Genomic DNA, 47,344 nt, shown 5'->3' on the forward strand with positions numbered 1-47,344 from the left:
CCAGCCGGTCCATGCGGGCAATGGTGGAAAGCCGGTGGGCGATGGCGATCACGGTCTTGCCCTGCATCAGCGTTTCCAGGCTCTCCTGAATCGCCGCTTCCACCTCCGAATCCAGCGCCGATGTGGCCTCATCCATGATCAGAATCGGCGCGTTCTTCAGCAGCACCCGGGCAATCGCGATGCGCTGGCGCTGGCCGCCGGACAATTTCACCCCACGCTCACCCACATGCGCATCTAGGCCGGTACGGCCCTGGGCGTCCGACAAGTGAGGGATGAACTCATCGGCGCGGGCGCGGCGCACCGCTTCCTGCAACTGGGCGTCAGTCGCATCCGGACGGCCGTACAGCAGGTTCTCGCGGATCGAACGGTGCAGCAACGATGTGTCCTGGGTAATCATGCCGATCTGCGCACGCAGGCTTGCCTGGCTCACCTGCGCAATGTCCTGGTCATCGATCAGAATCTGCCCACCCTGTACGTCGTACAGACGCAACAGCAAATTCACCAGGGTCGATTTCCCGGCACCCGACGGCCCAATCAACCCGATCTTTTCCCCGGGCCTGATCGCCAAGTTCAGCCCCTCGATCACATTCCTCGCCTCCCCATAATGAAAGCGCACGTTCTCGAACCGCACGGCGCCCTGGGTGACCTTCAAGGCCGGGGCAGCAGGGCGGTCGGTGACGGTGACGGGCTGGGCGATGGTCTGCAGGCCATCCTGCACCATGCCAATATTCTCGAAAATGCCGTTGACCACCCACATGATCCACCCCGACATGTTCACGATGCGGATGACCAAACCCGTCGCCAAGGCAATGGCCCCCACGGTGATCAGCGACTGGCTCCACAGCCACAGGGCGAGCCCGGTAGTGCCGACGACCAGCAAGCCGTTCAACGTTGTGATGACCACGTCCATGCTGGTGATCACCCGCGAAGCCAACTGGGTTTTCTCGGTCTGCTCGCTGATGGCCTCGCGGGCGTACTGCTGTTCGTGATCGGTATGGGCGAAGAGCTTGAGCGTGGCAATGTTGGTATAGCCATCGACGATGCGGCCCATCAACTTGGAGCGGGCCTCGGACGACACCACCGAGCGCGCTTTGACGCGTGGCACGAAATACGCCAAGGCAGCAATGAAACACACGATCCAGATCACCAAGGGCAACATCAACCGCCAATCAGCCTCGGCAAACAACACCAGCGACGTGATGGCATAGATCAGCACATGCCATAACGCATCCACCGCCTGCACCGCCGAGTCGCGCAGCGAGTTGCCGGTCTGCATGATGCGCTGGGCGATGCGCCCGGCGAAGTCGCTCTGGAAGAAGTTCAGGCTCTGTTTGAGCACGTAGCTGTGGTTCTGCCAGCGGATCATGCTGGTCATGCCCGGGTTGATGGCCTGGTGTACCAGCAGGTCATGCAACCCGAAGAACAACGGACGCAGCAACAGCACCACCACCAGCATCCAGATCAACTCGCCGCTGTGCTCGCTGAAAATACGGGCGTTGGGCGCGCCCTGGGCCAGGTCGATGATGCGGCTCAGGAAGCTGAACATGGCCACTTCGATCAACGAAGCGATCAGCCCAACCACCAGCAAGGCCAGAAAGCTCGGCCATACCTGGCGCAGATAATAGATATAGAACGCCCATACGCCGCTGGGCGGCGCTTCACTGGGGGCGTCGCGGAAGATGTCGATCAGTTGCTCGAAACGACGGTACAGCATCAGCGTTGAAACTCCTGTTCAACCGACCGGTAATCGGGTCACGTCCCTGTGAGACCCGTGATCAATCGATGCGTTTAGCCGACTTGATGAACACCGGGTCGGCGGGTACGTCACGCATGCCTTTCTTGACGGTGGTGGGCGAATTGACGATCTGGTCGACCACTTCCATGCCCTTGGTTACCTTGCCGAACACGGCATAACCCGCGTCCCGGCCTGGGTTGAGGAAATCGTTGTCGGCCACGTTGATGAAGAACTGGCTGGTGGCCGAGTTCGGGTTCGAGGTGCGGGCCATGGCCAGGGTGCCGCGGGTGTTTTGCAGGCCATTGCTGGCTTCGTTGGGGATCGGGTCCTTGGTGCTCTTTTGCACCATCTGTTCAGTGAAACCGCCGCCTTGCACCATGAAGCCCGGAATTACCCGGTGGAAGAGGGTGTTGTTGTAGAAGCCGCTGTCCACGTACTGCAGGAAGTTCTTGGTGCTGACAGGTGCCTTCTCGGCATTGAGCTCGATTTCCACCTGGCCGAAGCTGGTGTCCAGCACAACGTGCGGTGTCTTGTCGGAAGCCATGACGCTGGTGGCGAACGCGACGGAACAGGCGGTAAGCAGCAGTTTTTTCAGCATGGGCGCAAAGGTCCTTCAAAGTGGAGGCGGCGGCTTTCGAGGGCCGCCGGTACGGTGGATACATCGCAATGAACAAGGGCAATAGCGTGCCGTGAATCTTCGACGTCTGCCAGTGCTGGTTGCGGGCCGAGCACAAGCGCAGCGTTTGAACGTGTGTCAGGGCCTGGTCGCAAGGTGTTGCACCCCGCTCAGACAGCCAGCCGGTGCCGGCGTTCGCAGCCGGCCCTGGCCATCACCCTCACGCCTGGGCCGGGGCTGCGAAGGGCACATCCAACGGCGCCGTGTCAAAGTTGCGCAGCAGGTCGATCAGGATCTGCGTGGCCGGGCCCAAGGACTTCTCCTTGCTCGCGTAAAGATAGAACAGCGGATGGCGGCTACCGCCCTGGTCCAGCGGCAGCGGTTTGAGCACACCGTCACGCAGCTCGCGCTCGATCATATGCCGCGGCAACCACGCAAAGCCCAGCCCGCTGCTGACGAAGGTGGCAGCCGTACCCAGGCTGCCGACCGTCCAGCGCTGTTCGGCGCCAAGCCAGCCCACATCGCGTGGCTGAGCGCGGCCCGAATCTCGAATCACCACCTGCAATTGGCTTTCAAGGTCCTGGAACGTCAACTCGCGTCCCAGCCGGTGCAGGCTGTGGTCTGGATGAGCCACGGCCACGAACTCCACCGCGCTCAACTCCGCGCCCAGGTAGCCGCCAATGCTGTAGCTGCTGATGGCAAGGTCGGCGATGCCTTCGAGCATCACCTCCTCGACCCCGGACAGCACCTCCTCGCGCAGGCGCACGCGACAGCCGCGGCTTTGCGGCATGAAGGCGGCCAGGGCACGTACCAGGCGCGCGCTGGGGTAGGCCGCATCGACTACAAGGCGCACCTCGGCTTCCCAACCCTGTTCCATGTGGTGCGCCAGGTCTTCCAATTGGCTGGCCTGCTTGACCAGATGCCGCGAGCGGCGCAGAAGCACGCTGCCTGCCTCGGTCAGCACCGCCTTGCGGCCGTCAATGCGCAGCAACGGCACACCCAACTGTTCCTGCATGCGCGCCACGGTATAACTGACCGATGACTGCGATCGGTGCAGCACCTCGGCAGCTTGGGCAAAGCCGCCGTGATCGACTACAGCTTGCAAGGTCCGCCATTGATCCAGCGTCACGCGCGGCGCTTTCATGTCCTGCTCCTGTTGGCCTAAGCTGCGCTCTACACAAGGAGAACGCCCATGAAGAACTATTGTGCGGCATTGTTGCTATGCCTGCCGGTGACCGCTTTTGCCTATCCCATCGACATGGAAAAACACATGGACGGGGTAAAGGTCGACGCCACTGCCTACGACACGGCCTATGACCTGGGCGCCATTACCTTGGAGAACTACGGCCAGGTGCCCGCCGCCTGCAAGGTGACCTTTCGCAACGGTCCTGAAGCCCCGCGGGTGCGCCGGATAAATGTGCCGGCCGGCAAACGCGCCGACGTCACCGCCAAGTTCACCCGTCAGATCATCAAGCTGCGAGTCAACGTGAACTGCGCGGCTGAATAAACTAATTAATCGATAAATCGTACCGACTATTTACGCTTTTTCATCGATAGGTCAAGCGCTAACCTTCCTCCATCGCATTTATCCCAGCCCAATGGAGGCCGTCATGTCCCACGTTCTGATCGTCGAAAGCAGTGCACGCCAGCAGGATTCGATTTCCCGCCAATTGACCCGGGACTTCACCGCCCAGTGGCGTGCCGCTCACCCGACCGACCAGATTACCGTGCGTGACGTGGCGGCCAACCCGGTGCCGCACCTGGACGCCGACCTGCTCGGCGGCTGGATGAACCCGCAAGACCAGCGCAGTGCAACACAGCTCCAAGCCCTGGAGCGCTCCAACCAGCTGACCGACGAATTGCTGGCAGCCGATGTGCTGGTGCTGGCGGCGCCCATGTATAACTTCACCATACCCAGCACCCTCAAGGCCTGGCTGGACCATGTGCTGCGCGCCGGGATCACCTTCAAGTACACGCCCACCGGCCCTCAGGGCCTGTTGAATGGCAAGCGCGCCATCGTACTGACAGCGCGCGGCGGCATCCATGCAGGGGCTGGCAGCGACCACCAGGAGCCTTACCTGCGGCAGGTGCTGGGCTTCATTGGCATTCACGAGGTGACATTCATTCATGCCGAGGGCCTGAACATGAGCGGGGATTTCCATGAAAAGGGCCTGAACCAGGCCAGGGCAAGCCTGGCTTCGGTAGCCTGACTGCAGCGAATCTCACCCCGGGCACCTGTATCAGCGCTTGTGGGTGACCGCTTCATTCGAGCTTCGCAGCGCGTTCAACTCAATACATACCCCACCGGCAACAGCGCTGGCGGCAGCGGCGTCTGCCCCAGTGCGGCCAATACATCACGCTCCACCGTTCGCACCATGGCATCGGTAGGCAGGTCGTTCTCGTCGCGGCCGAACGGGTCTTCCAACTCGTTGCCAATGGCATCGAGCCCAAAGAAGGTGTACCCCACGATGGTCGTGAACAGCGGTGCCAGCCAGCCTAGCGGTTCGGCCAGGGCGAACGGCAGCAACAGGCAGAAGATGTAGATGGTGCGGTGCAGCAGCAAGGTATAGGGGAAGGGCAACGGCGTGCCCTTGATCCGCTCGCAGGTGGCCTGAACCTCCCCAAGGCCCGCCAACCGCTGCGCCAGGAGGTTGTAGCGCCACTCGGACAAGCCCTGCTGCTCGGTCAGCCGCGAACACTGCTCGCCCAGTTGCAGGAGGATGCCGTTACACACGTTGTGAGGGCTGACCGCCTCGGCATTCCCCAGCCAGGGCCGCGCGGCAGCCAGGTCGTCTTCGTCTCGCAGCCTGGCATTGAGCGCCTGTGCGAACCCGCACAGGCTGCGCAGCATCTCGGCGCGTAGCGCGGCATCGGCGATCACCACGCTTTCGCGAGTGAACGACCGAATCTCGACGATCAACCTGCCCCAGGCCTTGCGCCCCTCCCACCAACGGTCGTAACACGCGTTGTTGCGAAAGCTCATGAAAATCGACAGCGACAAGCCGAGCAAGGTGAACGGCGTAGCGCTGACCGGATAGAAGAACGCTGGGTAATGCCGTTCGACCAGGACGATGACCGCCGCCAGCAGTGTGACCATCAGGCAGCGCAGGGCGATCTGTTTGATGATCGACCCTTTGAGGGTGAACAGCACTCGCAGCACACCCTGGGTGGGATGAACGATCATGGCAATCCAGAGACGGCGGGTCAGCCGCCGGTCATGTTCATGAAGCGCAGGATTTGAACGTCGCCGCCCACCTCGAAGTGATGGCGATACGGCTTGAGGTGCAACGAGTCACGAATGGCTTTTTCCAGCCGTTCAGCGTTGCCGGGGTGGGCACGCAGCACGTGCTTGAGGTCGACCGAGTGCTCATTGCCCAGGCACAACAACAAGCGCCCCTCTACGGTGAGACGTACGCGGTTGCAGGTGGCGCAGAAATTGTGGCTGTGGGGCGAAATGAACCCCACCCGGGTTTGCGGGGCATCGGCCAGGCGCCAGTACCGCGCAGGGCCCTGCGAAGATTCGGTCGACTCCACCAGGCTGAACTGCTCGGCCAGCGTCGCGCGTACCTCATCGCTTGAGAAAAACGACTCTTCACGGGCGTGCTCGCTGATCTGTCCCAGCGGCATCTCCTCGATGAAGGTGATGTCCAGTTCGCGATCGATCGCAAAGCGCACCAGGTCGACGAGTTCGTCGTCATTGCGCCCTTTGAGTACCACGCAGTTGAGTTTGGTCCGGCGAAAGCCGGCTTTACGTGCAGCATCGATGCCGGCGATCACCTGGTGCAGGTCGCCGGTGCGGGTCAGTTGCTTGAACCGGTCGGCATCCAGGCTGTCGAGGCTGATGTTCAGCCGCGTCACCCCCGCATCGAAGAGCGGTTGCGCCAGGCGCCCCAGCTGCGAGCCGTTGCTGGTCAGGCACAGCTCGCGCAGCCCCGGCAGGGCAGCGATGCGCCCGCACAGGTCGACGATGCCTTGGCGTACCAGCGGCTCGCCCCCGGTCAGACGAATCTTGCGGGTGCCCAGCGCCACGAAACGCTCGGCTACCTGGAACAGTTCTTCAAGGCTCAGGATCTGCTGGCGGGGCAGAAACTGCATGTCCTCGGCCATGCAGTACACGCAACGGAAGTCGCAGCGGTCTGTGACCGACATCCGCAGGTAGTCGATTTTCCGGTTGAAGCCGTCGATCAGTGCCCGGCTGCTCTGTTCCACGTACGCGCTCGAATCAGGGAGGTTGGCCTCCAAGCTAGCGCCTGGTGGGGCGGGCCGTCAAATGGCTTTGACCGACCGACCGATAAATGCTCTCTATCACCGTTCAGCCCCCGCGTTTACGGGGGTCATCGAAGGCGCTTATCACCTCGTAGGATCTTTCGATTGGACGGCTCTACGCCAGGCTTCATAGGCTGGACAAAAGCCATAGCAGGGCGAGGACTTCACCCATGAGCCAGGACCCACACATCCGCGACTACAAAGGCGCCGCTGCCGGCTGGGGCGCGCTCAAGAGCGTGACCAAAAGCTGGCTGGGCAGTGACAACGCCTTCAAGAATTTGCGAGCCATGCTCAAGACCAACCAGAATGGCGGCTTCGACTGCCCTGGTTGCGCCTGGGGCGAGTCGCCGGAAAACGACACGGTAAAGTTTTGCGAGAACGGTGCCAAGGCCGTCAACTGGGAGGCCACTGGGCGCTCGGTCGATCCGGCCTTCTTTGCCCGCTACAGCGTCAGCGCCCTGGCCGATCAGACCGATTACTGGCTGGAGTACCAGGGTCGCCTGACCCATCCCATGCGCTACGATGCAGCCACCGACCACTATGTCGAAACGAGCTGGGCAGAGGCCTTCGCGCTGATCGCCAAGCACCTGCACGCCCTGGAATCACCCGATCAGGCCGAGTTCTATACCTCGGGCCGGGCCAGCAACGAAGCAGCCTTTCTTTATCAGTTGTTCGTGCGCGCCTACGGGACCAACAACTTCCCGGATTGCTCGAACATGTGCCACGAGGCCAGCGGCGTCGGCATGGCGCAGACCTTGGGCGTGGGCAAGGGCACCGTGGTCTTTCACGACCTGGAACTGGCAGACGCCATCTTCGTCATTGGCCAGAACCCTGGCACCAACCACCCGCGCATGCTCGAACCGCTGCGCGAAGCCGTGAAGCGCGGTGCCCAGGTGGTGTGCTTCAACCCGCTCAAGGAGCGGGGTCTGGAGCGCTTCCAGCACCCGCAGCACCCGCTGGAAATGCTCAGCAATGGCTCCGAGCCTACCAATACCGCCTACTTCCGCCCGGCACTGGGCGGAGACATGGCGGTGATGCGCGGCATTGCCAAGTACCTGCTGCAATGGGAGCGCGAAGCCAAGGCCAAGGGTGAACCGGCGGTGTTCGACCATGCTTTCATTGCCGAGCACACCAGCGGCATCGAGGCCTACCTGCAGACCTTGGATGCTACACCCTGGCCTGCCCTCGTGGCGCAGTCCGGGCTGACCCAGGCCGAGATCGAGCAGGCCGCGCGCATGTACCGCAAGGCCGAACGCGTGATCATGTGCTGGGCCATGGGCGTTACCCAGCATCGTCATTCGGTGGCCATCGTGCAGGAAATCGTCAACCTGCAATTGCTGCGTGGCAATGTCGGCAAACCCGGCGCAGGGCTTTCGCCAGTGCGCGGCCACAGCAACGTGCAGGGTGATCGGACCATGGGCATCGACGAGAAGCCCAAGGCCGCCTTGCTCGATGCCTTGCAAGCTCGTTTTGAGTTTCAGGTGCCGCGCACCCACGGGCACAATGCCGTACTGGCGATCAAGGCCATGGAAGAAGGCCGGGCGAAGGTGTTCATCGGCCTTGGGGGTAATTTTGCCCAGGCCACCCCTGACACCGCGCGCACCCATGCCGCCCTGCGCAACTGCGCGCTGACCGTGCAGATTTCCACCAAGCTCAACCGCTCGCACCTGGTGACCGGTGGCGATGCGTTGATCCTGCCCTGCCTGGGCCGCACCGAAATCGACCTGCAGGCCAGCGGCCCGCAAGGCGTGACGGTCGAAGACACCTTCAGCATGGTGCACATCTCCCACGGCCAGTTGCGGCCACGTTCGCCCCACATGCGCTCCGAGCCCTGGATCATTGCCGGCATGGCCCAGGCCACCTTGGGCAAGCACCCCATCGACTGGGAACACGCAGTGGCCGATTACGCCCATATCCGTAGCCTGATTGCCGATGTGATTCCAGGCTTCGAAAACTTCAACGAACGCCTGCAGCAACCTGGGGGCTTTCACCTGGGCAACCACGCCGCCGACCGTATCTGGCGCACCGCCACCGGCAAGGCACAATTCAGCCCCAATGCGCTCCCCGCAGCACTGGTCAACGCCCAGGTGCTGGCGCGTGGCGACAAGCCAGACTTGATCTTGCAGACCTTGCGCTCCCACGACCAGTACAACACCACCCTCTACGGTCTGGATGACCGTTACCGTGGTGTGTTCGGGCTGCGCGAAGTGGTGTTCGTCAACGAGGCCGACATTCGGCGCATGGGGTTCGAGCCGGGTGAGCGCGTCGATCTGGTGTCGTTGTGGGACGACGGCGTCGAGCGTCGGGTGTCGGGTTTTCGTCTGGTGGCCTATGACGTACCGCCGGGGCAGGCTGCCGCCTATTACCCGGAAACCAACCCCCTGGTGCCGCTGGAGAGTTATGGTGAAGGGACCTATACCCCGACCTCCAAGTTCGTGGCGATCAAGGTCGAGAAGGCCAAGGCGGATAATCGCATTGCAGCGGCACTGGCGACCGACTGAGTCTGATCAGGCGACAGGGTCACCTCTGCAACCCCGCGTCAACCGCGATTCACTGGAAAAGCCGTGGTGTATTTCATCTGCTCCATGGCAAAGCTCGAGGTAATGTTCGACAACCCATCAGTGCTAGTGATCAGCTTCTTGTAGAACCGGTCATACGCTGCGATATCACCCACTACCACCCGCAGCATGTAGTCCCAGTCGCCGGACATGCGGTAGCACTCCATCACCTCCTCGAACGCCGTGACCGTGGCGGCAAACTGCTCCAGCCATGCACTGTCATGACGCTGGGTCTTGACCTGCACGAACACGGTCAGGCCCAGCCCCAGCAGGTCAGGATCCAGCAGGGCCACACGACCGACGATGTAGCCTTCGTCTTCCAGGCGCTTGACCCGCTTCCAGCACGGGGTGGTGGACAGGTTGACGGCCTCGGCCAAGGCCTTGAGCGAGAGCGCGGCATCGCGCTGCAACAGGGTCAGGATGTGTCGGTCGAAGCTGTCCATAGGGGGCATGGGCCGTGGCGAAGAAGTTTTCACAGGGTACTCCAAGGTCAGGGCTTTTGCGTTGTGCGATAGTGGCAACCTTACCTCTGCCAACGAGCCCGACCATGTCCGACAAGCCGCGCCATTTCGCCACCCGAACCATTCATGCCGGCGAGCAGTTCGAAGTCGCCGACAATGCCATTTTCCCGGCCATCGTCACGGCCAGTTCGTTCATCAAGCGCGGCCTGGACGACACGCCGGACTACTCCTACAGCCGCGTAGGCAACCCCACCCGCCACGCCTACGAGACCTGTGTTGCAGCCCTGGAAGAAGGCGTCGGGGCGGTGGCCTGTGCGTCAGGCGTGAATGCCACCGCCACCGTGCTGGAACTGCTGCCCAAGGACGCCCACGTGGTGGTGATGAACGGCGTATACGGCGGCACCTTCCGTATCATGGAGGACTACCGCGGCCGTACTTCCGGCCTGACCACCACGTACGTCGATCTCAATGACCTGGAAGCCGTGGCTGCTGCCATCAAGCCCGAAACCCGGCTGATCTGGATTGAGTCACCGACCAACCCATTGTTGCACCTGGTCGATATCAAGGCCGTGTGCGACCTTGCCCGTACCCGGGGCATCCTGACCTGCATCGACAACACCTTCTGCTCACCGTGGAACCAGCGCCCGATCACCCTGGGCGTGGACCTGGTCATGCACTCGGCCAGCAAGTACATCGGTGGCCATTCCGACCTCACCGGTGGCGTGGTGGTGGCGGCCAGCGAAGACCTGCACCGGCAACTGCGCCGCATCAGCATGGCCATCGGCGCGGTGCAAGGGCCGTTCGATTGCTACCTGGCGTTGCGCGGCCTCAAGACCCTGGACGTGCGCATGGAACGCCAGTGTGCCAACGCGCTGGAAGTGGCCCGCAGGCTCGAAGGCCACCCCCAGGTCGAGCAGGTGTACTACCCAGGGCTGCAAAGCCACCCGCAGCATGACCTGTGCAAGCGCCAGATGCGCAGCGGCGGGGCCGTGGTCGCCATCAAGGTCAAGGGCGATCGGGCAGCGCTAAACCGTCTGGTCGAAGCGCTGCAGATTTTCGTACTGGCCGATTCGCTGGGCGGGGTCGAAAGCATGATCAACCATTCCTGGACCATGTCCCACTGCTCCATGAGCCCCGAGCAGAAAGGGGCGATGGGCATCAGCGAAAACCTGTTGCGCCTGTCAGTGGGCATCGAGGCGGTTGCCGACCTGATCGATGACCTGGAAACGGCGCTGGGCGCTTTGGCCGGATAACAAGGGCAAGGCTGTACTGGCGAGGGGTTCAGCGCCAACCCGTCATGCGACCGATGATGGGCTGGCGCCAGCAAAGAGGCCGGTGATTACTTGGGCGGGTGGATGATGCGCTCGATCTTGTCCTTGATCAGCAGCCGCTCGCGGCGCAAGCGCGTGACGGCGTCGTCGTTGGTGCCGTTTTTCTCGGCGGCGACCACTTCCTTGTCCTTGGCGTTGTACTCCTTGTGCAAGCCATGCAGCGTCTGGTCCTTGTCAATGAGCGCCTGGAATGCGTCAGCGGTAACGTGCAAGTCAGCGAGCAGATCGTGCGGAACAGGCATTTCTTCACCTCTGTCAGGGGGATTGGTTAAGGTCCTGACCTCTGAGGATAGCCGCGTTTGCCTCGACGGGGGAGGCCGCGAATCCTGAACCCCTGCTGAACGACTGACAGGTCCTCATCGAAATCAGCGCTTTCACTAAATTGTTACGTTATTTTTCACAGAAAATTGATGGCCCGGTTTCTAGAGTTCGCCCTGCTTGCTCCCAGTGCCATCCGGCGCTGGTGGTCACTTCTCTTGGTTGCGAACCTGAATGCTCAACATCAAACCCCTGCGCACCGAATGGGTCACGCTGCTGGCCAGCCTGTACCTGTTGATCGGCATGAATGTTTTCCTGTGGCAGCACCTGGAGCAAGTCGTGCCCCCCGGCTTGCCCGGCCTGTGGCTGACCCTCGCGTTTGCGGTGCTGATGTTGTTCGCCTTCAACCTCATCCTTACCCTCATTGCCTTCCGCTATGTGCTCAAGCCCTTGCTTGTGCTGCTGTTCGTCAGTGGCGCGGCGGTGGCGTACTTCATGAATCGCTACGGCGTGCTGATCGACGCGGGCATGTTCGCCAATATCGCCGAAACCAACGTGGCAGAAGTGCGCGACCTGCTGTCGCTGAAGTTCGCCTTGTACATCCTTGGCCTTGGGGTGTTGCCCTCGGTGCTGCTATGGCGAGCACCGGTGGTGTACCGGCCGTGGCAGCGCGAGCTGTTCGGCAAGCTGGTGGTCACGGCGGCCTGCGTGGTAGGCCTGGGCTCGGTGGGGTTGGCCAATTATCAGGGCCTGTCGTCGCTGTTTCGCAATCATCATGAACTGCGCCTGATGCTGACCCCCAGCAATATCGTCGGTGCCTCCATGGCGTACGTGAGCGAGCGGGTGGTCACCAGTGCACGTCCCTTTGCGCACTATGGCGAAGATGCCGCCCGCACCCCGGACTGGCAGCATCACCAGCGCAAATCCCTGACGGTGCTGGTCGTGGGTGAAAGCGCGCGCGCCGATCACTTCGGCGTGCTGGGCTACAACCGCGATACCACCCCCAGGCTTGCCGCCGAGCAGGGGTTGCTGGCGTTCTCGGACGTTCATTCCTGCGGCACTGAAACGGCTGTGTCGGTACCCTGCATGTTCTCCGGCATGCCCCGCAAAGCCTACGATGCCCGCGTTGCCAAGAACCGTGAAGGGTTGCTCGATATCCTCGAACGGGCTGGCCTGGACGTGCAGTGGCGCGACAACCAGTCCGGATGCAAGGGCACCTGCGACCGCGTGCAGTTCATCAACATGAGCAAGCTCAAGGACCCGCAGTTCTGCGCCGAAGGCGAGTGCCACGACGAAATCCTGCTGCAGGGCCTGGGCGAGCTGATCGACCATTTGGACAAGGACACCGTGCTGGTGCTGCACCAGATGGGCAGCCACGGGCCCGACTACTTCAAACGCTACCCCAAGGCCGAGCAGCGCTTTGCCCCGGTGTGCCAGAGCAACGCCTTGGACCAGTGCAGCCAAGCGCAGATCATCAATGGCTACGACAACACCCTGGCCTACACCGACCGGGTCCTGGCCAGCCTGATCGACACCCTGCGCAGCCGGCAGGACAAGGTCGATACGGCCATGATCTACCTGTCCGACCATGGCGAATCGCTGGGCGAGTACAACCTGTTCCTGCACGGGACACCGTACGCCATCGCTCCGGAACAGCAAAAGCATGTACCGCTGCTGGCCTGGTTCTCCGACAGCTATCAACAGGACTTCGGTGTCGATACCGGTTGCCTGGCCAAGTTGAACGACGCGCCCTTGTCCCAGGACAACCTGTTCCACTCGATGCTGGGTTTGCTGCAAGTTCACACCCAGGTGTACGAGCGTTCCCTGGACCTGTTCGCCAGCTGCCGGCCCTGGCTCACCGCCAAGCGTTGAGCAGGCCGCCGGCCGGGTTGCACAGTCCATGAAATTGCACCATTGATCGACATCAAGGATGGCCCGGGTTTCACCAGCAGTGCCCGCGCCGTATATACTGCGCGCCAATGTTAGTGGGAGAGCCTTGTGGCCATCGAAATTCACTGGATCCGTGACGACCTGAGCCTGGCCGAACACTGCCGCGACTGGCGCCAATTGCCCTTTGTCGCGGTCGATACCGAATTCATGCGCGTCGACACCTTCTACCCCAAGGCAGGGCTGATCCAGATTGGCGATGGCAAGTGCGCGTTCCTGATCGACCCGCTGTTGATCGGCAACTGGCAGCCGCTGGCCGAGCTGATCGAAGACCGTAACGTGGTTAAGGTGCTGCATGCCTGCAGCGAGGACCTGGAGGTGTTGCTGCGCCTGACCGGCAAGCTGCCCCAGCCGCTGTTCGACACCCAGCTGGCCGCCGGCTACCTCAACCTGGGCTTCTCCATGGGCTATTCGCGGTTGGTGCAGGAGGTGCTGGGCATCGACCTGCCCAAAGGCGAGACCCGCTCCGACTGGCTGCAACGCCCGCTGTCCGAGACCCAGGTCAGCTATGCCGCCGAGGACGCCGTGCACCTGGCCGAGCTGTTCAGCGCCTTGCGTGCGCGCCTGTCCGACGACAAGTATGCCTGGGTGTTGGAAGACGGTGCTGAACTGGTGGCCCAGTTGCGCCGCGAGGTACAGCCCGACAGCCTGTACCGCGAGGTCAAGCTGGCGTGGAAACTGTCGCCCCAGCAATTGGCGGTGCTGCGCGCCCTGTGCGCCTGGCGCGAGCGCGAGGCCCGCCTGCGTGATGTTCCGCGCAACCGCATCCTCAAGGAGCATGCGCTGTGGCCCATTGCCAAGAGCCAGCCGACCAACCTGGCGGCCTTGGCCCGCATCGACGACATGCACCCGCGCACCTTGCGCCAGGATGGCGAAACCTTGCTGCAACTGATCAAGCACGCCGCCAGCCTGCCGGCCGAACAATGGCCCGAGCCACTGCCTGAGCCGCTGCCGATCGAAGCCTCGGGCATTCTCAAGCAACTGCGCGCCGTCGGCCAGGCCGAAGGGCAGCGGCTGGGCATCGCGCCCGAGCTGATGCTGCGCAAGAAAACCCTCGAGGCCCTGCTTAAAAGCGGTTACCCCGACGGCCCTTACACCTTGCCCGATTCGCTGCGCGGCTGGCGCCGTGAGCGGATGGGCCAGGCACTGCTGGACAGCCTGGCCGGTGCCGGAGACCCTCAATGAAACGCATCTGCTCGATCTACAAGAGCCCCCGCAAGAACGAAATGTACCTGTACGTGCTCAAGGCCGATGGCCTGCAACGCGTACCCGAAGGCTTGCTGCCGTTCTTCGGCACGCCCCAGCACGCCTTCGACCTGGTGCTCAGCCCCGAACGCAAGCTGGCCCGCGAAGACATCACCAAGGTGCTGGAAAACCTCGACAACCAGGGGTATCACCTGCAGATGCCGCCGCCGGATGACGAGTACATCGAGCACCTGCCCGACGAGTTGCTGCACCGTAACGATCCCGCCTGATCATGCGCGTACTGATTGCCGAGCATGACCACGTCCGCTACGCCGACCTGTTGCACCAGGCGGCACCGCACCTTGACGTCCTGACCAGCGACGACTCCGCGCAACTGGCCCGGCTGGCGCCGCAGTGCCCGGTGTGGCTCGGTCAGCCCGACCTGCTGGCGAGCCTGTTGCGCCAGGGGCATCGGCCTCACTGGATGCAGTCGACCTGGGCCGGCGTGACGCCGCTGCTGGCGGCGGGACTGCCCCGCGAGTATCGCCTGACCCGCGCCGTGGGCATTTTCGGCCAGGTCATGGCCGAATACATGCTCACCTACATGCTGGGCCATGAACGGCACGTCCTGTCGCGCCTGGTCAGCCAGGTGGAGCGGCGCTGGGACGACCGCCCCGGTTGCTCGCTGCAGGGCCGCAAGGTGTTGATCGTTGGCACCGGCGACATCGGTCAGGCGGTGGCCGAGTTCCTGCGTCCGTTCGGGGTGGTGCTGTACGGTGTGGCCAGTGAGGCCCGTGAACAGCCGCCATTCGTCGAGGTAGCCGCCCTGGACGATCTCGCGCGCCTGGTGGGCCAGGTCGATTATGTGCTGAACCTGCTGCCCGACACGCCGGCCACGCACGATATCTTTGACGCGGCGATGTTCCGGCGTTTTCAGCCGACTGCTTTGTTCATCAATGCCGGACGCGGTGTGGCAGTCGTTGACGCGGACCTGGTGGATGCGCTGAAGGAGGGTCACCTGGCCGGGGCGGTGATCGATGTATGCCGCCAGGAACCGCTGCCCAGGCAGCATCCGTTCTGGACCGCCTGGGGCCTGTTGCTCACCGGACACAGCGCCGCGCCCACCACGCCTGCGGCCATGGTGCGGTTGTTTCTCGACAACCTGCAGGCGTTCGAAGCCGACCAGGCGCTGCGCGGCGAAGTGGACTTCGACCGCGGGTATTGATCGTTCGGCCTGGGCCAGAGCGCGTTGCCTGCGGGTAGCGCCTCATGGCGGCCCTTCACGCGTACCGATCTACCACGCGCCTGTGCGCGAGCATGGCTGACAAGCGGTCTGGTATTGCTGCATGCCAGGCCCTAGACTGGCGCCGCCACGGCCAGCAGCTCCATGCTGCACGCCTTAACGAACCGTTTCAGGCGCGGTCTGCTTCGGGCCCGATGCCGGACACGCGCTGCTGATCCCTTGCAGGAATTCGCGTCATGATCGCTGACAACGCCCCCTTCTGGCGGCGCAAAACCCTCGAGCAACTCAACCCGCAGGAATGGGAATCGCTGTGCGACGGTTGCGGGCTGTGCTGCCTGCAAAAGCTCGAGGACGAGGACGACAACAGTGTTTATTACACCCGCATCGCCTGCACGTTGCTCGACCTCGACACCTGCCAGTGCAGCGACTACCCCAATCGCTTTGCCCAAGTGCCCGACTGCATTCAGCTCACCCCGGGCAAGGCTGACCAGTTTCGGTGGTTGCCAGCGACCTGCGGTTACCGCCTGGTCAGCGAAGGCAAGGACCTGCCGGCCTGGCACCACCTGGTATGCGGTGACCGCCAGCAAGTGCATGAACAGCGCATATCCCAGGCCGGGCGCATGCTCAGCGAGCGTGACGTGCACGAGGACGACTGGGAAGACCACCTGATCTTTCGCGCCAGCTAACCAGGCGCTTTACCCACTGGTGAACAAGGAGTGTCGGTATGCGTTGCCGTTTGAGTGTGCTGGTGGCCATGTTGGGATTGCTGGCGGCGGCACCGGCCTGGGCGAAAAAAGTCGATCTTGACTATCAGGTCCGGTTGTTGCCCGCGACCGGGCAAGCCGAAGTGCGCCTCACGCTTGCCGATGGCAGCGCCGTGCGCAGCCTGGACTTCGACCTGGGCAAGGCGGGGGCCTACAGCGGCTTCCAGGCAGATGGCCACTGGCAGCTTCGCGGCCAGCGCGGGGTATGGCAGCCAGCGGCTGGCAAGACCAGCCTGAGCTATCGCGTGCAGTTGAACCAGCTCCACGGTCCTGGGGTGTACAACACCCGTATGACGGCGCACTGGGCACTGTTCCTGGGCGACCAACTGGTCCCACCCGGTCGGCTGGACCAGCAGGACGGCACGGAGTTGGTCGCCCGCCTGGCATTCGATTTGCCCGAAGGCTGGAAAAGCGTCGAGACCGCCTGGCCACGTATTGGCAAGGACAAGTTCCGCATCGACAACGTCTCGCGGCTGTTTGATCGACCCACCGGCTGGATCCTGGCTGGCAACCTGGGTAGCCGCCGTGCGCGCCTGGGCGAAACCGACGTGACGGTGGCAGCGCCGGTCGGGGAAGGGATGCGCCGCCTGGACAACCTGACCTTGCTGACCTACATCTGGCCGCAACTGCAGGCCACCTTCCCAAGAAACCCGCCCAAACTGCTGGTGGTGGGCGCACGCGATCACATGTGGCGCGGGGCGATGGCCGCTCACGGCTCGCTCTACCTGCACAGTGGCCAGGCCATGGTCAGCGAGAGCGGTAGCAGCCCACTGCTGCGCGAAGTGGTCCAGTTGTTCACGCAGCTGCGTGGGCGTGAGGGCAATGACTGGTTGATCGAGAGCTTGACCGACTATTACGCCACCGAGCTCCTGCGCCGATCAGGCGGCCTGAGTGATGACCGTTACCAGGCCTGGCAGGCGCGCCTGAGCAAGCAGGGCGCAAGTGTCAAGCACCTCAAGGGGCAGCAGGCAACGCCTGCCCAAGTGGCGCGAGGGGTGATGCTGTTGCAGGCGCTGGACAAGGAGATCCGTATTCACACCCAGGCCCGGCAATCGCTCGACGACGTGGCGCGAGGGCTGATGCGGCTACCGAGCGTCAGCCTCGAGGACTTCGTTCAGATCAGTGAAAACGTACTTGGGCGTCGGTCGGAGGCGTTGCAGAGCAAAGTGCTGCGTTGACGCGCTACGCAATGCCCGATGGGAGCCACGCGTTGCACAACCTTTGAAGGCCATCGGGTCCGTAAAGCGGTTCCAGCAGTACGGAATCTGAGATTCCGGAGCTGCTGCGCAGCCCGTCGCGGCCGGTCCGGCGCCCCGGCCGCCCTCAAGTCGAACGTGTGACGACTACCAATCAAACCGCAAGACGTCATGGTTACGCCTTGCCGCAGCGCCGCCACGGCAAGGCCAAAACACTGGCCAGGGCATCACACTCCAGCGACAGGGTCCTTGCCAGTCACCGTCACGCCTTCGGTGGCCGCTTTAGCACTGTCCTTCAGTGCAGTGAGCTCGTCCCCAGTACGCTTGAGGTCCGATTTCAGCTGATCGTACTGATCGCGGTGGTGCTGCAACCACGCCTTGGTAGCGCAATGCCCGGTAAAGCCGCGCACCAGCGCCAGGCCACCGACGGCCACTTTGAACAGCCCTACGATACCGCCCTGGCTCAGCCCTTTGCCCACCAGCAAAGCACCACCGGCCAACGACGTGGCGCGTTCGATGCCATGGACGTTCTTTTCCTGCAACGGTGCATCAGCGTGATTATCAAGCATTGGTAAGCCCTCTTCGTGATGTGTAAGCAGCTGACCTGCCGGCGGCGGGCGGCGTTCACTCCATGTGCCAGGCGAGCCTCCTGGCGGTCATGACAGCGCACGCATCACTTGAATTTCGGGCCTGAGCGGGTGTTCAGGCCCTTGGCCAGGCGGTCGTACAGCACCACGTTCACCGTCGCTGCCAGGTTCATGCAACCGGTAGTGGGGATGTAGATGGTTTCCTCGCACCAGGCCCTGACGTCGGGGCTAAGGCTGCCGTCTTCGGGGCCGAAGATGTAGATGGCCCGGTCCGGGTGGGTATAGTCGGGCAGGGGGCGGGCGCCTTCGACCAGCTCCACGGCCACCGGAGTGCAGCCCAGCGGGATGATGCGTTGCAGGTCATCGATGCCGATCAGCGGAATGTCGTAGTGCACGCGCTTGGTGTCGGTCACGAAGTCCCGTGCGCGCTCGTACCGCTTGCCGGTATAGAACACCGAGTTTACCCCGTAGCAGCCAGCCGCACGCATCACCGAGCCTACGTTTTCGGCCGACTTGGGGTTGAACAGGCCGATGCAACTGTATCGTTTGTTAGCCACGAACCGGGGCCCTTCGCAAAAAAGACGCGATTATACGGGTTGCCCGGTCATAGCGGGGGCTACCGGTCAGTCCTTCTTCAGCATGCCTGCCAGCGCCGCGAACGGATTGTGGGTGGCCTTGGCAATGCTAGGGGTGCTGGTAGAGCCTTCGCTGAAGTATTGCTGATCGGTGTAGCGCGAGTGTTCGTTGTCGTGGCAGTAGAGGCACAGCAGCTCCCAGTTGGAGCCGTCCTGCGGGTTGTTGTCGTGGTTGTGGTCGCGGTGATGCACGGTCAGCTCGCTCAGGCGCTTGCCGGCGAACTCGCGTGCGCAGCGCCCGCATACATGCGGGTACATCCTCAGGGCCTTGTCGCGGTAGCCCATTTCCTTGTCGCGCTTGGCATCGGCGAGAATGCGGTCCAGGCGCGCAGTGGCGGCGGAAGTAGAGGAGGTCATGGTGTTTCCTTCGTTCTGATCAGGCAAATGACGGTTATGCCGTCGAGTCTAGCGCGGCTGCATGATCGGCGCACAGGCGAAAAATGTCATATGGGCGTAGCCTGTAGGAAGGTTCTGAACAGGAGGTTGCCGATGCTTGCTGCGATTCTCGCCGTTGTCCTGGCGGCAGGCGTGCCTGCGGCTCACGCTGCCAGCACGCCACCCCGGTTGATCACACCTGTACCCGGCGCGCCGGGCACGCCTACCCCCACGCCGTATCCGCAGATCACCCCAAGCAGCCCGCCCAAGGCCACCGGCACTTCCCAAGGGGCACCTTTGCTACCGCCAATGCCAGTGCCTGGCCCGCCAAAGGACCAGCCTTTACCAGGGTTGCGGCAGGATGCAGAGAAACCGGTGCGGGACCAGGAGTGAGCGAAGGCGGCTGTCCTAGCGTTGCCGATAGCGCCACAACCGAACACGAACGCCAAGGCCGCTGGGGCCGCCTCACACACACAAACAGCTCGAAACCTCAGGCAACCCCCAGCTCACCCAGCACAAACCCGTACTCCAGGGCTACATCTTTCAACCCCTGGTAACGCCCGCTCATACCCCCGTGTCCGGCACCCATTTCGGTCTTGAGCAGCAGCAAGTTGTCATCGGTCTTGCGCGTACGCAGGCGGGCGACCCACTTGGCCGCTTCCCAGTACTGCACCCGGCTGTCGTTGTAGCCGGCCACCACCAACATCGCCGGGTAAGGCTGGGCTTTCACGTTCTCATACGGCGCATAGGCCTTGATGCGCTCATACACCTCAGGTACCTCGGGATTGCCCCATTCGTCATACTCGGTCACCGTCAACGGCAGCTCAGGGTCGAGCATGGTGTTGAGGACATCCACGAACGGCACCTCGGCGATGGCACAGCGAAACAGCTCGGGACGCAGGTTCAACACGGCGCCGATCAGCAGCCCGCCAGCGCTGCCCCCGCTGATGGCCAGGGTGGCGGGGGACGTCACGCCCTCGTTGATCAGGTGTTCGGCGCACGCGATGAAGTCGCTGAAGGTATTGCACTTGTGCTCCTGCTTGCCGGCACGGTACCAGGCCTCGCCCAGCTCGCCGCCGCCGCGCACATGGGCAATGGCAAACGCCACGCCACGTTCCAGCAGGCTCAGCCGCGCATGGGAGAACCACGGGTCCAGGCTCTCGCCATAAGCGCCGTATCCGTACAGGTAGAGCGGTGTCGTGCGGCCCACATCCTGACGCCGTCGCACCAGGCTGATCGGTACCTGGGTGCCATCTGCGGCCGTGGCCCACAGGCGTTCGCTCACATAAGCGTCGGCATCGAAGGGCCCCAGCACCGGCGTCTGCTTGAGCACTTCCTGTGCGCCAGTGGCCAGCGCCAGCTGCCGCACCTGGGCCGGCCGGTTCAGCGCCTCGTAGCGCAAGCGTATCCGAGGACTGTCGAATTCCAGGCTGTCCTGCACGTACAGGCTATAGGCGGCGTCGGGTAAAGCCACCCGGTAGGGCGCCAGCCCCTGTGGGCGCACTTCGATGATCGGCAGCCCGCCGTCACGCAGACTCAGGGTCAACGCGCTGGCATTGAGGCTCAGCCCTTCGAGCATGATGTCATCGCGATGGCCTACCAACAGCTGCCACTGGGCGCGGCTAGGCACGGGGTCGACTGGGGCGTGATACAAGGCGAAGTTGATGCCGTCCTGGTTGGTGCGGATGAACCATCGCCACTGCCCATCGAGCAGGCCATGATCGGGGAAGTATTCATGGCTTTCCACGCGCGGTGCCAGGCAGGTGAACGGCGCTTGTGGCGTGGCCGCGTCCAGCACCCAGGCTTCGCTAGTGGTCTTGCTGTTGAGCAGCAGCACCAATTGGCGTTCGGAACTGGTGCGGTAACAGTGCAGGAAGAACCGCCCATCGGGCTCCTCGAACACCCGCTGGGCACCGTCCTGACCCAACGTATGCCGGTACAGCCGCCAAGGGCGATGGGTATCGTCGAGTTCGGCGAAGAACAGCGTGCGGCTGTCATTGGCCCAGGTCAGGCTGCCATCGCAGCCGTCGAAGGGCAGGGTGGTTACATCGCCTGTGGCCAGATCCTTGACGTACAAGGTGTAGATTTCGTCCCCGCTGGTGTCCAGGCTATAGGCCAACAGGCGATGGTCGGGACTAACGTTGAACGCCCCCAGCGAAAGAAAGCCGCCGCCTGCCAGGGCGTTGGGGTCCAGCAACAGTTGCTCCTGGCCTTCATCGACCGTGTTGGAATCATCGCCAGGGCGTGGGCAGCGGTAATGGCGGGGGTATTCATCGCCAGCGGTGGTACGGGTGTAGTACAGGTAGGGCCCCCATGGCGAAGGCAGGGACAGATCGGTTTCCTGGATGCGGCCCTTGATCTCCTCGAACAACTGCTCGCGCAACGGGGCCTGATGAGCCAGACAGGCTTGCTGGTAGGCGTTTTCCGCTTCGAGGTAGGCCAGTACCTGGGGCTCGTCACGCTGTTGCAGCCACGCATAGGGGTCGGTCGCGTCGTCGGCTCTGGCCAGGGGCGGCAAGTGGGTGCTTGGCATCGAATTTCTCTCGGTTCTTGAAGGGCGCTGCCGGCAGCTTCGTTGGCGTGCCGGTACAGGCAAACACTGTTTGCGCCAGGAAATGTGTTTATCATAGGCACCTCTTTGCCTGGCTTGCACGATTACCATGATCGAGAACGACTACACCCTGGCCTGGGGCCTCTACGCCGTGGCCGCCCTGGGCTGCCTTCTGGTGGGCTTCAAGCTCACCGGCTGGATGTGGCGCTGGCTGCGCGAACCACTGCGCGTCGTGCTGGCGGTGCTGCTGCTTACGCCGACCGTGGTCGACCCAGTCAAGGACAGCTTCGCTCCGGCCATTGCCATCACGGTGCTGGACGTCGCCTTCAAAGTGGGCAACAACGCCTGGCGCGCAGTATCGGACTTTGCCATGTACGGCATGATCGCCTTCGTGCTGTATTTCCTGTTCGTGCTGGTGCGCTGGCCGCTGGAGAAACGCGCCCGCGAGCGCCGCCTGCGTGCCCAAGCCGCCGCCCAGCGCGAGGCCGCCGAAGCGCAGGCGCTGGCGCCTGGGGAGGCCTTGGCCGCGGAACGCAGCGATCGTTACCGTGACGACCCGCCTGCGCTGCCTGCCGGCGCTGGCCGGGTCGAGCCCCGCCTGTAAACGGAGACACCGCCATGTGCGAACTGCTGGGCATGAGTGCTAACGTCCCCACCGACATCGTCTTCAGCTTCACCGGCCTGATCCAACGCGGCGGGCGCACCGGCCCGCACCGTGACGGCTGGGGCATCGGCTTTTATGAAGGGCGCGGCCTGCGCCTGTTCCAGGATCCTGCCGCCAGCAGCGAGTCCGAAGTGGCCAACCTGGTAAGACGCTACCCGATCAAGAGCGAAGTGGTGATCGGGCACATCCGCCAGGCCAATGTCGGCAAGGTCTGCCTGGCCAACACCCACCCCTTCATGCGCGAGATGTGGGGGCGCAACTGGTGCTTTGCCCACAACGGCCAACTGGGTGATTTCACCGGTTCCACAAGCTTTTACCAGCCCATTGGCGATACCGACAGCGAGGCGGCGTTTTGTGACCTGCTCAATCGCATCCGCGGCGCCTTCCCGGAGCCGGTGCCGGTGGAACAGCTACTGCCGGTGCTGGTCGAAGCCTGTGCCGGTTATCGCGCCCGCGGCGTGTTCAACTGCATGCTCAGCGATGGCGACTGGCTGTTCTGCTTCTGTTCGACGAAACTGGTCCACATTACCCGCCGCGCGCCGTTTGGCGCGGCACGGCTTAAGGATGTAGACCTGATCGTCGATTTCCATACCCAAACCACCCCCAACGACGTGGTCACGGTGATCGCCACTGAGGCCTTGACCGAGAACGAAACCTGGAACCGCTACGCGCCAGGTCAGTGGGCCCTGTGGCGGCACGGCGAGTGCACCGCGCACGGACAAAGCTAAGGATGCTGCATGTTCAGAAGTTACCTGCGGTTGCTGCTGTTCACCCTCGGGCTGTTGGCCGGCATCCAGGTCCCGGGGCTGGTCAAGGACTATAGCCAGCGCGTGGAGGCCCACCTATTCGAATCTCGCGAGGCGCTGGACGGTTTTCGCCAGACGGCTGAGCGTTTTTTCAACGGCGACCTGCAAGCCTTGTTGCGACACTACCGCAGCAGTGACGACCCCGTTTTTCTCAGTGATGCCAACAGCATCGAAAGCCTGATGATTCGCAACCAGATGCTCGAAGACGAGTGGCAGGCGCTGCAAGGTTCATGGGCGCAGCGTACCTGGCATGTCCTGACGCAAGCCGACCCGCGGCTGCGAGAAGAAACGCTCAACGGCTACAGCTACCAGGTCTTGCTGGTTCCGCAGGCCATCGGCTGGGGCGTCGGCGCCGGGTTCGTGCTGGCATTCGTGGTAGAAAGCCTGTTGCTGGGGATAGGTCGGTTGATACTGGGTGGGCGACGTGGTGCGGTTAAGGAGAGTTGGCGTTAGGCTGGGGGCTGACACGTTGGCCTAGCCATTTGCGCGGTTACCCCAAATCGAGTCAAAACCCTTACTACATCCCCCCCGGCACCAGCACGATCCGTTGCCCGCCCACGTCCTGCGCATAGCGCTCCAGCACCTGCCGACAGACACCAACCACTTCATCCACCAATGCCACCCCGGTCTGCCAGGCCACTACCAGCTCCAGGCTTGGCGGAGGCTGAAGCCCAGCCAGCAGCACCAGGTCACCCTGGTTCAGTTCGACCTCCACTAGGGCAGGTGGCAAGGCCCCGATGCCAAAACCGTCGCGCAACAAGCGGGTAATGGCCGCTACCGAATTGACGCAGTTCAGCCGCGGCGTTTGCACCTCGGCCCCTTGCAGCAACGCCAGTACTTCCTGGTGGGGCCGGGAATTCTTCGAGAAAGTAATGATGCGCTCGCGCCCCAGCTCGGCCAGTGACGCGTAGTCCCTGTGCAGGTGCGACCCGGCAGCGACCACCCAGCCCATCGGATAGCGCGCCAGATCCAGGCTGCGGATCGAAGGCTCGCGCAGCAAGTCTGTTTGCACGATCACGTCCAGAAAGCCTTTGTGCAGTTGCTCGCGCAAATTCAGCGCCGTGTCGGCGACCAGTTCGATCTCTACCTGCCGATAGCGCTCGGTCAATTCGGCCACCAGCGCGCTCATCCAGGTATGAATGACCGTGTCCATTACCCCGAGACGAATACGCCCGACCTTGGCCCGGTCGCTGTCCAGCGACTGTTTGAGCGCCTTGGCGGTTTCCAGCATGCGCTCGGCATGTTCCAGCACCTTGCTGCCTTCCGGGGTCAGGCTGACCCCGCGCGAGTCGCGCAACAGCAGCTTAACGCCCAGGTCGGCTTCGAGCGCCGCGATACGGCTGGACACCGACGCCTGGGTAGTGAACAGCTTCTGCGCGGTCAGGCGGAAGCTCTTGAGGCGAGCGACCCAGACGAACGTTTCGAGAAAGCGAAGGTTCATGATCAGTTTTTCTTGTTCCAGACCCGGGGTTTTTCTCGTTGGACGCCAGCGCCGCGTGCTCTGAACATGAAGTCCAGGCCGCGACCTTTGCTGTCGCCCCATAAAACAATACCAACAAGCCGAGGCATCCATGAACCCCACCGGCACGCAGCAGCAGATCAGTTCCCCATCCTCCTCCGGGCCTTTTGCCTGGTACCGCGACATCGATCAACAACAGCGACGTACATTCTGGAGCTGCAAGATCGGCTATGGCCTGGACGGCATGGACACGCAGATGCTCAGCTTCGTCATCCCCACGTTGATCATGTTGTGGGGCATCACCACCACCGAGGCTGGGCTGATCCACACCAGTACCCTGGTCGCTTCGGCCATCGGTGGCTGGGTGGCCGGCATTCTCTCAGACCGCATCGGCCGGGTCCGCACCCTGCAACTGACAGTGCTGTGGTTCGCCTTCTTCACCTTCCTCTGCGGCTTTGCCCAGAACTACGAGCAACTGCTGATCGCCAGGACCCTGATGGGTTTTGGCTTCGGTGGTGAGTGGACGGCAGGCGCGGTGCTCATCGGCGAGGTCATTCGTGCCCAGGACCGCGGCAAGGCGGTGGGCATGGTGCAGTCGGGCTGGGCCATCGGCTGGGGGCTGACGGCCATCCTGTACGCGCTGCTGTTCACCTGGTTGCCGCCGGAGCAGGCCTGGCGGGCGCTGTTCTTGCTCGGGCTGGTGCCGGCCGTGTTCGTGATCTTCGTTCGGCGGCTGGTCAAGGATCCGGAGGTCTACCGCCAGGCCAAGGCAACCGAAGCCACCGCGGCGCCCTCGCATTTCTATGAAATCTTTGCCCCCGGCATGCTCTGGACCACCGTGCGTGCCTCGCTGCTGACCACCGGCGCCCTGGGCGGCTACTACGCAATCACCGCCTGGCTTCCCACGTTTCTGAAGAACGAGCGTGGGCTGAGCGTGCTGGGTACCGGCGGCTACCTGGCAATGGTGATCGTAGGCTCCTATGTGGGCTATGTGATCAGCGCCTACCTGTCCGACCTGCTTGGGCGCAAGAAAAATTTCATCCTGTTCGCCGTAGGCTCGTTCGTCATCGTGCTGCTGTACACGCAAATGCCCGTCAGTGATGGGGTGATGCTGTGGTTGGGTTTCCCGCTGGGTTTTTTCGCCTCGGGCATCTTCAGCGGCATGGGGGCCTTTCTGACCGAGCTGTTTCCCACGCGCGTTCGCGGCTCGGGGCAAGGTTTTTGCTACAACGTCGGCAAGATCGTCGCGGCGCTGTTCCCGCTGCTGATCGGCATGCTGGGGCAGCAGGTGCCGCTGGGCCTGGGCATTGGCCTGTTCTCGGCGGTGTCTTATGGCGTGGTGATCGTAGCAGCGCTGAGCCTGCCAGAAACACGCGGCAAACAATTGCAGGCGCGCTAAGGTAGGCACATGGATAACGACAAGGGGTACACCGTGGTGCAACGCCTGCTACTCAATTGCGACATGGGCGAAAGCTTCGGCAGCTGGCGCATGGGCCTGGATGCCGAGGTCATGCCTTACATCAACTGTGCCAACATCGCCTGCGGCTATCATGCCGGCGACCCCGGCATCATGCGCCGCACCGTGACGTTGGCCCTGGCTCACGACGTCACCGTGGGCGCGCACCCGGCCTACCCGGATTTGGTCGGCTTCGGCCGGCGCAGCCTGGCGTGCAGTGCCGAAGAAATCCGTGACTTGCTGCACTACCAGATCGGCGCGCTCGATGGCATCTGCAAGGCGCTGGGCACACGCGTCGCCTACGTGAAACCCCACGGTGCGTTGTACAACGACATGATGGCCGACCCGCTGATCCTGCGCACGGTGCTGGAGGCCGTGGCGGCCTATGACAGTGGCCTGCCGCTGATGCTCATGGCCACGGCCGACGATGCGGCCGCCCAGGCGCTGGGCGCTGAAATCGGCGTACCGCTCTGGTTCGAGGCGTTCGCCGATCGGGCCTACACCGCCAGCGGCCACCTGGTGTCGCGACGCCTGCCGGGCGCCGTGCACCACGACCCGGCCCAGGTGGTGGAGCAAGCCGTGAAGCTGGCCCACGGTCACGCATTGCTGGCCAGCGATGGCACTGCGTTGCTGCTCAAGGCCCATACGCTCTGCGTGCATGGGGACAACGACAGCTCGGTGGCGGCAGTTCGGCAGATTCGCCAGGCGCTTGATGGGATCGTATCAGCATGACCCCGCGCATCGAAGTGGTCGGTATCGATTGTCTGATGGTGCGCCTGTTCGAGCGCATCGAGGAAGCCAACATGCCCTGGGTGCTTGCCGCCAGCCAGCGCTTGCAAGCAGCGTTCGGTGCGCACTTGCGCGATCTGGTGCCGTCCTACACCACCCTGATGGTGCATTTCGACCTGGCGCCGGCCGATGCACGCTGCCTGATCAGGCAAGCCCTTGAAGGGCTACAGCCTGGCACTGACAGCAGCGGCTGTCGGCACGAGATACCGGTGTGGTACCACGCCAGCGTCGGTCCGGAGTTGCCCGTGCTAGCGCGTCAGGCAGGCCTGAGCGAAGCTGAGGTCGTGCGCTTGCACAGCGAACGTGACTACCCGGTGTTCGCCCTAGGGTTCGCGCCAGGTTTCGCGTTCATGGGGCTGGTGGACGAACGGCTGGCCACCCCGAGGCTAAGCACCCCGCGCAAGCAGGTGGCAGCGGGCAGTGTCGGGATTGCCGAGCGCCAGATCGCCGCCTACCCGGCCGTTTCACCCGGTGGTTGGAACCTGATCGGACGGACGCCGGTACGGTTGTTCGACCGTGAGCGCGACGGCTACAGCCTGCTGCAACCGGGTGACCGCGTCCGTTTCGTAGCGGTGACGCGGCAGGAATTTCTGGCGTTGGGCGGTGATGAAGAGGCACAGGCATGAAGCACTTGCGAGTCGAGGCCAGCACACCGCTGTGTGCATTACAGGATGCGGGTCGCTTTGGCGTGAGGCACCTTGGGGTCACCCAGGGCGGTGCTCTGGATTGGGTCGCGATGCACTGGGCCAACTGGTTGCTGGGCAATGCCCTGCAGGCTCCCGTCGTAGAGGTTGCCTTGGGTGGGTTCAGCGTGGTGGCGCAGCATGATTGCGTGCTGGCGCTGGCCGGGGCCGACTTGGACGCGCACATCGACGATCAATACCTGGCCCCTTGGCGCAGCTTCACCCTGACCAAGGGGCAGCGCCTTACTCTCCGGCAACCCCGGCGGGGCGTACGCGCTTACCTGGCTGCACCGGGCGGTTTCGATGCCGAGCCTGTGATGGGCAGTTGTGCCACGGTCGTGCGTGAGGGGCTGGGCGGAGTCGATGGCCAGGGGAGTGTGTTGCGTGAAGGTCAATGCTTGAGTTTTGCCGGTGCAGCGAAACCGATCGGCGAAGTGCCTGATCGGGCGCGCCCTGAATATGTTGCCAAGCCCACCTTGGACCTGGTGATCGGCGCGCAGATCGGCGACTTTGCCGGCCTCAGCCTGTTCGATGCCTTCAACCGCGACTGGACACTGGATACCCGTGCCGACCGCATGGGTATACGCCTGCTTGGCCCACCTCTGGTTTACCAAGGCCCGGCCATGATCTCCGAGGGCATTCCCCTTGGCGCCGTCCAGGTCCCGCCCGACGGGCAGCCGATCGTGTTGCTCAATGACCGCCAGACCATCGGCGGTTATCCCCGCCTGGGGGCGCTGACGCCGCTGGCACTGGCACAACTGGCACAGTGCATGCCAGGCGCGACGGTGCGGTTCCGACCGGTAGTGCAGGAGCAGGCATGGCGGGAGCAGCAGGGGTACTTGGAACGCTGGCGAGCATAGAAGGGCGCTTATCCTGGCTGCCTCACTTCGACAAATACCGCATCCCATCCTCCAACCCCTGCAAGGTCAGCGGATACATCCGGTCCTCGATCAGTTCACGCACCAGATGGGTTGAGGCGGTGTAGTCCCAGGCCTGGCGGGGGTATGGGTTGATCCAGATGACCTTGCGGAACTTGGCCATGATGCGCTGCATCCAGACATACCCGGCTTCCTCGTTCCAGTGCTCCACGCTGCCGCCCGGCTGGGTGATTTCGTAAGGGGCCATGGCAGCGTCCCCGACGAACACCACCTTGTAGTCGTCGCCGTACTTGTGCAGCAGGTCGAAGGTGGAATAACGCTCCGACGTGCGGCGCAAGTTGTTCTTCCACACCGTCTCATACACACAGTTGTGAAAGTAGTAGTACTCCAGGTGCTTGAATTCGGTCCTGCATGCCGAGAACAGCTCCTCGCAGACCCTGACATGGGCATCCATCGAGCCACCGATGTCGAACAGCAGCAGCAATTTCACCGTGTTGCGCCGCTCCGGGCGCATCTGGATGTTCAGCAGCCCCGCATCGCGCGCGGTATGGTCGATGGTGCCATCGATGTCCAGCTCTTCGGCAGCGCCTTGGCGAGCGAACTTGCGCAGGCGCCGCAGGGCCAGCTTGATGTTGCGTGTACCCAGCTCCACCTGATCGTCCAGGTTCTTGTACTCGCGCTGGTCCCAGACCTTCACCGCCTTGCCCTGGCGCTCGCCAGCGTCGCCCACGCGGATCCCTTCGGGGTTGAACCCACCCGAGCCGAACGGGCTGGTGCCTCCGGTGCCAATCCACTTGTTGCCGCCTGCGTGGCGCTCCTTTTGCTCCTGCAGGCGCTGCTTGAACGCCTCGATCAGCTTGTCCAGCCCGCCCAGGGACTGGATCTGCGCGCGCTCCTCGGCGGTCAGAGAGCGCTCGAATTCCTTGCGCAGCCAGTCCTCGGGGATCAACGCCTCGATGTGACGATCCAGGTTCTCCAGGCCCTTGAAGTAAGCGGCGAAGGCTCGGTCGAACTTGTCGAAATGGCGTTCGTCCTTCACCAGGATGGCGCGGGCCAGGTAGTAGAATTCGTCCATGTCGGCGAACACCACGTGCCGTTGCAAGGCATGGTGCAAGTCGAGCAGTTCGCGCACCGACACCGGCACCTTCGCCGCGCGCATTTCGTTGAACAGGTTGAGCAACATGGCCCAGGCTCCCTCAGCGGTTGCCGCGCCGGCTCATGAAGGCCAGGCGCTCGAGCAGTTGCACATCCTGCTCATTTTTCACCAGCGCCCCGGCCAGCGGAGGGATGGCCTTGGTTGGGTCGCGCTCGCGCAGTACCGCTTCGCCAATGTTGTCGGCCATCAACAGCTTCAACCAGTCGACCAGTTCGGACGTCGAAGGCTTTTTCTTCAGGCCCGGTACCTTGCGCACGTCGAAGAACACATCCAGCGCCTCGCTGACCAGCGACTGGCTGATGTTGGGGTAGTGCACGTCCACGATGCGCTGCAGCGTGGCCCGGTCGGGGAAGGCGATGTAGTGGAAGAAGCAGCGGCGCAGGAAAGCGTCCGGCAGCTCCTTTTCGTTGTTGGACGTGATGATGATGATCGGGCGCTGCCTGGCCTTGATGGTCTCGTCGATTTCGTAGACGTAGAACTCCATTTTGTCGAGTTCCTGCAACAGGTCGTTGGGGAATTCGATATCGGCCTTGTCGATCTCGTCGATCAGCAGGATCACCCGTTCCTGGGCCTCGAAGGCTTCCCACAGCTTGCCTTTCTTGAGGTAGTTGCGTACGTCGTGCACCTTGTCCACACCCAGCTGGGAGTCGCGCAGGCGGCTCACGGCATCGTATTCGTACAAGCCCTGGTGAGCCTTGGTGGTGGACTTGATGTGCCAGGTAATCAGGCGCGCCCCGAACGAAGCTGCCAGCTGCTCGGCCAGCATGGTCTTGCCAGTACCGGGCTCACCTTTGACCAATAGCGGGCGCTCAAGGGTGATGGCCGCATTGACGGCCAGTTTCAGGTCGTCCGTGGCGACATAGTCACCCGTGCCTTCGAACTTCATTGGGTCTTTCCTCTGCTTGGGCTTGCGGGCCACGCGCAGCCAGCCTGCTAGGCCAGACCTTGGTGGGGTGGGCGACAGGCTGGTCTCAAGTGGCCAACACAGGGTGTGTGATGGTGGCCCGACTATAACGCGGGGGTACGACGACTGAAAACGCAGACCGAGTATTCAGTCCCCGAATGCCTCGTCACCGCGCCTTAGTCGGAATCCGGCGCGCTGCGCTCGTAGCGCGCACTGAACGCCTGCACGAAACCATTGCGCAGGATCTGCAGGAATGCCTCGAATGCGCTGATGTTCTGCCTGCGCACGCTGCCACTGAGCTCAACGCGCGTGGCGAACTGGTTTTTCGGCTGGTTCTTGAGCACGGTTTCGGTGGCACCCACCAGCGCCTCCCACACCGAGCGGAACAGGCCCTTGTCCTTGTCCTCCACGTCCTGTTGCCAGTCGAACACCTCGACGTCGCGCAGCAGGGGCTTGATGTAGCCGTTCAGGCGGCCGTTGGTCGCCTCGGCCTCGATGACCACATCGCCATGACCCGCCTTGAAGTCGAACTTGCCATAGGCGCTGGCAAAGTCGTTGAGTCGGCGCAGCTCGATACCGGTGGCACGCAGGCGGAACTCGAAGTCGTCGAAGTCGCTGAACGGATCGAAGGTGGCACGGCTCTCGACCTTGGCATCGCCTGCGACCAGGGCACGGGCTTCGAAGCTGGCGTCGCGCCGGCCGGCTTCGTCACGGATGTTTGTGAGGTTGCGAACGCTGGCCTGCAACTGCGTCGCCTTGAGCGTGACCGGGGGCTTGGAGTTGAAGTTGCGGAAGGTCAGCACCCCGTCGTCGATTACCACTTCGTTGAGCGTGATGGGCAGCAACTTGTCCAGTTGCTGACGCCAGTCAGTGCCCTGGCCGGTCTGGGAGTTCTGCTTGTCGCCGCCATCGACGAAGTTCAGCTCCGGGCGCAGGAACGCCACTTCGGCCACCACGGCGCGGTCGTACCACAGCGAATGCCAGCTGACCGAGATGTCGATCACCGGGGCGTCGAGGAAGGGCACTGGCACCTTGCCTGTGGTCTTGACGATCTTCAGCCCGTTGACGGTATAGGCGCCGCGCCACCAGGCCAAGTCCACATCGCTGACCTGCCCACGGTAGTCGCCCATGTCGGCCAGCTTTTCATTGAGGTAGTCGCGCACCAGGTAGGGCAGGGCAAGCTGCAAGGCCACCAGCAGCACGATGAGGCTGCCCAGGGCGATCAGCGGCCAGCGATAGCGGGCTCTCATGGCAGTTCTCCAAGGCAAGGTGTGTGGTTGACCGCAGGGGCTGCGCCGGAGTTCGAACAGGCTTTACGGGCCTTGGGGCCGGGGCTTACCCTTGGGCCTTTCCGAGTTCTTCATCATGCCAAGGACCCTGCCATGAGCCGTATATACGCAGACAATGCCCACTCCATCGGCAACACGCCCCTGGTGCAGATCAACCGCCTCGCGCCGCGCGGCGTGACCATCCTGGCCAAGATCGAAGGGCGCAACCCAGGGTATTCGGTCAAATGCCGCATCGGCGCGAACATGGTCTGGGACGCCGAGAGCAGCGGCAAGCTCAAGCCCGGCATGACCATCGTCGAACCCACCTCGGGCAACACCGGCATCGGCCTTGCCTTCGTCGCTGCCGCCCGCGGTTACAAGCTCATGCTGACCATGCCGGCCTCCATGAGCCTGGAGCGGCGCAAGGTGCTCAAGGCCCTTGGCGCCGAACTGGTGCTCACCGAACCTGCCAAGGGCATGAAGGGCGCCATCGAGAAAGCCAACGAAATCGTCGCCTCCAACCCCGAGCAGTACTTCATGCCCGGGCAGTTCGAAAACCCTGCCAACCCGGCCATCCATGAAAAGACCACGGGCCCTGAGATCTGGAACGATACCGATGGCGCCGTGGATGTGATCGTTGCTGGTGTCGGCACCGGCGGCACCATCACCGGTATCTCGCGCTACATCAAGCACACCCAGGGCAAGGCGATCACCTCGGTGGCGGTCGAGCCCATCGGCTCGCCGCTGATCACCCAGACCCTGGCAGGCGAGGCGCTCACGCCCACGCCGCACAAGATCCAGGGCATCGGCGCGGGCTTCGTGCCGAAGAACCTCGACCTGTCGATCGTCGATCAGGTCATGACGGTGGGCGATGACGAAGCCAAGTCCATGGCGATCCGCCTGATGCAGGAAGAAGGCATCCTGTGTGGTATTTCCTGCGGTGCCGCCATGGCCGCTGCCGTGCGCCTTGCAGAAAAGCCGGAAATGCAGGGCAAGACCCTCGTGGTGATTCTGCCCGACTCAGGCGAGCGGTACCTGTCCAGCATGCTGTTCAGCGACCTGTTCAGCGAGCAGGAAACCCAGCAATAACCTGCCTTGGCGGTGACCCGAAGCAATACCTGGCGGCGGGGTTCATTGCACAATCTTCATCCGTCTCGTTGCGCCCAGGTGGTTTGTGCCTGGGCGCGATAGGTTTATGATGCCCGGATGATTTTCCCCGGATCAGGCAGCGCTGGCCTGTGTCCCGCCCTAGGAGTGTTGCATGACCGTTTCCTTCCTCGCCAAGGCAGGTGTGCTGCTGGTGTTCTTCGGCAGCGTGCTGTTCGTCCACCTGCGCGGCAAGGCCCGCCTGCCCGTGTTGCGCCAGTTCGTCAACCATTCGGCGCTGTTCGCCCCCTACAATGCGTTGATGTACCTGTTCTCGGGCGTGCCGTCCAAGCCGTACCTGGACCGCCAACGCTTCCCGGAGCTGGACGTGCTCAAGGACAACTGGCAGGAAATTCGCGAGGAGGCCATGCGCCTGTTCGACGAGGGTTATATCCGGGCAGCCGAAAAGGACAACGATGCCGGTTTCGGTTCGTTCTTCAAGAAAGGCTGGAAGCGCTTCTACCTGAAGTGGTACGACAAACCCCTGCCGTCTGCCGAAGCGCTGTGCCCGCGAACCGTCGAGCTGGTCAGCAGCATCCCCAACGTCAAGGGCGCGATGTTCGCCCTGTTGCCCGGCGGCAGCCACCTGAACCCGCACCGTGATCCGTTTGCAGGTTCCCTGCGTTATCACCTGGGCCTCTCGACCCCCAACTCCGATGCCTGCCGCATTTATGTGGACGGCCAGCCCTATGCCTGGCGCGATGGCCAGGACGTGATGTTCGACGAAACCTACGTGCACTGGGTCAAGAATGAGACCGAGGTCACCCGTGTGATCCTGTTCTGCGACGTGGAGCGTCCTTTGAACAGCCCAATCATGACCCGCCTCAACCGCAAGGTCAGCGCATTTCTGGGCCGCGCCACCGCGCCACAGAATACCGACGATGAACGCGTGGGCGGGATCAACCAGGCTTATGCCTGGAGCAAGCGGTTCAGCAACAAGCTGAGCACGCGCGTCAAGCAGTTCAAGCGTGCCAACCCCAAGGCATACCGCGTGTTGCGACCGATTCTGGCCGTCGTCGTAGCCTATCTGCTGTACCGCTGGTTGTTCTGACGACGCCCTCGACCGGGAGGGGCGCCTGCAAGGCAGTCGCCCTTATCCCTGGCGAAACTCGTGGGCAACGCAGTGGCGCAGCACGCCTTCCTCGAAGTCCAGAAAACCCGCTTCACGCTGGGTGATCAGGTAATACAGCAGGGTGTCGAGCGTTCGTGCCGGTGGGATGGCGATCGCCAGCATCTTCACCGCAGGTTCGCTTTCACAGGTGCACCCGAATTCCACCAAGGCTTCGCTGACCTGCTCCAGTGTCTCGGGCGGCTTGACCCGAACCCGGAACACCGAGCTGCCACTGCTGCGCAGCAAACGGGCGAACCAGTGCTGGCCAGCCTCTTCATGGGTGCAGATCACGTCACCTGGGGCGATGCCGTAGACATGGAACGGGATGTTGTCGATCACGTAACCGTCTTCGACGGCCTTGGCCCATAGCCCTTCCACCGATGCCGGCGGATAGCCATTGGCGTCCTGCTGCAGCGGGAACAGCACTTTTTTGTAGACGCTGTTCATGCAGCGCCCCGGCGCCGTGCCGGGCGCAGGACCAGCCACAAAGCCACGCCGATCAGCAGGCCGCCGTACAGGTGGGCCATCGACAACGGCTCATTCAGCAGCCAGGCTCCCCACAGCACGCCGAACACGGGGATCATGAAGGTCACGGTACTGGCTTTGACCGGGCCGATTTCGGCCAGCAGGCCGAAGTACAGGATGTAGGCGAACGCCGTGCACAACAGGCCAAGCCCCACCAGCGAGCCCCACACCGGCCAGCCGCCCCAACTGGCCGGTGGCTGGGTAAGCACGCTCCAGGCGAACAACGGGGTAAGCAGCAGGGTCGCACCGAGCATGCTGCCCAGGGCCGACAGGCGGCTGTCCAGGCCGCTGACCCAGCGGCGGGCCAGGTAGCCGGCAAACCCATAGCAGGTCGTGGCCGCCAGGCACGCCAGGGCGCCTTGCAAGAGGGCTGCATCCAGGGCAACAGGCCCCGCGCCGCTCAGGATACCCACGCCGAACAGGCCCAGGAAAATGCCGCTCAACTTGGCCAACGTCATGGGTTCCTTGAAGAACAACACGCCGATCAGCACGCCCATCAAAGGGGTCGTGGCATTGAAGATGGCCGAATAACCGGCCGGCAGCACCTGGGCTGCCACCGAGTAAAAGGTGGCCGGAATGCCCGAGTTGATCATGCCCAGCACCAGGCAGGCGCCTAACTTACCCTGGAAATCCCAGCGTACGCGCGCTGCGCCCAGCAGCGCGATCAAGCCCAGGCAGGCGATGGAGACACGGAAGAAGGCCGTTGGCACGGTGCCCAGTACAGGGGCGATGATGCGCATGAACAGAAAGCTCGCGCCCCATACGGCAGCAAGGGTCAGCAGGCGGGCTAGGGCGGTGGGGCTCACGACGGTCTCCGGGGGCTTGGCAGGGGCGCGAGTGTACGTCAGCAGGCCGGCGGATTCTTGCGCTTTCTTGCCCAGCGAAGTTCAGCCAGTGTCCTGCCATAGCCTGTTCAAGCCCCGCGCAGGCACTTCAAGGCGCTGAAGTCGCTGCGCACCTTGGTCAGCCGATCCAGCAGCACCTGGCGCTGGGCGGGAGTGCTCTGCTGCATCAGGTCCACCACCAGGCTGCGTGCTTGCTGCTCGGTGTTCTGGAAGGCCCGGCGATAGTCGGCCGTCCATAGGCTTTCCTTGTTCTGCAGCAAGGTCGCGACCCGTGCCGGGAAGCCTGACTCGTGCCGTTGTTCCACCGCCAACAGCAGTTGCTGCTGCCAATGGGCCCGGTTGCGTATCCACTCGCTGTTCTGGTCACCCAACGCGCGGGACCAGGCGCCAACCCGTTGCCGCTGTGTCTCGGTCAGCTCGCCGAACCAAGGCTTGAGGCGTTTTTCCATGCGCTCGGCGCGCTCGCTGATCTGGCGGGGCAGGGGCGTATCGACATATTCTTTGCGCCGCTCGGCAATATCGTCACGAAACGCATCGCGCATCTCCGCCACCTGCGCATCGCTCATGCCTTGCAGCAACTCGGTGGCCGACGGCGTGATTTCGGCCGCGACCCGGCCAATCGCCTCGCGGGCCTCCTCGGTGCGCTGCTGCAGCGCCTGGTCGGTGACTTGGTTATCGGCCACCATGGTGCGCAGGCGGTCCAGCCAGTCGAGGTAGCCGGGCAGTTGCGTCTGGCAGTGCCACGCCAGGTGCTGCCTGAGGCGATCATCGAGCAGGGTTTTCTGCTCGCGGTTCATGTCCAGGTAGTCGCCCAGCGACCAGGGCACCAGGCGATCGAGGTTGCGATAGGCCAGGTCGATGCGGCTGCAGGCGCCCAGCATCAGGGCGAAACCCAGGCAGATCGACAGGACTTTGAGCAGGCGTGCAGGCATGTGCGGGTCCTTGCAGTGGCAGCCAAGGGGTAGACGCAGCACGAGACCTGCGGTTCCACCGGATGGCACGTGGAAGCGTGAGCGGCGATGAACCGACCGCAGGCTTTGACACCAGGGCGGGTCTATCCGGAAAATAGCCGCCTTGACTTGAGGATGTTCGAAAATGGCTCTGCTTGGGCGTTACAACAGTTTGCAAATTGTTAAGCACGTGGACTTCGGCCTATACCTGGACGGCGGTGCCGACGGGGAAATCCTGCTGCCGTCCCGTTACATTCCCAAGGGTGCCGAGACCGAAGTCGATGACTGGCTGAACGTGTTCATCTACCTCGATAGCGAAGACCAGCTGATTGCCACCACCGAGAAGCCCAAGGTGCAGGTGGGCGAGTTCGCCAGCCTCAAGGTCAAGGACATCAACGGTGCGGGTATCTTCCTGGACTGGGGCCTGTCCAAGGACCTGCTGATGCCCTATTCCGAAGAAGCACGGCCGCTGAAGATCGGTGACTATTGCGTGGTGCACGTGTACCTGGACAAGCGCACCCGCCGCATCACCGCCACCTCGCGCCTGGACCGTTACCTCGACACCACGCCTGCAGACTACAAACCTGGTCAGCCGGTTGAGCTGCTGGTGGCCGGCGAAACGCCGATGGGGTTCAAGGCCATCATCAACAACCGTCACTGGGGCTTGATTCACAAGAACGAGGTGTTCAAGTTCCTGCGCTCAGGCATGCACGAGCAGGGTTACATCAAGGAAGTGCGGGCCGACGGCAAGGTTTCGCTCAGCTTGCAGCCGGTGGGCGCTGCGCTGTCCGACAGCTTGCAGGAGCAGATCATGGCGCGCCTTGACGCCGAGGGTGGGGTGTTGCCTGTTTCGGACAAGAGCGACCCTGCCTTGATCAGCAAGCTGTTCAATGTCAGCAAGGGCAATTTCAAGAAGGCCATTGGCGGGCTGTTCAAGCAGGGCCGCATCGTCATCCATGACGACCGGATCGAGAAAGCCTGATCAGCCCTGCACGAAGGTGTTGAAGTCCAGCTGATCGCCACCGGGGCGCGTGTCGCGCAGCAACGAGTCGCGGTCAGCGCTCAGGGCCAGGCTGATGGTGGAGCGACGCTTGCCAGGGTTGCGCACTTCCATCTGCTCTTGGTGGGCCCGCAGGAAGTTGATCGGCACCTTCAGGTGCTGAAGTTCATCGGTCAGCGGGGTATGCAGCAGCAGGTTGACCCAGTCGGGCTGGCCTTTGCGAAGCAAGGCCACCGGGACCTCGAACCACCACAGGTTGCGCTTGGGGTCGAGAATGGCGAACAGCGTATTGGCACTGGTCAGCACCGGGCGCGCCAGTGCGCTGTTGCGTCGGGCGATGGCAGCGGGTTTGTCGAGTTTCATGCAGGTTCCTGCGGGTCGAAGCCTTCAAAGGCCGCATTGTGAGGGGTGGCACCTTGGCGGGCAAGGTTTCAGGCCCTGATCCCCGCATTTACGCCTACGCCTTTCAACCGTTTGGCTTGTTGACGCAAATTTCTTGAAACTCCTGTGCAAGCGGCTGGGTCAACCTTCTGTCGGCACGATACGCGTGCTACATCACAGGAGTTTTGCCATGAGCGGTACTGGAGACAAAATTAAAGGTATGGCCAACGAGGCAATGGGCAACATCAAGCAAGGTGTTGGCAACCTCACTGACAACGAAAAACTCAAAGGCGAAGGCAAGGCCCAGGAAATCAAGGGCGAAGGCCAGCAGGTCAAAGGCGACGTGAAAAACAAGGCCGACGACCTGACCAAGTAATGATTCACGCCTGCCGAGCCGTCCTCTGCGCTTCGAAACAGGGGACGGTGACCGGCAGAAGTATTCAAAGCCGTTGCATGACGACCGGGAGCAGCACCCCAAGCGCAGGGTCTATTAGACTGAACGTCAGATCGATCAAGCGGCGAAAGGAGACGCTATGATTTTTTCCGCCTTGCAGGGCTTACCCTTGCACCGCGTACTGGTGCGCACCGTCAACGAATTCCTCGATGACGAGATGTCCACTTATGCTTCGGCATTGGCCTACCAGGCTCTTTTCTCGTTGTTCCCCTTCCTATTGTTTCTCATTGCCCTGATCGGTTTCCTGCACCTGCCAGACTTCTTTTCCTGGCTGCGCTTGCAGTCAGAACTGGTCTTGCCGCCCCAGGCCCTTGAGCAGGTCAACCCGGTCATCGACCAATTGCAGCAGTCCAAGGGTGGTTTGCTGTCGGTGGGTATCGTCATTGCCCTGTGGACGGCCTCGGCCGGCGTGCGCCTGATGATGAGCGCCATGAACGCGGCCTATGATGTACCAGAAGGGCGCCCGGTCTGGAAACGCATCCCGCTGTCGGTGCTGTACACCATCGGGTTGGCAGGCATGCTGCTGGCGGCCGCTGCGCTGATGGTGCTGGGACCGCAGGTCATGGAGTGGATCGCGGCGCAGATTGGCATGGAAGAGTTCATCGTCACCCTGTGGACCATTCTTCGCTGGCCGGTGATCGTGATTCTGCTGATGGTCGCGGTCGCGGTGATCTACTACGTCATGCCCGATGTGGAGCAGAAATTTCGCTTCATCACCCCGGGCTCGGTGCTGGCGGTCGTGGTGTGGATCATCGCGTCGCTAGGCTTTGCCTACTACGTGAAGACGTTCGCAGACTACAACGCCATGTACGGCAGCATCGGGGCGATCATCGTACTGCTGCTGTACTTCTACATCTCGGCTGCTGTGCTGTTGCTGGGCGCAGAGATGAACGCGGTGATCGAGCACATGTCGGCCGAGGGCAAGGACCCAGGCGAAAAAGACTTCGATGGCACCCGCGACGACGAGAAGCCCAAGGTATTGGGCAAGGAACGCCCCGGTGCTGATGAAGCGGCGGGCGTTGAACCTACCCCGCGCTGACCTGCCCCGGTTGGGCGGTGCGCTCCAGCGCTATCAAGGCCTTGCTGCGTTGATAGCGCTGGAACTTGTCATGCAGCGACCGGGGTAGCGCTCCAGCCGGCGCGAACCCCTGGCGTCCGTAATAGAGGGCGAGCGATGGATGGCAAAACAACCATGTGCTGGCGCAGGCGTTCTCCAGGGCCGCTGCGACCAATTGCTCACCCACGCCTTCCGAGCGCCGATCAGGCGCCACCAACAGCCCCGTCAGCCACTGACCACCGTCCACCTCGCTGAGGGACAACCCAGCAATGATGCCCGGCGACCTGGCCACCCAAAACGTGCCCTGCGCAGGGGCGCGCATGCGCGAGCCCTGTTGGCGATAGAAGTGGTCGAGCAGCCGCCGTTCCGGGGCTGAAAGCCGGGTGCAGTGCACTGGCGGCCATGACTGCACGACGGTGCTCAGCTGGCCACGAAGTTCGGCGGGGAAACCAGTTCGACGATTTGCTGCTTGCGCGGTGCCAGGATCTCGGCTTCACCCTCGACGACCAGTTCGTTGTGCTGGTTGTACACGTTGGTGGCGATACGCACTTTGAACTTGGGCAGTTTTTCCAGGATTTCCAGGCGCACCGTCAGGGTGTCGCCGATCTTGACCGGCTTCTGGAAGCTCATCTGCTGGCCCAGGTAGATGGTACCAGGGCCTGGTAACGTGCAGGCCACCGCCGCACTGATCAACGCGCCGCTGAACATGCCATGGGCAATGCGCTCGCGGAACATGCTCTTGGCCGCGAACTCGGCATCCAGGTGCACCGGGTTGTGATCGCCGGACATGGCGGCGAACAGCTGGATGTCGCGCTCCTCGACCAACTTCGTGTATTCGGCTTTCTGGCCGACTTCAAGGGCTTCGTAGGGCGTGTTGCTGAGCTGGGACATCAGGGCTTCCTTAAGCAGTACAGGTCGGATGCCGGTCGCACGCAGGGCGTCGGCCAGACGGGTGAGACGCTTGCCGGGGTCGCCCGGATCACATTTTGCGCCCACGTCAGTGTACCCACAGTCGAGCAAATTGCAGGAAGGGCACAAATAAGATTCACAATGTTAATGGCAGGCGCTGACGGCTGGGCCGTGCCTGGCTTACCTGCTAACGTCGAATCAACGCCTGTGCATCGCCTGCGCGCAGGCACTCGGACTAATCAGGACGCAGTGCAGGTCCCGGCAGAGGAACAACAATAAATGCAAGCCGACTTCTGGAATGACAAGCGCCCGGCGGGCGTGCCTTCCACCTTGGACATGCAAGCCTACGCGTCTGTGGTCGAGGTGTTCGAACGCTCCTGCAAGCGCTTTGCCGATCGTCCGGCCTTCAGCAACCTGGGCGTGACCTTGACCTACGCCGACCTTGATCGCCTGTCGGCTGCCTTCGCCAGCTGGCTGCAGCAACATACCGACCTCAAGCCGGGCGACCGCATCGCGGTGCAGATGCCCAACGTGCTCCAGTACCCCATCGCGGTGTTCGGCGCCATGCGCGCAGGGCTGATCGTGGTCAACACCAATCCGCTGTACACCGAGCGCGAAATGCGGCACCAGTTCAAGGACAGTGGTACCCGGGCGCTGGTGTACATGAACCTGTTCGGCAAGCGTGTGCAGACGGTCCTGCCCGATACCGGTATTGAGTACCTGATCGAAGCGAAGATGGGCGACATGCTGCCCACGCTCAAGGGCTGGCTGGTCAACACCGTGGTCGACAAGGTCAAGAAGATGGTGCCGGCCTATGCGCTGCCCCAGGCTGTGTCGTTCAAGCAGGTGCTGCGCCAGGGCCGCGGTGGCGTGCCCCAGCCTGTGCCCTTGGGCCTGGGTGACATCGCCGTGCTGCAGTACACCGGCGGCACGACGGGGCTGGCCAAGGGCGCAATGCTCACCCACGGCAACCTGGTGGCGAACATGCTGCAGGTGCTGGCGTGCTTCTCCCAACATGGGCCGGACGGGCAGAAGCTGCTCAAGGATGGCGAAGAGGTGATGATCGCGCCGTTACCGCTCTACCACATCTATGCTTTCACTGCGAACTGCATGTGCATGATGGTCACCGGCAACCACAACGTATTGATCACCAACCCGCGGGACATACCTGGCTTCATCAAGGAGCTGGGCAAGTGGCGGTTTTCTGCGTTGCTGGGCCTCAACACCCTGTTCGTCGCGCTGATGGACCACCCCAGCTTCCGCCAGCTCGATTTCTCCGCACTCAAGGTCACCAATTCCGGCGGCACCGCCCTGGTCAAGGCCACGGCAGAGCGCTGGGAACAGCTGACAGGCTGCCGCATCGTCGAAGGGTACGGCCTGACCGAAACGTCCCCCGTGGCCAGCACCAACCCCTATGGCACGCTGGCGCGGCTGGGCACGGTGGGCATCCCGGTGGTGGGCACGGCCTTCAAGGTGATCGACGCCGACGGTAACGAGCTGGCGTTGGGGGAACCCGGCGAGCTGTGCATCAAAGGCCCGCAGGTCATGAAGGGCTACTGGCAGCAACCCGAGGCCACGGCCGAGGCACTGGACGCCGAAGGCTGGTTCAAGACCGGTGACATTGCCGTGATCGACCCGGACGGCTTTACCCGCATCGTCGACCGCAAGAAGGACATGATCATCGTGTCTGGCTTCAACGTATACCCCAACGAAGTCGAAGAGGTGGTGATGGGCCATCCCAAGGTGGCCAACTGTGCCGCCATCGGCGTGCCGGACGAACGTTCCGGCGAAGCGGTGAAGCTGTTCGTGGTGCCGCGCGAGGGTGGTGTGGATGTCGAGGAGCTCAAGGCCTACTGCAAGGCCAACCTCACCGGCTACAAGGTGCCCAAGCACATCGTGCTGCGCGAGGCGCTGCCGATGACGCCCGTGGGCAAGATCCTGCGGCGCGAACTGCGCGACGCCAGCTAGATCGGTAGCCTGCGGTGAGAACGTGGTGCCGTGCGCCAGGGCCTCTGGCACGGCACATCCTGCTGGACGCCCAGGCTAATTAAGTCAAATACTCTAAACGTGACCCGAAGCATTCTTTGAGTCACTTTTGTGACTGTCAAGCCCGCTTTGGGCTCTAGTAGACCCTCGGCAAAGCTGCTACTCTCGGCCCGCTTTCAGATGATCTGGTTTGCATCAGGCCGTCATCTCATATCAATAATAAACGCCTCGACGCGTGAAACGAACTTCGCTGTTGCTGAAGGAGTGGGCTTGCATGATCGACCATTTTTGGAAGGACAAGTATCCGGCCGGTATCGCGGCGCAGATCGATCCCGACGAATTCCCCAACATCCAGGCGGTACTCAAGCAATCCTGCCAGCGCTTCGCCGACAAACCGGCCTTCAGCAACCTGGGCAAGACCCTCACTTACGGTGAGTTGTATACCCTGTCCGGTGCCTTTGCCGCCTGGTTGCAGCAGCATACCGACCTAAAGCCCGGTGACCGTATCGCGGTGCAGTTGCCTAATGTGCTGCAGTACCCAGTGGCGGTGTTCGGTGCCATGCGCGCCGGCTTGATCGTCGTGAACACCAACCCGCTGTACACCGCCCGGGAAATGGAGCACCAGTTCAAGGACTCCGGCGCCAAGGCGTTGGTGTGTCTGGCGAACATGGCGCACCTGGCCGAGAAGGTGGTGCCCAAGACCCAGGTCAAGCACATCATCGTCACCGAGGTGGCAGACCTGCTGCCCCCGCTCAAGCGGCTGCTGATCAACAGCGTGATCAAGTACGTCAAGAAGATGGTGCCGGCCTATCACCTGCCCAGCGCCGTGCGCTTCAACGATGCCCTGGCCCTGGGCAAGGGCCAGCCGGTGACCGAGGCCAACCCGCAGGCCGATGACGTGGCCGTGTTGCAATACACCGGCGGTACCACCGGTGTGGCCAAAGGCGCCATGCTGACTCACCGCAACCTGGTGGCCAACATGCTGCAGTGCCGGGCGCTGATGGGCTCGAACCTGCAGGAAGGGTGCGAGATCCTCATCACCCCGCTGCCGCTATACCACATCTACGCCTTCACCTTCCATTGCATGGCCATGATGCTGATCGGCAACCACAACGTGCTGATCAGCAACCCCCGCGACCTGTCCGCCATGGTCAAGGAGCTGGGCAAGTGGAAGTTCACGGGCTTCGTGGGTCTCAATACGCTGTTCGTGGCGCTGTGCAACAGCGATGCGTTCCGCGCCCTGGACTTCTCGGCCTTGAAGATCACCCTGTCCGGCGGCATGGCGCTGCAACTGAGCGTTGCCGAGCGTTGGCGTACGGTGACCGGTTGCGCCATCTGCGAAGGATACGGCATGACCGAAACCAGCCCGGTGGCCGCCGTGAACCCGGCGCAGGCCAACCAGGTGGGCACCATTGGCATTCCGGTGCCGTCCACGCTGTGCAAGATCGTCGACGACGCCGGCAACGAGCTGCCCTTGGGCGAAGTGGGCGAACTCTGCGTCAAGGGCCCTCAGGTGATGAAAGGCTACTGGCAGCGCGAGGAGGCCACCGCCGAGATTCTCGACAGCGACGGCTGGCTCAAGACCGGCGACATCGCCCTGATCCAGCCCGACGGCTACATGCGTATCGTCGACCGCAAGAAGGACATGATTCTGGTGTCCGGCTTCAACGTCTATCCCAATGAACTCGAAGACGTGCTGGCGGCGGTGCCCGGCGTGTCGCAGTGTGCGGCCATCGGCATTCCGGATGAGAAATCCGGCGAGCTCATCAAGGTCTTCGTCGTGGTCAAACCCGGTATGACCGTGACCAAGGAGCAGGTGATGGAGCACATGCGTGCCAACCTCACCGGGTACAAGGTGCCGCGTCAGGTCGAGTTTCGCGACACCTTGCCGACCACCAATGTCGGCAAGATCCTGCGCCGCGAACTGCGTGACGAAGAGCTCAAGAAGCTCAACCTCAAGAAAAGCGCCTGACCTGGCGTGCACCGCCCGCAATCGCCTTGCAGCCCTTTTGATGAGGCCGCGCAGGGCGATTGACGGGCCTGGGCTTCAGCGCAGTTTTTCCAGCATCTGGTAGTACCACATGCCCGCCGCCAAGAGCGGGTTGCCCAACACGTCCCCCATCGGCACACGCACATGCTTGCACTGGGCGAAGGTGTCGAATTTCTCCAGCGTGCCCGTCAGGGCTTGCGCCATGATTTCGCCCATGATGTGACTGGTGGCGATGCCGTGCCCGGAATACCCTTGGCAGTACCAGACATGGTCCGAAAGCTTGCCCACTTGGGGAATCCGGTTGACCACGATGCCCATGGCGCAGCTCCACTGGAACGCGATGGGCACGCCCTTCAAGGCTGGGAAGGTGCGCTCGATGCAGGGGCGCAGTTCAGCTTCGATATCCCGCGAGTCGCGCCCTGAGTAATTGGCGCCGCCGCCGAACAGCAGGCGCTTGTCGGCCGTCAGGCGGTAGTAGTCCAGCACGAACCGGCAATCGTAGACGGCCAGGTCATGCGGGTTGATCTGCGCTGCCAGCTCGCCCAGTGGCGCCGTGGTGACGATGCCGCCCATGGCCGGGAATATCTTGCCCTTGAGCTGGCGCTTTTCCAGCTTGTGGTAGACATCGCCCGCCAGCATGACTTGGCGCGCGTCTACACGCCCATGGGCCGTCACCACGGCAGGGCGGGCGCCGTGGATGATTTCCAGCACTTCGGTCTGCTCGAAGATCAGCGCGCCCAGGCCGTGGGCGGCGCGGGCTTCGCCCAGGCACAGGTTCAGCGGGTGCAGGTGCAGGTTGCGACGGTTCTTGAGGGCGCCCAGATACAGGGGGCTTTGCAGGTGCTCGGCCATCGCCTGGCGGTCGAGCAGTTCGACCTGATCCCCCATGCCATAGCGCTGTGCCTGGGCCTCGAAAGCCCGTAGCTCGTCCAGGTGCGAGGGCTTCATGGCCGCGTGCAGGTGACCGTGCTTGAGGTCGCAGTCGATGCCATAGCGGGCCACCCGTTGCTCGATGATCTGGTGGCCCCGCCAGCGCAGGTGCCAGATGAAATCGTCCACGTCGCTGCCCAGCCGCTTGCGCATCTGTGCACGCATGGCCTCGTCCCCCGACAGGCTGCCGGTCACTTGCCCGCCATTGCGCCCGCTGGCGCCCCAGCCCACCCGGTTGGCCTCGACCACCGCGACCTTCAGGCCGCGTTCGGCCAGCTCCACAGCCGTTGCCAAGCCGGTGAAGCCCGCGCCGATGATTGCCACGTCCACCTGTACGGTGCCCTTGAGCTGGGGGTAGGTGGTGGGGTCGTTGAGGGTGGCGGTGTAGTAGGACGGTGCACGTTGCGCCGGGTCTTTGTTGACTGCTGCGTTCATGGGTAATCCTTGTTCTGTATGGGGCTCAGGCCTGGTGCAGGTACCAGCGCCAGTCCTGTTCGCTGACTTCGGCCATGAATTGACGGTACTCGGCGCGCTTGACCTTCAGGTACACGCCAAGAAACGCATCGCCCAATGCATCGCGGGCCCAAGTGGACTGCTCCAGGGCCTGCAGCGCGGTGAGCCAGTCAGTTGGCAGGTGTTCGGTCGCCTGGGCATAACCGTTGCCCTGAATCGGCGCGCCTGGGTCGAGCTGATCACGTATGCCGGCGTGACTGGCGGCCAAAATGGCGGCGGCAGCCAGATACGGGTTCGCGTCGGCCCCGCAGATACGGTGCTCTACATGCCGGCTGTTGGCCGGTCCGCCCGGCACCCGCAGGCTGACTGTGCGGTTGTCCACGCCCCAGGTGGGCGACAGGGGCGCGTAGCTGTTGGCCTGGAAGCGGCGGAAGGAGTTGGCGTTGGGGCAAAACAGCAGCAGCGACTCGTGCAGGTGCTGCAACATGCCGGCCACTGCCTGGCGCAGCAGCGGTGTGCCGGCCGGGTCTTTGCTGGCGAACAGGTTACGGCCGGCGCTGTTGGCCAGGCTCAGGTGCATGTGCATGCCAGTGCCGGCCAGGTGGCCGAACGGCTTGGCCATGAAGCAGGCCTGCATGCCGTGGGCGTGGGCGACGCCTTTGACCAAGCGCTTGTAGCGTACCGCCTGATCCATCGCCTGCAGCGCATCACCGTGTTCGAGGGTGATTTCCACCTGGCCTGGGGCGTATTCCGAAATGGCCGTGCGCGCGGGTATGCCTTGCGCCTTGCAGGCTGCGTACAGGTCTGCCAGGAACGGCTCGATCTGCTCCAGCTCCCGCAGCCCATACACCTGAGTGCTGCGAGGGCGTCCGCCGTCCCGGTCGAGCGCCGGCTGTGGATGGCCGTGGGCATCGCGCTGCTGGTCGAGCAGGTAGAACTCCAGTTCGCAGGCCATCACGGGGTGATAACCATCGGCCTTCAGGGCGTCGACGGTGCGCAACAGTACATGACGAGGGTCGGCCACGCTGGCAGGCAGGCCTTGGCGCGGGTGCATGCTCACTTGCAGCGCTGCGGTCGGCACCCGGCGCCAGGGCAGGCGAACCAGGCTGCCATCGAGTGGGTAGGCGCGGCAATCGATGTCGCCGACATCCCAGACCAGGCCCGAATCTTCCACGTCGTCGCCGTTTACGGTAAGGCCGAGAATGGTGCTGGGTAATGGCCGACCGGTCTGGTATACGGCCAGCAGTTCATCACGGTGCAGCAGCTTGCCGCGTGGCACGCCGTTGGCGTCGAGGATGAACAGTTCGAACAGATCGATATCGGGGTTGGCGGCCAGGAACTGGCTGGCCTGATCCACAGGTGCAAAGTGCATAATCATTCGCTCGCGAACGCTCAGGCCTCTGCCTGTGCAGGCGGCCTGGCTGGGTCAAACGGCCCTACGCAGGCCGGGTGAGGTCATGCAGGCATGAGCGAGGTGTCGGGCGGGCGGGCGTGACGGCAGTGCCACAATGCCCAGAAGGCGAGGATGACATGCACCAGCGGATTCTCGCCGCACAGCGTCTGGGGCTTCGACGGCGAAGGGCGTTTGGACGATGGTGGGCTGGGCAGGGCGGGAATCATGCATTCGATACTCACATGTCGGTTGTGGAGAATTAAAGTAGTGAATGGCAACCTTTGCATCGGGATTGGCTAAACATTTGCCTGGGGCGCAAATGGTTAGGGTCCAGTGCTCAGTGGTCGAGCTCGCTATCTGCGCACCCACGAACCTTGCCGCATCATTGCCGTTGCCGTTGCCGTTGCCGTTGCCGTTGCCGTTGCCGTTGCCGTTGCCGTTGT

General features: G+C 62.9%; 48 protein-coding genes (1 of these 48 running past the window's edge). 25 read left to right on the forward strand and 23 right to left on the reverse strand.

What is annotated here, in order from left to right; genetic code table 11:
- From PFU01S_RS17485 to PFU01S_RS17495, 3 genes are all read right to left on the reverse strand, one after another.
- Nucleotides 1–1,714, reverse strand: the 5' portion of a protein-coding gene (locus PFU01S_RS17485; protein WP_028686842.1) for an ABC transporter ATP-binding protein. 119 nt of this gene lie to the left of the window's left edge; 1,714 of the gene's 1,833 nt are visible here — the first part of the coding sequence; the start codon lies at nt 1,712–1,714; its stop codon lies beyond the left edge, outside the window.
- Nucleotides 1,715–1,775: 61 nt separating this feature from the next.
- Nucleotides 1,776–2,333, reverse strand: coding sequence for a peptidylprolyl isomerase (locus tag PFU01S_RS17490; protein ID WP_028686841.1), 558 nt, complete (start codon nt 2,331–2,333; stop codon nt 1,776–1,778).
- A 238-nt stretch (nt 2,334–2,571) separates the two neighbouring features.
- Nucleotides 2,572–3,495 (reverse strand): LysR family transcriptional regulator, encoded by a 924-nt coding sequence (locus tag PFU01S_RS17495; protein ID WP_027915807.1) that lies wholly within the window; start codon nt 3,493–3,495, stop codon nt 2,572–2,574.
- A 48-nt stretch (nt 3,496–3,543) separates the two neighbouring features.
- Between PFU01S_RS17495 and PFU01S_RS17500 the strand changes: the two genes are divergently transcribed.
- Both PFU01S_RS17500 and PFU01S_RS17505 read left to right on the forward strand, forming a co-directional pair.
- Complete coding sequence (locus PFU01S_RS17500) at nt 3,544–3,858, forward strand: hypothetical protein (RefSeq protein WP_028686840.1); 315 nt, start codon at nt 3,544–3,546, stop codon at nt 3,856–3,858.
- A gap of 103 nt (nt 3,859–3,961) precedes the next feature.
- Nucleotides 3,962–4,561, forward strand: a complete 600-nt coding sequence (locus tag PFU01S_RS17505; protein ID WP_028686839.1) for an FMN-dependent NADH-azoreductase — start codon at nt 3,962–3,964, stop codon at nt 4,559–4,561.
- 74 nt (nt 4,562–4,635) lie between these two features.
- On the opposite strand, the gene PFU01S_RS17510 is transcribed toward PFU01S_RS17505, so the two are convergent.
- Both PFU01S_RS17510 and moaA read right to left on the reverse strand, forming a co-directional pair.
- Nucleotides 4,636–5,535, reverse strand: coding sequence for a bestrophin family protein (locus tag PFU01S_RS17510; protein ID WP_028686838.1), 900 nt, complete (start codon nt 5,533–5,535; stop codon nt 4,636–4,638).
- A 20-nt stretch (nt 5,536–5,555) separates the two neighbouring features.
- Nucleotides 5,556–6,560: a GTP 3',8-cyclase MoaA gene (gene moaA, locus PFU01S_RS17515; RefSeq protein WP_027915811.1), complete on the reverse strand. Its 1,005-nt coding sequence runs from the start codon at nt 6,558–6,560 to the stop codon at nt 5,556–5,558.
- Between the two features lie 227 nt (nt 6,561–6,787).
- Here moaA and PFU01S_RS17520 point away from each other — a divergent pair, with 227 nt between their 5' ends.
- Nucleotides 6,788–9,118 carry an FdhF/YdeP family oxidoreductase gene (locus PFU01S_RS17520; protein ID WP_028686837.1) on the forward strand — a complete coding sequence of 777 codons (2,331 nt, stop codon included), beginning with the start codon at nt 6,788–6,790 and terminating at the stop codon, nt 9,116–9,118.
- A gap of 38 nt (nt 9,119–9,156) precedes the next feature.
- Here PFU01S_RS17520 and PFU01S_RS17525 read toward each other — a convergent pair whose 3' ends face one another.
- Complete coding sequence (locus tag PFU01S_RS17525; RefSeq protein ID WP_027915813.1) at nt 9,157–9,618, reverse strand: Lrp/AsnC family transcriptional regulator; 462 nt, start codon at nt 9,616–9,618, stop codon at nt 9,157–9,159.
- Nucleotides 9,619–9,722: 104 nt separating this feature from the next.
- On the opposite strand from PFU01S_RS17525, the gene PFU01S_RS17530 reads away from it, so the two are divergent.
- Nucleotides 9,723–10,889 (forward strand): trans-sulfuration enzyme family protein, encoded by a 1,167-nt coding sequence (locus PFU01S_RS17530; RefSeq protein WP_028686836.1) that lies wholly within the window; start codon nt 9,723–9,725, stop codon nt 10,887–10,889.
- Nucleotides 10,890–10,975: 86 nt separating this feature from the next.
- On the opposite strand, the gene PFU01S_RS17535 is transcribed toward PFU01S_RS17530, so the two are convergent.
- Complete coding sequence (locus tag PFU01S_RS17535; RefSeq protein ID WP_027915815.1) at nt 10,976–11,209, reverse strand: HP1242/YdcH family protein; 234 nt, start codon at nt 11,207–11,209, stop codon at nt 10,976–10,978.
- A 250-nt stretch (nt 11,210–11,459) separates the two neighbouring features.
- Between PFU01S_RS17535 and PFU01S_RS17540 the strand changes: the two genes are divergently transcribed.
- From PFU01S_RS17540 to PFU01S_RS17565, 6 genes are all read left to right on the forward strand, one after another.
- A complete protein-coding gene (locus PFU01S_RS17540; protein WP_027915816.1) occupies nt 11,460–13,097 on the forward strand; it encodes a phosphoethanolamine transferase in 1,638 nt (545 codons plus the stop codon).
- A gap of 126 nt (nt 13,098–13,223) precedes the next feature.
- Nucleotides 13,224–14,357 carry a ribonuclease D gene (gene rnd, locus PFU01S_RS17545; RefSeq protein WP_028686835.1) on the forward strand — a complete coding sequence of 378 codons (1,134 nt, stop codon included), beginning with the start codon at nt 13,224–13,226 and terminating at the stop codon, nt 14,355–14,357.
- The gene (locus PFU01S_RS17550) at nt 14,354–14,647 is read left to right on the forward strand and encodes a YcgL domain-containing protein (RefSeq protein WP_023534892.1); all 294 of its coding nucleotides are present in this window, start codon (nt 14,354–14,356) and stop codon (nt 14,645–14,647) included. Before rnd ends, PFU01S_RS17550 begins: the two co-directional genes overlap by 4 nt.
- Nucleotides 14,648–14,649: 2 nt before the next feature.
- A complete protein-coding gene (locus tag PFU01S_RS17555; RefSeq protein WP_027915818.1) occupies nt 14,650–15,582 on the forward strand; it encodes a D-2-hydroxyacid dehydrogenase in 933 nt (310 codons plus the stop codon).
- A gap of 254 nt (nt 15,583–15,836) precedes the next feature.
- Nucleotides 15,837–16,286, forward strand: a complete 450-nt coding sequence (locus tag PFU01S_RS17560; RefSeq protein ID WP_023534903.1) for a YcgN family cysteine cluster protein — start codon at nt 15,837–15,839, stop codon at nt 16,284–16,286.
- A 38-nt stretch (nt 16,287–16,324) separates the two neighbouring features.
- Complete coding sequence (locus tag PFU01S_RS17565) at nt 16,325–17,542, forward strand: hypothetical protein (RefSeq protein WP_028686834.1); 1,218 nt, start codon at nt 16,325–16,327, stop codon at nt 17,540–17,542.
- A gap of 245 nt (nt 17,543–17,787) precedes the next feature.
- Here the strand turns inward: PFU01S_RS17565 and PFU01S_RS17570 are convergent, their stop codons facing one another.
- The 3 genes from PFU01S_RS17570 to PFU01S_RS17580 all read right to left on the reverse strand — a co-directional run bounded on the left by PFU01S_RS17570 (nt 17,788) and on the right by PFU01S_RS17580 (nt 19,139).
- Entirely contained in the window at nt 17,788–18,129 is a 342-nt protein-coding gene (locus tag PFU01S_RS17570; protein WP_027915821.1) for a YgaP family membrane protein, read from the reverse strand.
- A gap of 104 nt (nt 18,130–18,233) precedes the next feature.
- Nucleotides 18,234–18,704 carry an RNA methyltransferase gene (locus PFU01S_RS17575; protein WP_028686833.1) on the reverse strand — a complete coding sequence of 157 codons (471 nt, stop codon included), beginning with the start codon at nt 18,702–18,704 and terminating at the stop codon, nt 18,234–18,236.
- 66 nt (nt 18,705–18,770) lie between these two features.
- Entirely contained in the window at nt 18,771–19,139 is a 369-nt protein-coding gene (locus tag PFU01S_RS17580) for a YajD family HNH nuclease (RefSeq protein WP_023534919.1), read from the reverse strand.
- Between the two features lie 132 nt (nt 19,140–19,271).
- Between PFU01S_RS17580 and PFU01S_RS21915 the strand changes: the two genes are divergently transcribed.
- Complete coding sequence (locus PFU01S_RS21915; RefSeq protein WP_081783931.1) at nt 19,272–19,550, forward strand: hypothetical protein; 279 nt, start codon at nt 19,272–19,274, stop codon at nt 19,548–19,550.
- A 97-nt stretch (nt 19,551–19,647) separates the two neighbouring features.
- Here the strand turns inward: PFU01S_RS21915 and PFU01S_RS17585 are convergent, their stop codons facing one another.
- On the reverse strand, nt 19,648–21,690 hold the full coding sequence (locus tag PFU01S_RS17585) for a S9 family peptidase (protein ID WP_027915823.1): 2,043 nt from the start codon (nt 21,688–21,690) through the stop codon (nt 19,648–19,650).
- 127 nt (nt 21,691–21,817) lie between these two features.
- On the opposite strand from PFU01S_RS17585, the gene PFU01S_RS17590 reads away from it, so the two are divergent.
- The 3 genes from PFU01S_RS17590 to PFU01S_RS17600 are packed head-to-tail and all read left to right on the forward strand — an operon-like array spanning nt 21,818 to nt 23,631.
- On the forward strand, nt 21,818–22,312 hold the full coding sequence (locus PFU01S_RS17590; protein WP_027915824.1) for a hypothetical protein: 495 nt from the start codon (nt 21,818–21,820) through the stop codon (nt 22,310–22,312).
- A 14-nt stretch (nt 22,313–22,326) separates the two neighbouring features.
- On the forward strand, nt 22,327–23,100 hold the full coding sequence (locus PFU01S_RS17595; protein WP_023534887.1) for a class II glutamine amidotransferase: 774 nt from the start codon (nt 22,327–22,329) through the stop codon (nt 23,098–23,100).
- 9 nt (nt 23,101–23,109) lie between these two features.
- On the forward strand, nt 23,110–23,631 hold the full coding sequence (locus PFU01S_RS17600; protein ID WP_027915825.1) for a DUF2937 family protein: 522 nt from the start codon (nt 23,110–23,112) through the stop codon (nt 23,629–23,631).
- Nucleotides 23,632–23,695: 64 nt separating this feature from the next.
- Here the strand turns inward: PFU01S_RS17600 and PFU01S_RS17605 are convergent, their stop codons facing one another.
- Nucleotides 23,696–24,619, reverse strand: a complete 924-nt coding sequence (locus PFU01S_RS17605; protein ID WP_028686832.1) for a LysR family transcriptional regulator — start codon at nt 24,617–24,619, stop codon at nt 23,696–23,698.
- Nucleotides 24,620–24,749: 130 nt separating this feature from the next.
- On the opposite strand from PFU01S_RS17605, the gene PFU01S_RS17610 reads away from it, so the two are divergent.
- The 4 genes from PFU01S_RS17610 to PFU01S_RS17625 are packed head-to-tail and all read left to right on the forward strand — an operon-like array spanning nt 24,750 to nt 28,425.
- Entirely contained in the window at nt 24,750–26,036 is a 1,287-nt protein-coding gene (locus PFU01S_RS17610; protein WP_028686831.1) for an MFS transporter, read from the forward strand.
- 9 nt (nt 26,037–26,045) lie between these two features.
- The gene (locus PFU01S_RS17615) at nt 26,046–26,825 is read left to right on the forward strand and encodes a 5-oxoprolinase subunit PxpA (protein ID WP_028686830.1); all 780 of its coding nucleotides are present in this window, start codon (nt 26,046–26,048) and stop codon (nt 26,823–26,825) included.
- Nucleotides 26,822–27,508, forward strand: a complete 687-nt coding sequence (pxpB, locus tag PFU01S_RS17620) for a 5-oxoprolinase subunit PxpB (RefSeq protein WP_028686829.1) — start codon at nt 26,822–26,824, stop codon at nt 27,506–27,508. The genes PFU01S_RS17615 and pxpB overlap by 4 nt, the downstream gene beginning before the upstream one ends.
- Nucleotides 27,505–28,425, forward strand: coding sequence for a 5-oxoprolinase subunit C family protein (locus PFU01S_RS17625; protein ID WP_028686828.1), 921 nt, complete (start codon nt 27,505–27,507; stop codon nt 28,423–28,425). Before pxpB ends, PFU01S_RS17625 begins: the two co-directional genes overlap by 4 nt.
- Before the next feature lie 22 nt (nt 28,426–28,447).
- On the opposite strand, the gene PFU01S_RS17630 is transcribed toward PFU01S_RS17625, so the two are convergent.
- From PFU01S_RS17630 to PFU01S_RS17640, 3 genes are all read right to left on the reverse strand, one after another.
- Entirely contained in the window at nt 28,448–29,626 is a 1,179-nt protein-coding gene (locus PFU01S_RS17630; protein ID WP_023534905.1) for a vWA domain-containing protein, read from the reverse strand.
- 13 nt (nt 29,627–29,639) lie between these two features.
- The gene (locus tag PFU01S_RS17635) at nt 29,640–30,485 is read right to left on the reverse strand and encodes an AAA family ATPase (RefSeq protein ID WP_023534935.1); all 846 of its coding nucleotides are present in this window, start codon (nt 30,483–30,485) and stop codon (nt 29,640–29,642) included.
- A 194-nt stretch (nt 30,486–30,679) separates the two neighbouring features.
- Nucleotides 30,680–31,753, reverse strand: coding sequence for a DUF748 domain-containing protein (locus PFU01S_RS17640; protein ID WP_027915830.1), 1,074 nt, complete (start codon nt 31,751–31,753; stop codon nt 30,680–30,682).
- 132 nt (nt 31,754–31,885) lie between these two features.
- On the opposite strand from PFU01S_RS17640, the gene cysK reads away from it, so the two are divergent.
- Both cysK and PFU01S_RS17650 read left to right on the forward strand, forming a co-directional pair.
- Entirely contained in the window at nt 31,886–32,860 is a 975-nt protein-coding gene (gene cysK / locus PFU01S_RS17645; RefSeq protein WP_027915831.1) for a cysteine synthase A, read from the forward strand.
- 172 nt (nt 32,861–33,032) lie between these two features.
- Nucleotides 33,033–33,968, forward strand: coding sequence for an aspartyl/asparaginyl beta-hydroxylase domain-containing protein (locus PFU01S_RS17650; RefSeq protein WP_028686827.1), 936 nt, complete (start codon nt 33,033–33,035; stop codon nt 33,966–33,968).
- A gap of 42 nt (nt 33,969–34,010) precedes the next feature.
- Here PFU01S_RS17650 and PFU01S_RS17655 read toward each other — a convergent pair whose 3' ends face one another.
- The 3 genes from PFU01S_RS17655 to PFU01S_RS17665 all read right to left on the reverse strand — a co-directional run bounded on the left by PFU01S_RS17655 (nt 34,011) and on the right by PFU01S_RS17665 (nt 36,330).
- Entirely contained in the window at nt 34,011–34,475 is a 465-nt protein-coding gene (locus PFU01S_RS17655) for a DUF4265 domain-containing protein (RefSeq protein ID WP_027915833.1), read from the reverse strand.
- Entirely contained in the window at nt 34,472–35,359 is an 888-nt protein-coding gene (locus PFU01S_RS17660) for a DMT family transporter (RefSeq protein WP_028686826.1), read from the reverse strand. The genes PFU01S_RS17655 and PFU01S_RS17660 overlap by 4 nt, the downstream gene beginning before the upstream one ends.
- A gap of 107 nt (nt 35,360–35,466) precedes the next feature.
- Nucleotides 35,467–36,330: a DUF6279 family lipoprotein gene (locus PFU01S_RS17665; protein ID WP_028686825.1), complete on the reverse strand. Its 864-nt coding sequence runs from the start codon at nt 36,328–36,330 to the stop codon at nt 35,467–35,469.
- A 163-nt stretch (nt 36,331–36,493) separates the two neighbouring features.
- Here PFU01S_RS17665 and PFU01S_RS17670 point away from each other — a divergent pair, with 163 nt between their 5' ends.
- Nucleotides 36,494–37,330: a CvfB family protein gene (locus PFU01S_RS17670; RefSeq protein WP_028686824.1), complete on the forward strand. Its 837-nt coding sequence runs from the start codon at nt 36,494–36,496 to the stop codon at nt 37,328–37,330.
- On the opposite strand, the gene PFU01S_RS17675 is transcribed toward PFU01S_RS17670, so the two are convergent.
- A complete protein-coding gene (locus PFU01S_RS17675; RefSeq protein WP_023534906.1) occupies nt 37,331–37,711 on the reverse strand; it encodes a hypothetical protein in 381 nt (126 codons plus the stop codon).
- Between the two features lie 208 nt (nt 37,712–37,919).
- Here PFU01S_RS17675 and PFU01S_RS17680 point away from each other — a divergent pair, with 208 nt between their 5' ends.
- Both PFU01S_RS17680 and PFU01S_RS17685 read left to right on the forward strand, forming a co-directional pair.
- On the forward strand, nt 37,920–38,105 hold the full coding sequence (locus tag PFU01S_RS17680) for a CsbD family protein (RefSeq protein WP_027915837.1): 186 nt from the start codon (nt 37,920–37,922) through the stop codon (nt 38,103–38,105).
- A gap of 157 nt (nt 38,106–38,262) precedes the next feature.
- Nucleotides 38,263–39,222 carry a YihY/virulence factor BrkB family protein gene (locus tag PFU01S_RS17685; RefSeq protein ID WP_027915838.1) on the forward strand — a complete coding sequence of 320 codons (960 nt, stop codon included), beginning with the start codon at nt 38,263–38,265 and terminating at the stop codon, nt 39,220–39,222.
- On the opposite strand, the gene PFU01S_RS17690 is transcribed toward PFU01S_RS17685, so the two are convergent.
- Together PFU01S_RS17690 and PFU01S_RS17695 are read right to left on the reverse strand one after the other, a co-directional pair.
- Nucleotides 39,209–39,598, reverse strand: a complete 390-nt coding sequence (locus PFU01S_RS17690) for a GNAT family N-acetyltransferase (RefSeq protein WP_081728229.1) — start codon at nt 39,596–39,598, stop codon at nt 39,209–39,211. The two genes, PFU01S_RS17685 and PFU01S_RS17690, sit on opposite strands and share 14 nt — an antisense overlap.
- A 62-nt stretch (nt 39,599–39,660) precedes the next feature.
- Nucleotides 39,661–40,131: a MaoC family dehydratase gene (locus PFU01S_RS17695; RefSeq protein WP_028686823.1), complete on the reverse strand. Its 471-nt coding sequence runs from the start codon at nt 40,129–40,131 to the stop codon at nt 39,661–39,663.
- 297 nt (nt 40,132–40,428) lie between these two features.
- Here PFU01S_RS17695 and fadD2 point away from each other — a divergent pair, with 297 nt between their 5' ends.
- Together fadD2 and fadD1 are read left to right on the forward strand one after the other, a co-directional pair.
- Nucleotides 40,429–42,117, forward strand: a complete 1,689-nt coding sequence (gene fadD2, locus PFU01S_RS17700) for a long-chain-fatty-acid--CoA ligase FadD2 (protein WP_028686822.1) — start codon at nt 40,429–40,431, stop codon at nt 42,115–42,117.
- A 292-nt stretch (nt 42,118–42,409) separates the two neighbouring features.
- Entirely contained in the window at nt 42,410–44,107 is a 1,698-nt protein-coding gene (fadD1, locus tag PFU01S_RS17705; RefSeq protein WP_027915842.1) for a long-chain-fatty-acid--CoA ligase FadD1, read from the forward strand.
- Nucleotides 44,108–44,182: 75 nt separating this feature from the next.
- Here the strand turns inward: fadD1 and PFU01S_RS17710 are convergent, their stop codons facing one another.
- Nucleotides 44,183–45,490 (reverse strand): NAD(P)/FAD-dependent oxidoreductase, encoded by a 1,308-nt coding sequence (locus PFU01S_RS17710; protein ID WP_027915843.1) that lies wholly within the window; start codon nt 45,488–45,490, stop codon nt 44,183–44,185.
- Nucleotides 45,491–45,515: 25 nt separating this feature from the next.
- A complete protein-coding gene (locus PFU01S_RS17715) occupies nt 45,516–46,880 on the reverse strand; it encodes a glutamine synthetase family protein (RefSeq protein ID WP_028686821.1) in 1,365 nt (454 codons plus the stop codon).
- Nucleotides 46,881–47,344 lie beyond the last annotated feature (464 nt).

It is taken from the genome of Pseudomonas fulva NBRC 16637 = DSM 17717, assembly GCF_000730565.1.
Taxonomy (GTDB): domain Bacteria; phylum Pseudomonadota; class Gammaproteobacteria; order Pseudomonadales; family Pseudomonadaceae; genus Aquipseudomonas; species Aquipseudomonas fulva.

Bases quoted from the DNA above. Each gene is read 5' to 3' on its own strand.
- PFU01S_RS17490 (WP_028686841.1), bottom strand. From the start codon at position 2,333: ATGCTGAAAAAACTGCTGCTTACCGCCTGTTCCGTCGCGTTCGCCACC.
- PFU01S_RS17495 (WP_027915807.1), bottom strand. From the start codon at position 3,495: ATGAAAGCGCCGCGCGTGACGCTGGATCAATGGCGGACCTTGCAAGCT.
- PFU01S_RS17500 (WP_028686840.1), top strand. From the start codon at position 3,544: ATGAAGAACTATTGTGCGGCATTGTTGCTATGCCTGCCGGTGACCGCT.
- PFU01S_RS17505 (WP_028686839.1), top strand. From the start codon at position 3,962: ATGTCCCACGTTCTGATCGTCGAAAGCAGTGCACGCCAGCAGGATTCG.
- PFU01S_RS17510 (WP_028686838.1), bottom strand. From the start codon at position 5,535: ATGATCGTTCATCCCACCCAGGGTGTGCTGCGAGTGCTGTTCACCCTC.
- PFU01S_RS17520 (WP_028686837.1), top strand. From the start codon at position 6,788: ATGAGCCAGGACCCACACATCCGCGACTACAAAGGCGCCGCTGCCGGC.
- PFU01S_RS17525 (WP_027915813.1), bottom strand. From the start codon at position 9,618: ATGGACAGCTTCGACCGACACATCCTGACCCTGTTGCAGCGCGATGCC.
- PFU01S_RS17530 (WP_028686836.1), top strand. From the start codon at position 9,723: ATGTCCGACAAGCCGCGCCATTTCGCCACCCGAACCATTCATGCCGGC.
- PFU01S_RS17535 (WP_027915815.1), bottom strand. From the start codon at position 11,209: ATGCCTGTTCCGCACGATCTGCTCGCTGACTTGCACGTTACCGCTGAC.
- PFU01S_RS17540 (WP_027915816.1), top strand. From the start codon at position 11,460: ATGCTCAACATCAAACCCCTGCGCACCGAATGGGTCACGCTGCTGGCC.
- PFU01S_RS17550 (WP_023534892.1), top strand. From the start codon at position 14,354: ATGAAACGCATCTGCTCGATCTACAAGAGCCCCCGCAAGAACGAAATG.
- PFU01S_RS17555 (WP_027915818.1), top strand. From the start codon at position 14,650: ATGCGCGTACTGATTGCCGAGCATGACCACGTCCGCTACGCCGACCTG.
- PFU01S_RS17560 (WP_023534903.1), top strand. From the start codon at position 15,837: ATGATCGCTGACAACGCCCCCTTCTGGCGGCGCAAAACCCTCGAGCAA.
- PFU01S_RS17565 (WP_028686834.1), top strand. From the start codon at position 16,325: ATGCGTTGCCGTTTGAGTGTGCTGGTGGCCATGTTGGGATTGCTGGCG.
- PFU01S_RS17570 (WP_027915821.1), bottom strand. From the start codon at position 18,129: ATGCTTGATAATCACGCTGATGCACCGTTGCAGGAAAAGAACGTCCAT.
- PFU01S_RS17580 (WP_023534919.1), bottom strand. From the start codon at position 19,139: ATGACCTCCTCTACTTCCGCCGCCACTGCGCGCCTGGACCGCATTCTC.
- PFU01S_RS21915 (WP_081783931.1), top strand. From the start codon at position 19,272: ATGCTTGCTGCGATTCTCGCCGTTGTCCTGGCGGCAGGCGTGCCTGCG.
- PFU01S_RS17585 (WP_027915823.1), bottom strand. From the start codon at position 21,690: ATGCCAAGCACCCACTTGCCGCCCCTGGCCAGAGCCGACGACGCGACC.
- PFU01S_RS17590 (WP_027915824.1), top strand. From the start codon at position 21,818: ATGATCGAGAACGACTACACCCTGGCCTGGGGCCTCTACGCCGTGGCC.
- PFU01S_RS17595 (WP_023534887.1), top strand. From the start codon at position 22,327: ATGTGCGAACTGCTGGGCATGAGTGCTAACGTCCCCACCGACATCGTC.
- PFU01S_RS17600 (WP_027915825.1), top strand. From the start codon at position 23,110: ATGTTCAGAAGTTACCTGCGGTTGCTGCTGTTCACCCTCGGGCTGTTG.
- PFU01S_RS17605 (WP_028686832.1), bottom strand. From the start codon at position 24,619: ATGAACCTTCGCTTTCTCGAAACGTTCGTCTGGGTCGCTCGCCTCAAG.
- PFU01S_RS17610 (WP_028686831.1), top strand. From the start codon at position 24,750: ATGAACCCCACCGGCACGCAGCAGCAGATCAGTTCCCCATCCTCCTCC.
- PFU01S_RS17615 (WP_028686830.1), top strand. From the start codon at position 26,046: ATGGATAACGACAAGGGGTACACCGTGGTGCAACGCCTGCTACTCAAT.
- pxpB (WP_028686829.1), top strand. From the start codon at position 26,822: ATGACCCCGCGCATCGAAGTGGTCGGTATCGATTGTCTGATGGTGCGC.
- PFU01S_RS17625 (WP_028686828.1), top strand. From the start codon at position 27,505: ATGAAGCACTTGCGAGTCGAGGCCAGCACACCGCTGTGTGCATTACAG.
- PFU01S_RS17630 (WP_023534905.1), bottom strand. From the start codon at position 29,626: ATGTTGCTCAACCTGTTCAACGAAATGCGCGCGGCGAAGGTGCCGGTG.
- PFU01S_RS17635 (WP_023534935.1), bottom strand. From the start codon at position 30,485: ATGAAGTTCGAAGGCACGGGTGACTATGTCGCCACGGACGACCTGAAA.
- PFU01S_RS17640 (WP_027915830.1), bottom strand. From the start codon at position 31,753: ATGAGAGCCCGCTATCGCTGGCCGCTGATCGCCCTGGGCAGCCTCATC.
- cysK (WP_027915831.1), top strand. From the start codon at position 31,886: ATGAGCCGTATATACGCAGACAATGCCCACTCCATCGGCAACACGCCC.
- PFU01S_RS17650 (WP_028686827.1), top strand. From the start codon at position 33,033: ATGACCGTTTCCTTCCTCGCCAAGGCAGGTGTGCTGCTGGTGTTCTTC.
- PFU01S_RS17655 (WP_027915833.1), bottom strand. From the start codon at position 34,475: ATGAACAGCGTCTACAAAAAAGTGCTGTTCCCGCTGCAGCAGGACGCC.
- PFU01S_RS17665 (WP_028686825.1), bottom strand. From the start codon at position 36,330: ATGCCTGCACGCCTGCTCAAAGTCCTGTCGATCTGCCTGGGTTTCGCC.
- PFU01S_RS17670 (WP_028686824.1), top strand. From the start codon at position 36,494: ATGGCTCTGCTTGGGCGTTACAACAGTTTGCAAATTGTTAAGCACGTG.
- PFU01S_RS17675 (WP_023534906.1), bottom strand. From the start codon at position 37,711: ATGAAACTCGACAAACCCGCTGCCATCGCCCGACGCAACAGCGCACTG.
- PFU01S_RS17680 (WP_027915837.1), top strand. From the start codon at position 37,920: ATGAGCGGTACTGGAGACAAAATTAAAGGTATGGCCAACGAGGCAATG.
- PFU01S_RS17685 (WP_027915838.1), top strand. From the start codon at position 38,263: ATGATTTTTTCCGCCTTGCAGGGCTTACCCTTGCACCGCGTACTGGTG.
- PFU01S_RS17695 (WP_028686823.1), bottom strand. From the start codon at position 40,131: ATGTCCCAGCTCAGCAACACGCCCTACGAAGCCCTTGAAGTCGGCCAG.
- fadD2 (WP_028686822.1), top strand. From the start codon at position 40,429: ATGCAAGCCGACTTCTGGAATGACAAGCGCCCGGCGGGCGTGCCTTCC.
- fadD1 (WP_027915842.1), top strand. From the start codon at position 42,410: ATGATCGACCATTTTTGGAAGGACAAGTATCCGGCCGGTATCGCGGCG.
- PFU01S_RS17710 (WP_027915843.1), bottom strand. From the start codon at position 45,490: ATGAACGCAGCAGTCAACAAAGACCCGGCGCAACGTGCACCGTCCTAC.
- PFU01S_RS17715 (WP_028686821.1), bottom strand. From the start codon at position 46,880: ATGCACTTTGCACCTGTGGATCAGGCCAGCCAGTTCCTGGCCGCCAAC.